The 57,671-nt window shown below is 68.7% G+C and carries 48 protein-coding genes (2 of these 48 only partly in view); 22 read left to right on the forward strand and 26 right to left on the reverse strand.

The annotated features are described in order from the left end of the window. A protein-coding gene (locus BM150_RS02240; protein WP_092922935.1) for a serine/threonine-protein kinase crosses the window boundary here: on the forward strand, positions 1–1,318 show its 3' portion. The gene continues 230 nt to the left of window position 1, outside the view; the window shows 1,318 of its 1,548 coding nt (coding positions 231–1,548); the start codon falls outside the window, past its left edge; its stop codon occupies positions 1,316–1,318. 222 nt (positions 1,319–1,540) lie between these two features. Next, a complete protein-coding gene (locus BM150_RS02245; RefSeq protein WP_092922938.1) occupies positions 1,541–3,211 on the forward strand; it encodes a serine/threonine-protein kinase in 1,671 nt (556 codons plus the stop codon). A 21-nt stretch (positions 3,212–3,232) separates the two neighbouring features. On the opposite strand, the gene BM150_RS02250 is transcribed toward BM150_RS02245, so the two are convergent. Then, complete coding sequence (locus BM150_RS02250) at positions 3,233–4,126, reverse strand: LysR family transcriptional regulator (RefSeq protein ID WP_092922941.1); 894 nt, start codon at positions 4,124–4,126, stop codon at positions 3,233–3,235. 50 nt (positions 4,127–4,176) lie between these two features. Here BM150_RS02250 and BM150_RS02255 point away from each other — a divergent pair, with 50 nt between their 5' ends. Continuing rightward, positions 4,177–5,217 carry a DMT family transporter gene (locus BM150_RS02255; protein ID WP_245755201.1) on the forward strand — a complete coding sequence of 347 codons (1,041 nt, stop codon included), beginning with the start codon at positions 4,177–4,179 and terminating at the stop codon, positions 5,215–5,217. Between the two features lie 147 nt (positions 5,218–5,364). Here the strand turns inward: BM150_RS02255 and BM150_RS02260 are convergent, their stop codons facing one another. From BM150_RS02260 to BM150_RS02275, 4 genes are all read right to left on the reverse strand, one after another. Further along, positions 5,365–6,117 (reverse strand): DUF2267 domain-containing protein, encoded by a 753-nt coding sequence (locus BM150_RS02260; RefSeq protein ID WP_175496637.1) that lies wholly within the window; start codon positions 6,115–6,117, stop codon positions 5,365–5,367. Positions 6,118–6,226: 109 nt separating this feature from the next. Beyond that, the gene (locus tag BM150_RS02265) at positions 6,227–6,616 is read right to left on the reverse strand and encodes a DUF2267 domain-containing protein (RefSeq protein WP_092922947.1); all 390 of its coding nucleotides are present in this window, start codon (positions 6,614–6,616) and stop codon (positions 6,227–6,229) included. A gap of 164 nt (positions 6,617–6,780) precedes the next feature. Next, a complete protein-coding gene (locus tag BM150_RS02270) occupies positions 6,781–7,464 on the reverse strand; it encodes a response regulator (protein ID WP_092923343.1) in 684 nt (227 codons plus the stop codon). Between the two features lie 135 nt (positions 7,465–7,599). Beyond that, positions 7,600–8,916: an ATP-binding protein gene (locus tag BM150_RS02275; RefSeq protein WP_092923346.1), complete on the reverse strand. Its 1,317-nt coding sequence runs from the start codon at positions 8,914–8,916 to the stop codon at positions 7,600–7,602. 180 nt (positions 8,917–9,096) lie between these two features. On the opposite strand from BM150_RS02275, the gene BM150_RS02280 reads away from it, so the two are divergent. After that, positions 9,097–10,632: a PspC domain-containing protein gene (locus BM150_RS02280; protein WP_092922950.1), complete on the forward strand. Its 1,536-nt coding sequence runs from the start codon at positions 9,097–9,099 to the stop codon at positions 10,630–10,632. Beyond that, complete coding sequence (locus BM150_RS02285) at positions 10,622–10,849, forward strand: hypothetical protein (protein ID WP_245755202.1); 228 nt, start codon at positions 10,622–10,624, stop codon at positions 10,847–10,849. The genes BM150_RS02280 and BM150_RS02285 overlap by 11 nt, the downstream gene beginning before the upstream one ends. Before the next feature lie 123 nt (positions 10,850–10,972). Here BM150_RS02285 and guaA read toward each other — a convergent pair whose 3' ends face one another. After that, entirely contained in the window at positions 10,973–12,574 is a 1,602-nt protein-coding gene (gene guaA / locus BM150_RS02290) for a glutamine-hydrolyzing GMP synthase (RefSeq protein WP_092923349.1), read from the reverse strand. Between the two features lie 162 nt (positions 12,575–12,736). Further along, positions 12,737–14,452: an FAD-dependent oxidoreductase gene (locus BM150_RS02295; protein WP_092922956.1), complete on the reverse strand. Its 1,716-nt coding sequence runs from the start codon at positions 14,450–14,452 to the stop codon at positions 12,737–12,739. 429 nt (positions 14,453–14,881) lie between these two features. Between BM150_RS02295 and BM150_RS02300 the strand changes: the two genes are divergently transcribed. After that, positions 14,882–15,292: an SgcJ/EcaC family oxidoreductase gene (locus tag BM150_RS02300; RefSeq protein WP_092922959.1), complete on the forward strand. Its 411-nt coding sequence runs from the start codon at positions 14,882–14,884 to the stop codon at positions 15,290–15,292. 262 nt (positions 15,293–15,554) lie between these two features. On the opposite strand, the gene BM150_RS02305 is transcribed toward BM150_RS02300, so the two are convergent. Together BM150_RS02305 and guaB are read right to left on the reverse strand one after the other, a co-directional pair. After that, on the reverse strand, positions 15,555–16,685 hold the full coding sequence (locus tag BM150_RS02305; protein ID WP_092922962.1) for a GuaB3 family IMP dehydrogenase-related protein: 1,131 nt from the start codon (positions 16,683–16,685) through the stop codon (positions 15,555–15,557). A 75-nt stretch (positions 16,686–16,760) separates the two neighbouring features. After that, positions 16,761–18,272, reverse strand: coding sequence for an IMP dehydrogenase (gene guaB, locus BM150_RS02310; protein ID WP_092922965.1), 1,512 nt, complete (start codon positions 18,270–18,272; stop codon positions 16,761–16,763). A gap of 363 nt (positions 18,273–18,635) precedes the next feature. Between guaB and BM150_RS02315 the strand changes: the two genes are divergently transcribed. Further along, entirely contained in the window at positions 18,636–19,037 is a 402-nt protein-coding gene (locus BM150_RS02315) for a DUF5319 family protein (RefSeq protein ID WP_092625948.1), read from the forward strand. Positions 19,038–19,390: 353 nt separating this feature from the next. Here the strand turns inward: BM150_RS02315 and BM150_RS02320 are convergent, their stop codons facing one another. The 4 genes from BM150_RS02320 to BM150_RS02335 form a co-directional block, all read right to left on the reverse strand. Next, a complete protein-coding gene (locus BM150_RS02320; RefSeq protein WP_092922968.1) occupies positions 19,391–20,674 on the reverse strand; it encodes an anti-sigma-D factor RsdA in 1,284 nt (427 codons plus the stop codon). Then, positions 20,675–21,247 carry a sigma-70 family RNA polymerase sigma factor gene (locus BM150_RS02325; protein WP_092625194.1) on the reverse strand — a complete coding sequence of 191 codons (573 nt, stop codon included), beginning with the start codon at positions 21,245–21,247 and terminating at the stop codon, positions 20,675–20,677. Positions 21,248–21,956: 709 nt separating this feature from the next. Continuing rightward, entirely contained in the window at positions 21,957–22,553 is a 597-nt protein-coding gene (locus BM150_RS02330) for a response regulator transcription factor (protein WP_026152733.1), read from the reverse strand. A 291-nt stretch (positions 22,554–22,844) separates the two neighbouring features. Continuing rightward, positions 22,845–23,915, reverse strand: a complete 1,071-nt coding sequence (locus tag BM150_RS02335) for a MerR family transcriptional regulator (RefSeq protein WP_342752519.1) — start codon at positions 23,913–23,915, stop codon at positions 22,845–22,847. Positions 23,916–24,256: 341 nt separating this feature from the next. Here BM150_RS02335 and BM150_RS02340 point away from each other — a divergent pair, with 341 nt between their 5' ends. Beyond that, positions 24,257–24,559, forward strand: a complete 303-nt coding sequence (locus BM150_RS02340; RefSeq protein ID WP_092625944.1) for a WhiB family transcriptional regulator — start codon at positions 24,257–24,259, stop codon at positions 24,557–24,559. A gap of 552 nt (positions 24,560–25,111) precedes the next feature. On the opposite strand, the gene groL is transcribed toward BM150_RS02340, so the two are convergent. Both groL and groES read right to left on the reverse strand, forming a co-directional pair. Next, entirely contained in the window at positions 25,112–26,719 is a 1,608-nt protein-coding gene (groL, locus tag BM150_RS02345) for a chaperonin GroEL (protein WP_092922974.1), read from the reverse strand. Between the two features lie 240 nt (positions 26,720–26,959). Beyond that, positions 26,960–27,250 carry a co-chaperone GroES gene (gene groES, locus BM150_RS02350; protein ID WP_092625188.1) on the reverse strand — a complete coding sequence of 97 codons (291 nt, stop codon included), beginning with the start codon at positions 27,248–27,250 and terminating at the stop codon, positions 26,960–26,962. A 317-nt stretch (positions 27,251–27,567) separates the two neighbouring features. Here groES and BM150_RS02355 point away from each other — a divergent pair, with 317 nt between their 5' ends. From BM150_RS02355 to BM150_RS23995, 5 genes are all read left to right on the forward strand, one after another. After that, positions 27,568–29,145, forward strand: coding sequence for an alkaline phosphatase D family protein (locus BM150_RS02355; protein WP_092922977.1), 1,578 nt, complete (start codon positions 27,568–27,570; stop codon positions 29,143–29,145). Positions 29,146–29,826: 681 nt separating this feature from the next. Beyond that, on the forward strand, positions 29,827–31,416 hold the full coding sequence (locus BM150_RS02360; RefSeq protein WP_092922980.1) for an alkaline phosphatase D family protein: 1,590 nt from the start codon (positions 29,827–29,829) through the stop codon (positions 31,414–31,416). A 742-nt stretch (positions 31,417–32,158) separates the two neighbouring features. Continuing rightward, entirely contained in the window at positions 32,159–32,281 is a 123-nt protein-coding gene (locus BM150_RS24840) for a hypothetical protein (RefSeq protein ID WP_281243634.1), read from the forward strand. A 159-nt stretch (positions 32,282–32,440) separates the two neighbouring features. Beyond that, positions 32,441–32,770 (forward strand): hypothetical protein, encoded by a 330-nt coding sequence (locus BM150_RS02365; protein WP_092922983.1) that lies wholly within the window; start codon positions 32,441–32,443, stop codon positions 32,768–32,770. Positions 32,771–33,127: 357 nt separating this feature from the next. Continuing rightward, a complete protein-coding gene (locus BM150_RS23995; RefSeq protein ID WP_175496638.1) occupies positions 33,128–33,265 on the forward strand; it encodes a hypothetical protein in 138 nt (45 codons plus the stop codon). 115 nt (positions 33,266–33,380) lie between these two features. On the opposite strand, the gene tsaD is transcribed toward BM150_RS23995, so the two are convergent. The 10 genes from tsaD to BM150_RS02415 all read right to left on the reverse strand — a co-directional run bounded on the left by tsaD (position 33,381) and on the right by BM150_RS02415 (position 48,242). Continuing rightward, the gene (gene tsaD / locus BM150_RS02370; protein WP_092922986.1) at positions 33,381–34,448 is read right to left on the reverse strand and encodes a tRNA (adenosine(37)-N6)-threonylcarbamoyltransferase complex transferase subunit TsaD; all 1,068 of its coding nucleotides are present in this window, start codon (positions 34,446–34,448) and stop codon (positions 33,381–33,383) included. Beyond that, positions 34,445–35,008, reverse strand: coding sequence for a ribosomal protein S18-alanine N-acetyltransferase (rimI, locus tag BM150_RS02375; protein WP_092922989.1), 564 nt, complete (start codon positions 35,006–35,008; stop codon positions 34,445–34,447). Before rimI ends, tsaD begins: the two co-directional genes overlap by 4 nt. Continuing rightward, positions 35,005–35,709 carry a tRNA (adenosine(37)-N6)-threonylcarbamoyltransferase complex dimerization subunit type 1 TsaB gene (gene tsaB, locus BM150_RS02380; RefSeq protein ID WP_092922992.1) on the reverse strand — a complete coding sequence of 235 codons (705 nt, stop codon included), beginning with the start codon at positions 35,707–35,709 and terminating at the stop codon, positions 35,005–35,007. The genes rimI and tsaB overlap by 4 nt, the downstream gene beginning before the upstream one ends. Positions 35,710–35,851: 142 nt before the next feature. Further along, a complete protein-coding gene (locus BM150_RS02385; protein WP_092923352.1) occupies positions 35,852–39,685 on the reverse strand; it encodes a glycoside hydrolase family 2 TIM barrel-domain containing protein in 3,834 nt (1,277 codons plus the stop codon). A 250-nt stretch (positions 39,686–39,935) separates the two neighbouring features. Next, the gene (alc, locus tag BM150_RS02390) at positions 39,936–41,105 is read right to left on the reverse strand and encodes an allantoicase (protein WP_092922995.1); all 1,170 of its coding nucleotides are present in this window, start codon (positions 41,103–41,105) and stop codon (positions 39,936–39,938) included. After that, on the reverse strand, positions 41,102–42,475 hold the full coding sequence (gene allB / locus BM150_RS02395) for an allantoinase AllB (RefSeq protein ID WP_092922998.1): 1,374 nt from the start codon (positions 42,473–42,475) through the stop codon (positions 41,102–41,104). The genes alc and allB overlap by 4 nt, the downstream gene beginning before the upstream one ends. 209 nt (positions 42,476–42,684) lie before the next feature. Then, complete coding sequence (locus tag BM150_RS02400) at positions 42,685–43,809, reverse strand: glycerate kinase (RefSeq protein WP_092923001.1); 1,125 nt, start codon at positions 43,807–43,809, stop codon at positions 42,685–42,687. Positions 43,810–44,019: 210 nt separating this feature from the next. Then, on the reverse strand, positions 44,020–45,696 hold the full coding sequence (gene gcl, locus BM150_RS02405; protein WP_245755205.1) for a glyoxylate carboligase: 1,677 nt from the start codon (positions 45,694–45,696) through the stop codon (positions 44,020–44,022). 316 nt (positions 45,697–46,012) lie between these two features. After that, entirely contained in the window at positions 46,013–46,891 is an 879-nt protein-coding gene (locus tag BM150_RS02410) for a 2-hydroxy-3-oxopropionate reductase (protein WP_092923355.1), read from the reverse strand. 553 nt (positions 46,892–47,444) lie between these two features. Next, positions 47,445–48,242: a hydroxypyruvate isomerase family protein gene (locus BM150_RS02415; protein WP_092923007.1), complete on the reverse strand. Its 798-nt coding sequence runs from the start codon at positions 48,240–48,242 to the stop codon at positions 47,445–47,447. Between the two features lie 158 nt (positions 48,243–48,400). On the opposite strand from BM150_RS02415, the gene BM150_RS02420 reads away from it, so the two are divergent. The 9 genes from BM150_RS02420 (at position 48,401) to BM150_RS24635 (ending at position 56,195) form a co-directional block, all read left to right on the forward strand. Continuing rightward, positions 48,401–48,655: a thiamine-binding protein gene (locus BM150_RS02420; RefSeq protein WP_092923010.1), complete on the forward strand. Its 255-nt coding sequence runs from the start codon at positions 48,401–48,403 to the stop codon at positions 48,653–48,655. An 8-nt stretch (positions 48,656–48,663) separates the two neighbouring features. Beyond that, complete coding sequence (locus tag BM150_RS02425) at positions 48,664–49,020, forward strand: helix-turn-helix domain-containing protein (RefSeq protein ID WP_092923013.1); 357 nt, start codon at positions 48,664–48,666, stop codon at positions 49,018–49,020. 463 nt (positions 49,021–49,483) lie between these two features. Next, complete coding sequence (gene uraD, locus BM150_RS02430; protein ID WP_092923016.1) at positions 49,484–50,011, forward strand: 2-oxo-4-hydroxy-4-carboxy-5-ureidoimidazoline decarboxylase; 528 nt, start codon at positions 49,484–49,486, stop codon at positions 50,009–50,011. Continuing rightward, positions 50,008–50,358: a hydroxyisourate hydrolase gene (gene uraH, locus BM150_RS02435; protein ID WP_092923019.1), complete on the forward strand. Its 351-nt coding sequence runs from the start codon at positions 50,008–50,010 to the stop codon at positions 50,356–50,358. Before uraD ends, uraH begins: the two co-directional genes overlap by 4 nt. Before the next feature lie 7 nt (positions 50,359–50,365). Then, positions 50,366–51,256: a factor-independent urate hydroxylase gene (gene pucL / locus BM150_RS02440; protein WP_092923022.1), complete on the forward strand. Its 891-nt coding sequence runs from the start codon at positions 50,366–50,368 to the stop codon at positions 51,254–51,256. 165 nt (positions 51,257–51,421) lie between these two features. Further along, positions 51,422–52,945: a nucleobase:cation symporter-2 family protein gene (locus BM150_RS02445; protein ID WP_175496639.1), complete on the forward strand. Its 1,524-nt coding sequence runs from the start codon at positions 51,422–51,424 to the stop codon at positions 52,943–52,945. 503 nt (positions 52,946–53,448) lie between these two features. After that, complete coding sequence (locus BM150_RS02450) at positions 53,449–54,525, forward strand: peptidoglycan recognition protein family protein (RefSeq protein ID WP_092923025.1); 1,077 nt, start codon at positions 53,449–53,451, stop codon at positions 54,523–54,525. 80 nt (positions 54,526–54,605) lie between these two features. Continuing rightward, positions 54,606–55,349 carry a M15 family metallopeptidase gene (locus tag BM150_RS24845; protein WP_281243635.1) on the forward strand — a complete coding sequence of 248 codons (744 nt, stop codon included), beginning with the start codon at positions 54,606–54,608 and terminating at the stop codon, positions 55,347–55,349. 348 nt (positions 55,350–55,697) lie between these two features. Beyond that, positions 55,698–56,195, forward strand: a complete 498-nt coding sequence (locus BM150_RS24635; RefSeq protein WP_245755206.1) for a DUF3995 domain-containing protein — start codon at positions 55,698–55,700, stop codon at positions 56,193–56,195. Positions 56,196–56,487: 292 nt separating this feature from the next. On the opposite strand, the gene BM150_RS02465 is transcribed toward BM150_RS24635, so the two are convergent. After that, a protein-coding gene (locus BM150_RS02465; protein WP_092923035.1) for a DUF6986 family protein crosses the window boundary here: on the reverse strand, positions 56,488–57,671 show its 3' portion. 76 nt of this gene lie beyond the right edge of the window; 1,184 of the gene's 1,260 nt are visible here — the last part of the coding sequence; the start codon falls outside the window, past its right edge — the gene reads right to left on this strand; the stop codon is at positions 56,488–56,490.

Genomic DNA, 57,671 nt, shown 5'->3' on the forward strand with positions numbered 1-57,671 from the left:
CTCGGTCTACGACGTGGTGGAGGAGAACGGCGACCCGGTACTGGTGATGGAGTACCTGCCGTCCACCAGCCTCGCGGCGATGATGTCCGAGCACGGCCCCCTGCCGCCGCGCGAGGTGGCACGGATAGGAGCGCAGGTGGCGGCGGCGCTCGGGGCGGCGCATTCCGCCGGAGTGGTGCATCGCGACATCAAACCGGGCAACGTGCTGCTCGGTGACAACGGCACGGTCAAGATCACCGACTTCGGCATCTCCCGGGCACAGGGCGACGTCGCCGTCACCAAGACCGGGATGCTCGCGGGAACCCCCGCCTACCTGTCACCGGACGTGGCCTGCGGCAAGGAGCCCAGCCCCGCGTCCGACGTGTTCTCGCTGGGAGCGACGCTCTACGCGGCCGTGGAGGGCAGACCCCCGTTCGGGCAGAGTGAGAACACGCTGGCACTGCTGCACTCCGTGGCGGCGGGCAAGGTGCTACCACCGCAGAACGCGGGTCCCATGACCGATCCGCTGCTGGCGATGCTGCAGCCCGACGAGGACGAACGGCCGGACATGGCGCAGGTCCACGAGATGCTGCAGGGCGTCGCCAACGGCCAGGCGGTGACCTCGGTTCCCACCAAGGCCGCTCCCATTCCGTCCGCGATGACCCCGGGCACGGCCGCCGCGACCGATCCGCCCTCCAACCCGCGTAGCGGCGGAACGATGGTCGGGGGACCCCAGGAGGCGGAAGGCCGTTTCGATGGCACCGCACGGGCGGAGGCCACCGGCTACCCCGGATCGGGTCCCCCACCCGAAACGGCCGCGCGCGGACGGCGGAGCAGGGCTCCGCTGGCGGTGTCCGGGGTGCTGCTCGTGGTCGCCGCGGTCGCGGGGATCCTGCTGGCGACTTCGCTGTTGAGCGACGACTCCGACGGTGGGAATCCGAGCGGTGGGGAGACCAACCAACCGGTGGTGCCGCCCGCGGCGGGCGAATCGAGCACCACCGAGACCACCGTGCCGGACTACCCGGAGGACGACGGGTACCAGAACCAGGATCCGGACTGGGATCGGCCCCCCGAGCGGGACGAGTCCGCGACGGAAACCTCGGCATCAGAGAGCTCGGAACCTCCCGAGACTTCGGCGAGCGAGCCGCCCGAGCCGAGTTCCGATCCGGACGGGAGCACCGACCCGAGCGGCTCCAACGACTCGGGCGACAGCGGCGACGGGACCGGCAGCGGCTCGGAGGACGGGACCGGCAGCGGCAGCGGGTCGGACGGCGACAGCGGCAGTGGCTCAGAAGGTGGCAGCGCCAGCGGTGGCGGGTCCGACGGCGGCGGCGAGTAGGCCGGAGTAACGACGAAGCGTCCGGTGGCGATGCGAACAGCGAGGGGTAACAGGTGGTTCCGTCGAGCGGCTCGGTCCCCGGCCGCTCGGCCCCGGTGATCCCGACCGGCCCGCAGCACGGCGGTCGGGACGCAGTACTGTTGTTCCCGTCGCGTGATGCCGTTCCGGCAGGGGTTCGGTCGGCACGTCCGGTCACCGACATCGCCAGGATCTGGGAGAACTGTGAGCGCCGAAGGTCGTCTGATCGCCGGACGCTACCGGCTGCACGAGAGCATCGGCAGCGGTGCGATGGGAGTCGTTTGGCGCGCGGTCGACGAACGGCTGCAGCGCACCGTGGCCGTCAAGCAGTTGCTGCTGCAGCAGGGCCACACCGAGGCCGAGACCAGGGAGGCCCGCGAGCGCTCGATGCGCGAGGGACGGATCGCGGCTCGGTTGCAGCACCAGAACGCCATCGCGGTGTTCGACGTGGCCGAGGAGGACGGCCAACCGGTGCTGGTGATGGAGTACCTGCCCTCCGAGAGCCTCGCCTCGCGGATCTCCGAGCGGGGTCTGCTCTCGCCGATCGAGGTAGCGGGAATCGGGGCGCAGGTCGCGGCGGCGCTGGCGGCTGCCCACCTGGCCGGGATCGTGCACCGTGATCTGAAGCCGGGCAACATCCTGCTCGGCGGCGACGGCACCGCCAAGATCACCGACTTCGGCATCTCCCGGGCGGTCGGCGACGTCGCGGTCACCAAGAGCGGCATTCTCGCGGGCACCCCCGCCTACCTCTCCCCCGAGGTGGCTCTCGGCAGGGATCCGGCTCCGGCCTCGGACGTGTTCTCGCTGGGCTCGACCCTCTACGCCGCCATCGAGGGCCATCCGCCGTTCGGAGTGGACGACAACGCGATCAGTCTGCTGCACCGCGTCTCACGCGGGCAGGTCGACCACCCGCGCAACGCCGGACCGATGACGCCCGCCCTGCTGGAACTGCTGCGGGCCGACCCGGTGGAACGGCCGACCATGGCGCAGGCCAGGGACATTCTGCAGGCGGTGCGGGACGGCAGACCCCTTCCGGGGCTCGGGGGCAACCAGCAGCAGGGGCAGGGCCCTGCCACTCCGGTCGGACAGATGAACCAGGCGGCTCCTGCCGCGGCGGCGCCGAGCGTGCCCGCGCGACCGCCGAACCAGGGCATGCCGCCGGGCGGGACACCGGCAGCCACCGCTGCCGCGGGCAATCAGTCGAACCCCACGCGTGTGGGAGCGCCTCCGGCGGCCAATCCACCCACCAGGGTCGGTGCCGAGAGCGGGGCGGGCAGCACCGGCACGGCCAAGCGAGTGGCGGGCTGGACAGTGGCGGTGATCGCGGCGATCCTGCTGGGGATACTGGCGGCGAACGCCTTCACCGGAGGCAACGGCGGCGGCTCCGGTTCTTCGGGCGCGGCCGGGGCTGTAACGAGCACCTCGACGGGCGAACTTCCCCGTTCACGAGGTAGCTCGTCCGACCCGCCGAGTTCCGCCCGATCGAGCGAGGCGACGACCGCCTCCGGCTCCACGACGCCACCGTCCTCCGCCGATTCCTCTAAGGAGGACTCCGCTCCGAACTCGGTCGGTGACGACGAACTGGTCGCCACGGTTCGGACCTACTTCGCCACGGTCACCGAGGACACCGACGACGCGTGGCGGATGCTGGGACCGGAGCTGAAATCGGTCGGGAAGGAAACCTACGAGGACTTCTGGGACTCGATAGAGAACGTGGAGATCGTCAGCGGCCCGAAGGTGATCGGCGACAACCAGGTGGAGGCGGTGCTGCGCTACCAGAAGGAGGACGGTGGCAGCAGCACTGAGCGGCACGTCTTCGGCATGATCGTCAAGGGCGGAGAGCCGCTGGTCAACACCGACAGCGGCGCCGTGTGACCCTGTCGCCCGCCGCGGGAGCTATGCCTGGGCGGTCTCGGTGAGGATCTGCAGCAAGGCCGCCGTGTTGGGGGCGTGCACCACCGACTCCCGTACGGCCACGTGGATCCGACGAACCGGTTCGGGATTGCGCAGCGGCCGTACCTCCACACCCGGATGCACCGGATCCAGTCCCAGTCTTGGGACGAGCGATATCCCCATCCCCGCCGCGACGAACCCTTGCGACGACTGTGGACTGTCCGATTCGAGCGCCAGGTGCGGTGTGAATCCGGCGGCGGCGAACGCGTCGTAGAGCGACTCCGCGCACGGCCCCGACCCCACGGAGTCCTGGATCCAGGACTCCTCGGAGAGCCGGGCCAGGTCGATGTGCTCCTCCGAGCAGAGCGGGTGTCCCACGGGCAGCACCACGCGGTAGGGCTCGTCGACCAGGTGCAGCAACCGGACTCCGGGGATCGAGGGGACATCGCGTCCCACCACGATCACGGCCAGATCCGCGTCGCCCTCGGCGACCCGATCCAGCATTCCCTCCTCCTGCATCCCCAGGTCCAGCCGAACCCGCGGATACCTGGTCCGGAAGGCGGCCACAGCGGGCGGGATCAGCGCGACGCTGGCGCTCTGGAAGAACCGCAGGCGCAGCACGCCGGAATCCCCGGCACGCATTCCCGCGAGCTCACTCTCCGTTTTGGAAAGCAGTTCGGAGACGTCACCGGCTCGTTCGGCCAGCATCGTTCCGGCCGCGGTCGGCCGGACTCCCCTGCCCACCTTCTCCAACAACGACAGGCCGGCCTCTCGTTCCAGCGTGCTGAGTTGCTGGCTGATGGCCGAAGGGGTGTAACCCAGGTTGTTCGCGGCAGCGCTCACCGAACCGCTGTTGACCACGGCTCGCAGCACCTGCATCCGCCGGACATCCAACATGCCACGAATAGTACAGCAGAACTGAAAGGTGTGTGTAGAAAAATCTACTTGTGCTTATCCGACTCGGCACCCATCGTGTTGGTGGTGACTGGTTCACCGCGACGACCGGCCTGCTGTGGAGGACTTCCGTGTACAACCGCGCCAACTACGTGCGGCTGCTTACGCTCGCGCTGCTGTGGGGAGCGAGCTTCCTGTTCATCAAGCTGGGGCTGGCGGCGATGTCGCCCACCCAGGTGGCGTTCTCCCGGATCACACTCGGCGCGGTCGTGTTGGTGGGCCTGTGCCTGCTGAACGGTCTCCGTCTCGTCAGCCCCGCATCGCCCGAGGGGCGGCGGCTGTGGGGCACCATCGCGGGCGCCGCGGTGTTCAGCAACGTGCTGCCGTGGGTGCTGTTCGGCCTGGGCGAGCGCACCGTCGATTCCGGCATCGCGGGGGTGCTCAACGCGACCACACCGTTGTGGACCGTGGTGTTCGGGCTCGCGTTCGGAACGCAGCGTTCCCTCCCACCACCTCGGCTGTTGGGGCTGCTGCTGGGCTTCTCGGGGGTGGTGGTGATCCTGGCGCCCTGGCACGGTTCGAGCGGCCTGCTGGGATGGGGCGCGCTCGCCTGCCTGGGCGCCGCGATGAGCTACGGGATCGGTTTCGTCTACATTGGGCGCGGCCTGAACGGGTCCGGCTCCGACGGACAGCGGCTGTCACCGCTGACGGTCGGCGCGATGCAGATGTCGGCGGCGACCGGGATCGCGGTGCTGACCCTGCCGCTGGGCGGTCTGGGGCCGGTCGAGCTCGCGCCGGTTCCGCTGCTGGCGGTGGGTGTGCTGGGAGTGTTCGGCACCGGATTCGCGTTCGCGCTGCAATTGCGGATCGTCTCCGACGAGGGAGCGACCACCGCCTCCACCGTCACGTACCTGATGCCCATCGTCTCGGTGCTGCTGGGCTGGATGGTGCTCGACGAGAGCTTCGACCCGCGCGTGCTGCTCGGGATGCTGATCGTGCTGGTGGGAGTGGCCCTGAGCCGTACGAACGTGCGCGGCGGCCGGAAGCCCCGGAACGACGCCGAGCGGAAAACCCCGGAACCGGCACGCGACTGAGTTCCCGCCCCTCGTACATTTCGCGAGAAATCGACGCACCCCGGGCCGAAACCGCCACCGTTTCGTCGATTTCGCGCGAAATCGACGCACGGCCACGAGGGATCACCGGGCGGGGCCACCGGGCGGGGTCACCGCCGTGTGGCGGCGTCATCGGCCCCTCGCGAGTGCGGCCACCGGCTTGGGAAGTTGATCGAGGGTGTCGGCCGTCTCCTCGGGAGCCCACTCCCCCAGCACGTTGAACACGGCGGCGGTGTGGTCCCGGACGACGTTCGGATCGGTCACGTCACTGCGCCGGGCGATCTCCGCCAGGAATCGGTCGGTGTCGGTGTGCTGGGCGAATTCCCGCGTGTCGAGGAGTGCCCCGATCTCCGGCGGAAGAGCACCGGTGAGCCGGTCGACTTCACCCTGGCTGACGGCTTGCGCCGTCACCCCCAGCACCGCCTGGGTCAGCTGCCGAGCCTGCTCCGTCCCGTCGAGCGCGGCGCGACGACGCACCTCGGCCAACAACGTGTCCGCCGTGGTGCTCAGGCCGCTGTCACTGGGCAGCAGCGTCGCGTAGTCCGCGGGCAGCTCGTGCAGCAGTCGGCGCAGCTGTACCGCCGGAAGCGCTCGGCCGACGACGGCCAGTCCCGCCCGGCCGTACTCCTGGGCCCGCTCGGAGTCCGGGGCACCGCTCAACTGGCCGATGCGGTCGAGGAGAGCGTCCACCGAGAGCGGATCGCCGGGCCCGGCGGGCTGGACCTCCCCCAACTGCCGCGGCAGGTGTGCTCGCAGCTCGGCAGCCACGTTCCAGGCACTTTCACCCAGGGCCTGAACCGTGGCGGCCAGCACCGTGTCGGGATTCGTGACGTCGGACTCCAGACGTCGCTGGAGCGTGTCGATCATCTCTTCGTAGTCCATCCGCTGCCTCCCGGATGCGGCTCGCCCGCCGAGGAACACGACTCGTCGACCCGCCGGCGGGTGACAACGTTCTGCCACGGCCGCTGGGGTCCACCGCGGCTGTCGAGCTCTACTGCGGCTGCTGGAACAGCGGAGCGTAACCAGCGGGCAGTTGGGACCGCAGGTCGTCGATCTCACCGGCGGAGACGAACTCGGTGATGGTTCCCAGCACCGCCTGGGCATGGGTCAACGCCGTCTCGGGGTCGCAGCCGCGGCCCTCGCGATCGGCGACCCGCCGCAGGAAGTCGTCCAGGTCGTCCCCGATCTCGTCGCCCCCGGTGTGCTGCAGCAGTGGCTCCTGCAGCTCGGGAGGCAACTGACTGGCCAGATCCCTGGGCTCCTGCCCGGCCAGGCGCTGACCGATGGTGGCGAGCACTATCTTGCTCGCCTGGTCGGCGTGTTCCCGTTCGGTCGGTCCGCCGTGCCTTTCCACGGCGCCGAGGAACTCGTGGTACCGCATCGTCGAGTCGACCGTCCTTTCCGGTCGGTTACCGGCGAGCTGGTGCCGCTTGTCAGGTGCACGACGTGCTCACCGTTCTCGCGGGCGAGGTCAATCGCCCCGGGGCACTCGGATTGCCGGTACCGGAGGTGGTCAAACATAGCGGCCCCGTCAGTTCGCCCGCCTCACACCAGCCTGCGGTCGGAGGCCCACTTGGACAACTCGTAGCGGTTGGACAACTGGGTCTTGCGCAGCACGCTGGAGACGTGGGTCTCGACCGTCTTGACCGAGATGAACAGCTCGGAACCGATCTCGCGGTAGGAATACCCCCTCGCCAGCAACCGCAGCACGTCGCGCTCCCTGCGGGTGAGCTGGTCCAGCTCGGGATCACTCACCTCCGCCGAGTTGGAGCCCTGCGAGAAGGCGTCCAGCACGAAACCGGCCAGTCGGGGTGAGAAGACCGCGTCGCCCGCCGCGACACGGTGAACGGCGTCGGCGAGCTCGCGCCCTGAGATCGTCTTTGTGACGTAGCCGCGCGCCCCACCGCGAATCACCGTGATGACGTCCTCGGCGGCGTCGGAAACCGAGAGGGCGAGAAAGACGACGCCGACCCCCCGCTCGCGCACCCGGCGCAGCACCTCGGCTCCCCCGCCGTCGGGCATGTGCACGTCGAGCAGCACCACGGCGGGACGCAGGTGCTCGATGCCCGCCACGGCCTCGGCCACCGATCCCGCCTCACCCAACACCCGAACCCGGTCCTCGAACGCGGCGAGCTCGGCGCGAACGCCTGCCCGGAACAACGCGTGATCGTCGACGAGGTAGACCCCGACCGGCCCCTGTTCACCGGATCCCGCGCCGCTCTCCCCCATCACATCGTCTCCCACAGCGCTGTCACCCACGGCACTGTCACCCACAGCGCTGTCCCCCATCGGGCCGGCCGCGCCCTCCGCCGGGTTCCGCCGCTCGTCCTCTCGCTCGTCCATCGCGGACTCCTTAACCGGTGTTCACTGGATTACTCGCGGCAGGTCCAGATGTATCTCGGTCCCCGCCCCGGGCGAAGTGCGCAACCGCACCCGTCCGCCGTTGCGTTCCATCCTGCCCCGGATCGACTCGGACAACCCGTGCCGATCGGGATCCACCTCGTCGGGGTCGAACCCAGCTCCCCTGTCCCGGACGAACAGCTCCACCCGGTCGGGCTGCGACTCGGCGTAGACGCTGACCTCGTCGACCCCCGCGTGCTTGGCGGCGTTGACGATGGCCTCCCGCGCGGCGGCCAGTACCGCGCGCAGCGGCTCGTCCAACGGCCCGTCACCGACGACGACGTGCTGCACCGTGATCGCGAAGGCGTCCTCGACCTCCCCGCAGATCCGCGCCAGTTCGGCGGCCAGCGTCTCCTCCGGGAGCCGCTCGAACTCGCCGGTCGCCGCCGATTCCTCACCCGAGGTGCCCGGCGAGGCGGTGGGGGCGTGGCTCATGGGTCGCGAGGAACCACTGTAACCACCGGGTCCGTACAGCCAGCGGCGCAGCTCGCGTTCCTGACTCCTGGCCAGCCGACGCACCTCCCGTTCGGCCCCGGCCTGCTTCTGGATCAGCGCCAGGGTCTGCAGCACCGAGTCGTGCAGATGCGCCGCGAGCTCGGCGCGCTCCTGCGAGCGAATCCGGGTGGAGCGCTCCACGTCGAGGTCCCCGCTCAGCCGCATCCACCACGGCACGGTCAGCAGTGCCACACCGACCAGCGTCGCCACCACGGCGGCGAGCACCACGGGTACCTCGCTGCCGATTGTGGCGAGCACGAACGCGCACAGTCCGAGGAAGACCAGCGCCACACCCGCCAGCAGCCGCAGCACCCCGGCACGCCCACCGCCGCCGAGCAGCCCCACGATGCTGGAACGGGCCCCCTCCCGCCACTGACCGCGCTGCGACTCGTCGGCCTCCCGCCAGATGACCGCACCGCCGACCAGCGTCGCCCCCATCGCACCGACCAGCCACGGCGGTACGGCGCTGACCGAGGCCACGACCGCGGCCAGTCCGACGCCGAGCAGCAGCAGCCCCACCCCCTGCCTGCGCTCGCGTTCCGACTCGGTACCCACGATGTCGGAACGCTGCCGCACGAAGATCCAGAGCAGCCCGTAGCCGAGAATGCCCGCACCGCCGAGCGCGGCCAGCATCGCGAACACGGCACGCACCCACACCACCGGGAACCCCAGGTGATCCGAGATCCCGATCGCCACACCGGCCACCACCCGGCCGGAGCGGCGCCGATAGAGCCGTGGGATGTCGGTACCGGTGACGTACATCGGCCGGGTCCGTCGCTCGGACATCGCGCGCGAGTCCTCCCCCGTCACGGTCTGGCTGGAAAACTGCCTGGAACGGACCTGCACGGCATCGATAATCACACGCGGGTGCGGATGGCGGCATCGGGGAACGGCACCGGATTGTCCGGGTGCGCTCAGGGGAACACCCTGACGACCGGGACTCGTGATACCGGCAGAGTGAGCGACATGAACGGCGGAACGACCGACGGCGGCCAGTACGAGGGTGGCGGGCAGTACGACGACGGCCGCGCACCCACCGGTCCGAGCGGTACCGGTTCGGGGGGTACCGCTCGGCCCGGCGGGTCCAGCGGGGCGCGGGGAACGTGGGCGGAGATCAAGGGGACCTTCCGCGACTTCTGGGACACCAGACCCCCGCGCCCCTCCGAGGGACGCAAGGTCGCGGGTGTGGCCGCCGCGCTCGGTAACCGCTACGGCGTGGATCCGGTGCTGCTGCGGGTCGTGTTCGTGATCGGCACCTTCTACGGCGGTGCCGGACTGCTGTTCTACCTGCTCGGCTGGGCGACGTTGCCGAAGTCGAGCGACGCACCGGGCAACACCGCCGTTCGACTGGCGGTGCTCGCCCTGCTAACGGTGGTGTTCGTCCCGGCCTCGCTCGCCGCGTTCGACATGCCGGGCGTGTTCGGGCTGGCATTGGGGATACTGGCGCTGTACCTGCTGCACCGGCACTTCGGCGATCGCGTCCCCGCCGGGCGGCCGTACGGGGCCGGGGGGCAGTACGGGAGCGCGGGACCGCACGGGACCACGGGCACGGCGACTACCAACGTGGCGCCGCAGCCGGGGATGCCCGTGACGGGAGAAACCACGACGTACGAAACGGCGGTCTCCGAGCCGACGGGCGCGGAAACGGAGCGGTACGCGACCGGTCCCGCTGGGCCAGCGGCGGCAACCGAGAGCTCAGCGGCAGCCGAGTCCGCAGCGGCGACCGGGACGACCGCCCGATCCGAGGCGCCCCCGTACGAGCCACCCGTGTCGGGACCACCCGCCCCGGAGCCACCCCGTTACCCGACCGAGCGGTTCGGACAGCCGCCGAACCAACCACCACCGAGCGGTTGGGCACCCCCGACCGACGAACCACGACCTCCGGAGCGGGGAGCGGCCGGAGGCCGCGGGCCGCGCTACTCGATCACGCTGGCGACGTTGGGAGTCGCGCTGCTGGTGGGCGGTTTCGGGATCGCCTTCGGCCTGTCCGCGGTGGCGATCTGGGCACTGATGCTCGGGGTGATCGGCTGCGGGATGCTGGTGGGTTCCTTCCTGCGCCGGGGTCGCTGGCTCATCCTGTTCGCGGTTCCGGTGGCGCTGGCGGCGATGCTGTCCACGGTGATTCCGGAGCGACCGTGGGCGGACTACACCAACCTGACGGTGTTCCCGGAGCAGACGACGGGTCTGGAGTCGGAGTACTCGGGCTCGGCGGGAAGCATCGTGCTGGGGTTGGAGAGCATGCGGTTCCCCGCCGACAGGGAGGTGGGAACCGACGTCACCCTGGGAATGGGCACGGTCACCGTGTACCTCCCGCCGGAGACCGACGCGCGGGTCACCTGCGCCAGCGATCTGGGGCGGGTGGACTGCCTCGGCGACGAGCGGTCGGGCAGGGACATCCGGGTCACCGAGAACGACCTCGGCACCGACGGCCCCGGGGGCGGTTCCGTCCGGCTGAACCTGATGGTGGAGACGGGAAGCGTGGAGGTGATCCGTGGCTACTGAGCAGCACCAACCCGAGCAGGTCCCCGTGAACGAGAGCACGAACGGCGGAGCACGCCGGTTCAGTCCGGATCCGGTCACCCTGACCGCGGGAATCATGACCGTGGCGGCGTCGATCTACTTCCTCGTCGGCGGAGGCTGGTCCACGCAGCGCGTACTGGCCTTCGCCGCGGCGGCCATCGGAGTGATCATGCTGGTGGCCTCGCTGCGCAGGCGCTGAGCCGGGTAGCTGCGCAGGCGCTGAGCCGAGCAGCGGGAGGGCGAACTCGGCGGGCACGCGCGTGCCCGCCGAGAAACGTGTCTCCACCGAGGACAACGGTTCAGGCTGGTGAACTGCCCGGAGTCACTCCCACTCGATGGTGCCCGGGGGCTTGGACGTCACGTCCAGCGTCACCCGGTTGACGTCGGCGACCTCGTTGGTGATCCGGGTCGAGATCCGTTCCAGCGCCTCGTAGGGCAGCCTGGTCCAGTCCGCCGTCATGGCGTCCTCGCTGGACACCGGACGCAGCACCACCGGATGACCGTAGGTGCGCCCGTCGCCCTGCACACCGACCGACTGCACGTCGGCGAGCAGCACCACCGGGCACTGCCAGATGTCGCGGTCGACGCCGGAGGCGGTCAGCTCCTCGCGGGCGATCGCGTCCGCCGCACGCAGCGTCTCCAGCCGTCGCGGCGTGACCTCGCCGATGATGCGGATGGCCAGCCCCGGCCCGGGGAACGGCTGCCGGTGCACGATGGTCTCGGGCAGCCCCATCTCCAGCCCGACCCGGCGGACCTCGTCCTTGAACAGCGCGCGCAACGGTTCGACCAGGTCGAACTGCAGGTCCTCGGGCAGCCCGCCGACGTTGTGGTGGCTCTTGATGTTGGCGGTGCCGCTGCCTCCCCCGGACTCGACGACGTCCGGGTAGAGCGTGCCCTGCACCAGGTACTCGATCCGCTCCCCGGCCTGACCGGCTTCCTCCTGCAGGTCCCGCGCGGCGCGCTCGAAGGTGCGGATGAACTCACGGCCGATGATCTTGCGCTTCTCCTCGGGGTCGGTGACACCCGCGAGCGCTTCGGTGAACTGCTCCACCGCGTCGATCACGACGAGGCGCGCTCCGGTGGCGGCGACGAAATCACGCTCCACCTGAGCGCGTTCCCCGGAACGCAGCAGCCCGTGGTCGACGAAAACGCAGGTCAGCTGATCACCGACCGCCTTGTTGACCAGCGCACCGGCCACGGCCGAGTCCACCCCGCCGGAGAGTCCGCAGATGGCGCGGGCGTCCCCGATGCGCTCCCGTACCGCCGCGACGGTCTCGTCCACGATCGAGGTGGTGGTCCACCTCGGCCGGATACCGGCGATGTCGTGCAGGAAGCGGCGCAGCACCTCCTGACCGTGCGGCGAGTGCGCCACCTCGGGGTGGTACTGCACCCCGGCGAGGCCGCTCTCCGGGTTCTCGAAGGCGGCGACCGGCGTGTCCGCGGTCTCGGCGATCACCCGGAATCCCTCGGGAGCCTTGCTCACCGAGTCACCGTGACTCATCCAGACCGGGTGGTGGTCCGGGAGCTCCTGGTGCAACGTCCCGCCCGTGGAGCACACCGACAGCTCGGTACGCCCGAACTCCCTGGTGCCGGTGTGCTCGACGGTGCCGCCGAGCGCCCTGGTCATGGCCTGGAAGCCGTAGCAGATCCCCAGCACGGGCACTCCGGAGCGGAACAGTTCCGCGTCCACCTGCGGCGCGTCGGCCGCGTAGACGCTGGCGGGACCGCCGGAGAGCACGATGGCGGCGGGGTCGCGGCGCAGCATCTCCTCGACGGGCGTGTCGTGCGGGACCACCTCGGAATAGACCTGCGCCTCACGTACCCGGCGGGCGATCAGCTGCGCGTACTGCGCGCCGAAGTCGACCACCAGGACGGGGCCGCTACCGGGCCGTCCTCGCTCAGCAGTCTGCCCGGCGGGGTCGATACCGCCTGTGGTGTCGGACACGACGTCGAACCTCCAGGTGAGAACACTACGACGGTCAGCGTATCGTTCCCGGTCCGACGTTCGACGAGGGCGTCGCGCACCCGTGACCGACCCCGCCACGAGCTCCTCCGGAGAGCATCGCGGCGGCCGTGATCCGTCCGCTCAGCGCCGCAGGGCCCCCGGCGCGTGCGAGGGCACTGCCGGGTCGGCCGGAGCCACGGGTTCCACCCGCCGGTACCCCTCCGACTGGGTGGGGCGCGGGTCGGGCTCGCCCTTGTTCGGCCACATCGAGAAGGCCCGCTCCGCCTGTGCGGTGATCGTCAGCGAGGGGTTGACCCCGAGGTTGGCGGTTATCGCCGAACCATCCACGATGGACATGTCCGGGTATCCCCAGGCGCGGTGGTAGGGATCGATCACGCCGTGCTCCGGGTCCGAGCCGATCGGGCAACCACCGATGAAGTGCGCGGTCATCGGGACGTCGAACAGTTCGCCCCAGGTGCCGCCCGCGATGCCGTCGATCTCCTCGGCGGCCAGTTCGTTGGCCCGTTCGCCCGCCGGGATCCAGGTCGGATTGGGGGCGCCGTGCCCTTGCTGCGAAACGAGCTTGCGGCGGCCGAACAGCCCCTTGCCGAGCTTGGTGCGCAGCGAGTTGTCCAGGCTCTGCATCACGAGCAGGATCACCGTGCGCTCGCTCCAGCGCCGCACCGAGAGCAGCCGCAGCGTGGCCAGCGGGCGCGTCAGCACGTTTCGCAACCACTGCCGCCAGCGCGGCTTGTCGATACCGCCGCTGGTGGGCAGGGTCTGCAACAGCCCCATGGCGTTGCTTCCCCTGCCGTAGCGCACCGGCTCGATGTGGGTGTCGTTGTCCGGGTGGAACGAGGACGTGATCGCGGTGCCGGTGGAGAAGTCGCGTTCCGCGTCGACCGAACCGCGCTGCGCGCCGATGATCGCCTCGGAGTTGGTCCTGGTCAGCTCACCGAGCTTGTGGGAGAGCCCGGGCAGTTCACCGCGTTGCCCGCAGCGGTGCAGCAGGTTCTGGGTTCCCCAGGTTCCGGCGGCGACCACCACCTGGTCGGCGGTGAAGGTTCGACCCCGTCCGCCCAGCACTGCGCCGGTTCGCTCGGTGCGGATGCGCCAGCGGCCGTCGGCGTCCTTCCGCATCCCGCCGACCGTGGTCAGCGGCCACACCTCGGCGCCCTTGGACTCGGCCAGGTAGAGGTAGTTCTTCATCAGGGTGTTCTTCGCGCCGACCCGGCAACCAGTCATGCAGGCACCGCACTCGGTGCAGCCGGTGCGTTCCGGCCCCGCGCCACCGAAGTAGGGGTCCGCGTTGTTCTCGCCCGGCTCGCCGAAGTACACCCCCACCGGGGTGGGGTGGTAGCTCTCGCCCACGCCCATCCGGTCGGCCACCCGCCGGATGACCCGGTCGGACGGGGTCTCGGTGGGATTGGTGACCACACCGAGCATCCGGCTCGCCTGCTCGTAGTGCGGGTCGAGCTCGTCCTCCCAGTCGGTGATGTGCGCCCACTGCGAGTCCTGGAAGAACGGCTTCATCGGGCGGTAGAGCGTGTTGGCGTAGACCAGGGAGCCGCCGCCCACTCCCGCACCGGCGAGGATCAGCACGTTCTGCAGCATGTGGATGCGCTGGATCCCGAAGCAGCCGAGCCGGGGTGCCCACAGGAAGCGGCGCAGGTCCCAGGAGGTCTTGGGGAACTCGTCGTCGGCGAACCTTCTGCCCGCTTCCAGCACGGCCACGCGGTATCCCTTCTCGGTCAACCGCAGTGCGGCCACGCTGCCGCCGAAGCCGGAGCCGATCACGACCACGTCGTAGTCCTGCTCGCCGGAGTTCTCGCGCCGAAGGTGTCCCCGATCACTCATGGATGTGAGAGTAGAACAAATTACTCGCCAGTAGCCATAGCTGAGCGGCTCCCGGGAGCACATTTTTCGGCCGGAGCCAGCCCGGGACGGCAACGCGGCAGGGCAACGGCACGCACCGACGGTCGCACCGCCCCGCCGCTCAACCGGTCAAGAACACAGCTCGGTTCCGACGGCGGCCCCGCATCCCCCGAAACCGCGAGCCCGGGTGGGTCACCGTAGGTTTCCAGTGGAACTCACACGCGCCCCTGCGCCGACGCGTCTCCCTCCGGCGTCGCGGCGTGGTGGCTCACATCGAGCAGTGCGGCGCCGCCCGAGGTGCCGGTACCAGAGCAGGCGATCGAGCCGTTCCACGATGAGTTCCCGGTAGCAGTCCCGACGGCAAGCTCGCTGAATCCCTGACTTGCCCGCGTCCCCGGCGGAGGAACGAACATGTCGAACCGTCCCAAAGCACACCACGACGACGATCACGAAGAGGATCTGCGCGCGATCAGGAAGATCTTCGACGAACTCGAAACCGCCTTCGTCGAGCACGACGCGGCGAAGTTCGACGACAGGTTTACCACCGACACGGTGTTCACCGCCGTCAACGGCGTCCGGTTCCAGGACTGGCAGGAACTGCACGAATACCACAAGGAGCGATTGGAAAACCACGCCGACGGCATCCGAACCTGGTACGAGATCGAGCAGGTGATCTTTCCGCGGTCGGATGTGGCGATCGTGTGTCTTCGGCAACCCGCGATCAGCCAAGCGGGGCGACGCGCCAACGTGGGCACCTGGATACTTTCCAAGCTGGATGGCCAGTGGTGGATCTGCGCCGCGCAGAACACCGGTGTTGCCTGAACGACCTGCGCTGCGGACGGTGTGCGCGGCATCGTGGGAATCGACGGCCATGGCGGCGTCGCGGGATTTCCGGTGACTCGACCGCGAGCGCCGGAGATCGATGACGAGTTGTCGGATCGGTCGTGCACGGTGGGGCGCCCTGCGTACCGACTGGATCGGCAGCCGCTCGCGGCGTTGGGCCTGCTCTTGAGCTCTTGAGTAGGCCCAACGCCGCGAGCGTCCGGCTCAGCGATCGGCTAACCGACCACCCGGGCAACCGGAATCAACGGCACAACATCAAACCGACCTTCTGGAACTCCTTCAGTTCGGAGTACCCCGTCTTGGCCATGGCACGACGCAGCGCCCCGAACAGGTTCAGCGTCCCGTAGGGATCGCTGCTCGGGCCGAACAGCAGTGTGTTCAGGTCCACCCCGGCGCTGTTGAAGCCGACGATCTCGCTGCGCGGCAGATTGGGGTGCGCAGCGGCGGCCGTCCAGTAGTAACCCTGCGCGGGGGCCTCCGAGGTCTCGGTCAGGGCCTCCCCCAGCATCACCGCGTCGGCGCCGCAGGCGATCGACTTGGCGATGTCACCGGAGTAGGACAGCCCGCCGTCCGCGATCACGTGCACGTAGCGCCCGCCGGTCTCGTCCAGGTAGTCCCGCCGGGCGGCAGCGGCGTCGGCCACGGCGGTGGCCATCGGCACCCCGATGCCCAGCGTCTGGGTGGTGGTAGCGGAGCGGGACTGCCCGAAACCGACGATCACCCCGGCGGCTCCGGTGCGCATCAGGTGCATCGCGGTGCGGTAGTCGCCGACCCCACCCGCGATCACCGGCACGTCGAGCTCGCCGATGAACCGCTTGAGGTTCAGCGGTTCCCCTTCCTGGGAGACGTGCTCGGCGGAGACGATGGTGCCCTGCACCATCAGCACCTCGACGCCGGCGGCGAGCAGCGTGGGGGTGAGTTCCTCCGCGTGCTGCGGGCTGACGCGCGCGGCGACCGTGACGCCGGAGTCCTTGATCTGCTTGATGGCCTCGGTCAGCAGGTCGGTACGGATCGGCGCGGCGTGCAGCTGCTGCAGCATCGCGATCGCGGCGTCCGGCCCCTCACCCTCTTCGGCGGTACGCACGACCTGGGCGAGCTCTCCCTCGACGTTCTCGTGCCGGGCCCAGAGCCCCTCGGCGTTGAGCACTCCCAGACCGCCCAGCTCACCGATCCGGATCGCCGTGGCCGGTGACACCACCGCGTCGGTGGGATGCGTCACCAGCGGAATGTCGAGGCGATAGGCGTCGATCTGCCAGGACAGGGATACGTCCTTGGAGGAGCGCGTACGGCGCGACGGAACGATCTCGACATCGTCCAGGTCGTAGCCGCGCATGGCCGTCCGGCCCATCCCGATTTCCACAAGATCCCGCACGTGTTTCCTTCCCGCGGTGCCGCTGTGAGTCGAAGAGGGGGTCGAGTTCCCACCGGGTTCGCCCGGCGGGGCAGGCTACCGCGTGGTGTAGTTGGGTGCCTCGGCGGTCATGGTGATGTCGTGCGGGTGGCTCTCCTTGAGTCCCGACGCCGTGACCCGGACCAGGTGGGCCTGCTGCAGTTCCGGGATGGTTCCGGAACCGGTGAAGCCCATCCCCGAGCGAACTCCGCCGATCAGCTGGTGTACTACCTGCCCGAGCGGGCCGCGATAGGGCACCCGGCCCTCGATGCCCTCCGGGACCAACTTGTCCTCGGAGAGCACGTCGTCCTGGAAGTAGCGGTCCTTGGAGTAGGACTTGCCGTTCTCCCGCGAGGACATCGCGCCGAGCGACCCCATGCCCCGGTAGACCTTGAACTGCTTGCCGTTGACCAGCACGAGCTCCCCGGGAGCCTCGGCCGTGCCCGCGAACAGGCTGCCGAGCATCACGCTGCTGGCACCGCTGGCGATCGCCTTGGCGATGTCGCCGGAGTACTGGATGCCGCCGTCGGCCACCAGCGGAATCCCGGCGGGACGGCAGGCCTGGTCCGCCTCGTAGATGGCGGTGATCTGCGGCACACCGACGCCCGCCACCACCCTGGTGGTGCAGATGGAGCCCGGTCCGACGCCGACCTTGACGCCGTCGGCCCCGGCGTCGACGAGGGACTGCGCCCCGTTCCTGGTCGCGACGTTGCCTCCGACCACGTCGACGGAGTCGCCCAGTTCGCTCTTGAGCGTGGCCACGGTCTCGGCGACGGCCTTGGAGTGGCCGTGGGCGGTGTCGACCACCAGCACGTCCACCCCCGCGTCGACCAGCGCCATCGCCCGCTCGTGCGAGTCGGCTCCGACCCCGACGGCCGCACCGCACAACAGCCTGCCGTCGGCGTCCTTGGTGGCGTCCGGGTACTGCTCGGTCTTGGCGAAGTCCTTGACCGTGATCAGCCCACGCAGCTTGCCCGCGTTGTCCACGATCGGGAGCTTCTCGACCTTGTTCCTGCGCAGCAGGTCGAGCGCGTCGTCAGCGGTGACCCCGACCAGGGCGGTGATCAGGGGCGCCGACGTCATGATCTCGCGCACCCGCTTGGTGTGGTCGGTCTCGAACCGCATGTCACGGTTGGTGATGATGCCCACCAGCGTGCCGTCCGGCTCGGCCACCGGAACGCCGGAGATGCGGTAGCGCGCGCACAACGCATCCACATCGGACAACGAGTCCTCTGGAGAACAGGTCACCGGGTCGGTGACCATTCCCGCCTCGGAGCGCTTGACCACCTCGACCTGGGCGGCCTGCTCGTCGGCCGGAAGGTTGCGCTGCAGGATTCCCACCCCGCCGAGCCGGGCCATGGCGATGGCCATCCTCGCCTCGGTGACCGTGTCCATGGCCGCCGAACTGAGCGGGGCGCGCAGCTGGATGTTGCGGGAGAACCGGGTGCTGGTGTCCACGGCACTGGGAACGATGTCGGACTCGCCGGGCAGCAACAGCACGTCGTCGAAGGTCAGCCCGAGCGTCGCGAACTTGGTCGGGAACCCCGGGGCGGTCAGCTCGCTGGTCATAGCGCGAAGGAGTGCCTTCCTGATGTCTGTTTGAAGTGCGTCGTGTGGATCCCCGCCCGGGAACGGTTGTCTCACTCGGTGAGCATCCGGACCCGCGAGACACTCCCGGAGCCCGTTCCACGACTCGAACGGGGCCTGTTTCGCGACTCGGACGGGGCCACTCGAATCGATGATCGAGCCGGTGCCTCGCGGCGAAGCGGACCCGGCGAGCCGTTCCGGCGGAGGCGGCCGGAAGGTACGAGGTACCCACCACCGAAAAACGCCTTCGACACGACTCACGGGCGGTGTCCCCACATGGTATCCAGAGCCGATTACCAGCGGCTCCCCGGCCACGGCTCGGCGGAGTTGGACGCTACCGGTACCGTGCGGGTCGTGCCGCATGACCCATTGCCACCAGACCCGTTCGCGGGCGATCCGGAAGACCCGAGCATGGCCCTCGGCGACCAGGAATTCGAGCAGGACCAGCAGCTCGGCGACGAGGAACGCGCCGAACTGCTGTCCGACCTGGCCGACCTCGCCGTGTACCAGGCGTTGCTGGAGCCGCGCGGTATCCGCGGGATCGTCGTGGACTGCTCGGACTGCGGCGAACCGCACTACCACGACTGGGAACTGTTGCGGTCGAGCCTGGAGCAGTTGCTCAACGACGGCCGGATGCGCCCGCACGAACCGGCGTACGAACCGAACCCGGGCCACTACGTGAGCTGGGAGTACTGCCGTGGGTTCGCCGACGGTGTGATCGAGACCGAGGACCAGCGCAGCCGCTGAGGAACAACGCAGCCCCTGCGGAGCAACGCAGGCCCTGCGGAGCAACGCAGGATCTGCGGATCGGCGCAGCCGCCGGGAACTCTCGCATCGGCCGGGCGGCGAACCCGCCCGGCCGAGGACACCGGACTCGTTCGGCCCACTGGCGAATACGCGGCGAATCCGTCTCGTGCACCGAGCGCGTCCGACGGCGGCCGTCGGACGCGCCGAGACGTTCCACCGGGGCGGTTCCACCGCCACGAACGGCTCTTGAGCGGTGTGGCGCCGCCGCCCATCGGGCAACGGCGCCACATCAGGCGCGGCCGAGGAGTTCGAACCGGGTCCGGCCGGTTCGTCCGCCCGGCCGGTTCGCTCGCTCAGTCGGACTGGGAATCGCGCGCCTGACCACTTCCCGACCCCGAAACGGTGTCGTCACCGCTGCTGGAGGCACCTGTCTCACTGGGGCTGGTCTCGCTCGGGAAAGGCGGGCGCTCCTGGTCCGAGGTGGTACTCGGCTCGGACCCGTCCGTCGGACTGGGTGTGGTCTCCGAGGAGGGCGGGTTGCTGTCACCGGAAGTCCCCGGGGAATCGGTGGCGGAGTTCCCGGGCTGTTCGGAACCGCTCCCCGTGGTGGAGGAGCCGGGCTGTTCGGAACCGCTCCCCGTGGTGGAGGAGCCGGCCGACGAATCCGGCGGGCGGTCGAACTTCGCGCTCAACGAGGCGTGCGCGGCACGCAGGTCGGAACGCCGTTCTCCCGGATCGATGGTGCTGAGCTGTTCCTCCGCACGGTGCAGGGCGGTCTCGGCCGCATCCTCGCGGCCGTTCTGCCAGGCTTGGCTGGCCACGTCCAACTGGCTCTGCGCACGGGAAGCGGCCGCGGCCGAAGCGGCACGGTCGCTGTAGAGAACCTGCGTGACGCCCCACAACGCGTCTCCCGGCGCGGCGTCACGAGCGGCGAGGCCGACTCCGGTGAAGCCGATCATCAGCACAGCAGCGGCACTGGCCACTGGCACCAGGTGACGCAGCCTGGGAACGCGGGAACGGCGCCTGGGCCTGCCCGCCGCCACAGCGGCGGCGGCGCGATCGACGTCGACGAGTTCCCCTATCGGTGTCGCGTCGACGTCCCGCCGCCAAGCGAGCAACAGATCCTCGACGTCGGTCTCGGCATCGGCGGAGCCGCTGTGACCTCCCGACTGGCCGAGCATGTCCAGCAACTCGTCGTCGGCCCGCAGGCGCGCGAGGTCGACGGGCTCCGCGTCCTCCTCGGCACCGGTCCCGGTGAGCTCGTCCGCCAGGGCGAGATCCTCCTCGGAGGCCAGTTCCCCCTCGGACAACAACATGTCTTCGGAGAGCAGCGTGTCGTCCGGAAACGTGACGTCGTCGGACTCCGGGGCGGAGCGTTGCCCGCCCCGCGGGAACTCCACGATCTCGGCATCGGTGTCGTCGGCCTCGACGGAATGTTCCGGCTCATCCGGCACGCCGACATCGTGATCATCCGAGGGGTGTTCGTCGGATCGGGACTCGACACTCGTTCCGGAATCGTCACCGGACGAATCGGGTCCGGACTCGGTCTTCTCTTCGGCACTGAACCGGTCGTCCTGCCGGCCGGGCTCGACGGAGTCACGCCCGTCGTCACTTCCGGAGCCTCTTCGTTCCGCCAATCAGACCACCTCCTCCGCGGACAGCGTCTTTCGCAGCCGGGCGAGCGCGCGGTGCTGCGCCACACGCACCGCTCCCGGCGTCGAACCGACCGCTTCGGCGGTTTCCTCCGCGGACAACCCGACGACCACCCGAAGCAGCAGGATCTCCCGCTGCTTGGCGGGCAGCACGCGCAGCAACTGCGCCATCCTGCCCGAAAGCTCACCCTGTATGGCCCGCTGCTCGGGTCCGGCCTGGTCTTCCGGGGCCTCCGGAGGATCCGCGACCGGTTCGGACCGATTGCGAGCCGATGCACGGTGCGCATCGGCCACCTTGTGCGCGGCGATGCCGTACACGAACGCCAGGAAAGGCCGTCCCTGGTCCCGGTAAGTGGGTAACGCCGTCAGCACAGCGAGACACACCTCCTGGGCGACATCGTCCGCCGAAGCGAACGTACGTTCGTTTCGACCAACCCTGGCGCGGCAGTACCGCACCACCAAAGGACGGATTTCGGCCAGTAAGCGCTCGATCGACTGGCGGTCGCCGTCGATGGAGGCGCTGACAAGAGCGTCCAGCCCGTCCCCCACGTTGCTCATCGCAGACGCCAGCCTCGGTGTTACGCGTTGACTTGAATCGAAGTTGCCCGGACACGCGCCAAGCGCGCTGATCCCGTGGTCACACTACCGTTTCGGTGTAGCGCTCCGTACACCGAGTGGACCGGATGAGCAGCGAGTCACGACGGCGAAGCGAGCCCGGCGAACCGAGCCCGACATGGGCACGACCCGGCACCACGGGAGCAACATCGAACAGTTTTTCCTGGTCAACTGGCATATCACCACGGCGGAACCGTAGGGGTGGGCCCCGGAACGGCACTGTGGAACACCCCAGCGGGACGCTTCGTCGTGAAACGTCCCGGCCAAGTCACACCCCGAACGGGAGACCGTGATATCGGACACGGCTACCGCGACCGACGCGACGGCGGCCTCCGGATGCCACGCACCGGCGTAGGGATGACCGGGAACGGGCGACGAGACATCGCTCGCCGACCACGGCGGCCGAGGCGGTTCGCATCACCGCCTCAGTCGACCACGACCGGTGACCCGGCCGGACTCCGACGCAGCCGAACGAACTCCTCCGACGTGACCGCACGACCGTCTCGAGGACCGGCTCGGCGAGTTCGGGCACCCCTCGAACGGGGTGACGAGAACCGCGCCGAACGGACCCGTAGCGAGCACGGTTCACCGACGGAACACCGAAGTCTTCTGGAGGCGGTCGAGCGCTCGGAAGTACCGATCGGATGCCGCTTCAAGCGACGAGGCCGCGTCGGAAACCGTGGGCGACCGCCTGCGCGCGGTCCCGGACTCCGAGCTTGCGGAACAGCCGCCGCGCGTGGGTCTTGACCGTGTCCTCGGAGAGGTAGAGCTCACGGCCGATCTGACCGTTGCTCTTGCCCTGCGCCATGCCGCGCAGCACTTGGAGTTCGCGATCGGTGAGCTGCACACCTGGATCGGACGGTTGCCGAGGGGCGGGAACCGAAGTACTCGCCAGGGTGTGCGCCAACGCGGCCACGAGTTCCGGCCTGGAGGCATCCCAACGGAGGTAACCACGTGCGCCACCCGCGATGGCGGCCGCGATACTTCCGGCGTCGTCCGGTGCGCCGAAGACGATCACGTTGGCCTGCGGATGCGCGGAGACCAACCTGCGAGTGGCCTCAACACCGTTGGGCACCGCACGCTGGGTACCCACCAGAACAACGTCGACCGCCTGCCGGGCGAATCGGGAGAGCAGCTCGTCACCGTGTGCTACACAGTCGATTCGGCTCACACCCGGTACAGCCGACATCACACGGGTGAGCCCCTCCCGGACGCTCCGCCGGTCATCACAAATCAAGACCGTCGTCACGGGAACTCCCTTCCTACAGGCGAGTGAACGTTCCACCTCCTTCATCGGAAACATTCGGACAGAGCTTGACCCGCGCGTCGCGCCGATCAACCACTTTCGAGTGATAAACACGCCGGGTACGTCTCACCGGAACGGAGCATTCAAACCGTAAGAGTTTCACCCGTTCCGGGGTATATTCCGCGACGCGCCCACTACCTGCGATATTCACTCGAACGTACTCAACAAAAAGTCCCATTTGGACAGTCGAGACCGCGTGGCCGCAACACGAGGATCATTACGTGATCTATGTCACTATTGACTCTCCCCGAAGTCCCGCACCAGTTCGTCGAGCCGTCGCAACGCCCCCTCCCAGGAACCGAGGTGCTCCACCTGTTCGGGCAACGCCTCGGGCGACCAACCGCCACCCGCCACGAAGACGCGAACCCGCTGGCGCGGTTTGGGCAGCCCCGTGACCAGCCGGGGATCGGCGAAAGCCGAGTACTCGGACCAGACGAGCACCGCGGCGGGCGCCGTCCGCCGAATGGCGACCTCCAGCCCCTCCCTGGGCAGTGCGGCGGCGAACAGTCGGTGTCCGATACCCGCACGGGCCAACGCGGCCGCGAGCGCCAACAGCTCCACGGACTGCTGCTCACCGACCGCCGGCGCGAGCAGCACCGGACGCGGAGTCTGCGGCTCGGGGGCATCGGCGATCACCGAACGCAACGCGGTGACCGCCGAGTCCTCCAGCAACTTCGGCATCTCCGAACCACTGCCGGTGCGCTCACGCAGTTCGGAGAGAGCACCCAGCACCGGCCACAGCACCTCGCACAGCGTCGCTCGGACCCCGTCCTGCTCCGCGCTGCGGCGCAGGATGCGCTGCGCGGCGAACGCGTCCAGCGCCAGCACGGCCCGACCGAGCCCGCGGGCGTTCGGGCTCGCCCCGCCGAGCCGCAGTCCCCGCCCACCGGTGTTGGCCGTGTCGATCCGCTCGGCGTTCGGCGCCCCGTCGTCGCCGAGCACACCGCTCAGCAGCACCGAGCCGTCCTCGTTCACCTCGGCCACGGCACGTGACTCGGACTCCGGCCTCGAGTCGTCACGGGAGGAATCGGCCACCGGGAACCGGGCCTCGCCGCCGGCGCCCATCGCCGCCGTGGCACCACCGTGCCGCACGGCGGACGCGTGCGCGTAGCGGGCCGCCTCCGCGGGGGAAGCCCCCCGGAGCAGGGCGTGCTGCATCAGCTCCAGCCGGGCGATGTCCTCCGGCCCGTAACGACGGTGCCGTCCGGAGGAGTGCTCGGTGGGCCCGAGCCCGTACCGACGATCCCAGGTCCGCAACGTAGCGGGAGCGATTCCCAGCCTGCGCGCGACGGCCGCGACCGACAACTTCGGGGTGACGGGAACATCGAGCGTCTCCCCCTCGTCGGACTCGCACTCGTCACCCGCTGAGCCGTTCGCGGTGGCGGACAGAGCTCCACATCCGGCCGATTCGGCGTTCACAGCCGACCACCTCGTCACCTCGACCACATCATCATCGGACATGTTCGTGGTAGCGCACGTGTCGAGGCAACCCGGCATGGTCATCGCAATGTCACTCCAACGTGAACCACCTTTACCAGCCAAAAGGGTTGAACAAGCTTTGACTCGGTTTTACTGTGATCCGTGCGAGGCTGCGGTAACACACCGTGGCAGGGAGGGGACCCACCGAATTGGAGGTGGTCGTCGCAATGGCGGACACACGACGTCTTCCCGGGCCGAACGCCGATATCTGGGATTGGCAGATACAGGGCCTGTGCCGGGGGATGGACAGCGCGTACTTCTTTCACCCGGACGGAGAACGTGGCCCGGCCAGAGCCAGGCGGGAGGCCAAGGCCAAGGAAGTGTGCCACCGCTGTCCGGTTCTGGAGCAGTGCCGGAAACACGCACTGACCGTGCAGGAGCCCTACGGCATCTGGGGCGGGCTCTCGGAGTCGGAGCGTGAGGTAATGATCAAGAACAGTCGAAAGACGGACGAACCGCTGGCGGTGTGACGCACCGGCGGGGAACTCCCGGAAAGCGGTACACCGGGAAACGATTCGAACGAACCGACAGGTCCCGGGAGGAGCGGGGAAGGACATCACGATACCGGCCGGGCACCCGACTCCGAGGGCCACGAGTGACCGACCTCGGAACCCACGACAGAACTCGCGCTCGTGCGGACGGAGGACCCGGGCACCACGTGGATCGGCCGCCCCGAGGTGTTGGGCGGCCCAACGCGATGTCGGGCTGCCCCGAACGGCGAGGTGGAGCGGTCGTATCGCACGGCGACCGCACACCGATGCCGTACTCGGCCGACGAACCGGGTACGGAGCGGGGCTCCGGTTCGCACGGGACCGGAACCGGAGCACAGCGGCATCGGCTCGTCCGATGCCGTCGAGCCCGTGTCGCGGCGAGTGGGGAGACCGCCGACGTGTCGGAGTCAACGGGGGGAACACGGCGACGGCTCGCGGGGTCGCGACACGAAATCGGGGCGGCACCGTCCGGTGCCGCCCCGATTCCAACGGCGGTGGCCTCACCCACCGGCGAGGCCGTGCCGGTGAGCGTCAGTGGCTGTGCCCGCCGGAGGAGTCTTCCTCCTCCTCGGGCTTGTCGACCACGGCACTCTCGGTCGTGAGGACCATGCGCGCGATGGACGCCGCGTTGAAGACCGCGGAGCGGGTCACCTTCAGCGGGTCGACCACGCCGGGGCCGGTGAGGTCGCCGAAGGTGAGGTCGGCGGCGTTGAAGCCCTCGCCCCACTTCATGTCGCGGACCTTGGAGACCACGACCGCGCCTTCCTCGCCCGCGTTGTTGGCGATCCAGAACAGCGGGGCCTCGAGGGCACTGCGCACCAGCTGGACACCGGTGGCCTCGTCACCCGACAGGCCGAGGTTGTTCTCCAGCGACTTGGTGGCGTGCACCAGGCTGGACCCACCGCCCGGGATGCTGCCTTCCTCGGCGGCGGCCTTGGCCGCGGCCACGGCGTCCTCGATGCGGGACTTGCGTTCCTTCATCTCGGTCTCGGTGGCAGCACCGACCTTGAGGACGGCCACACCGCCCGCGAGCTTGGCCAGCCGCTCCTGCAGCTTCTCGCGGTCCCAGTCCGAGTCGCTGGCCTCGATCTCGTTGCGGATCTGCTTGACCCGGGCCTGCACGTCGTCCTTGCTGCCGCCACCGTCGACAACCGTGGTGTTGTCCTTGGTGACGGTCACGCGGCGCACGGAGCCCAGCACCTCGGGGCCGACCTCGGAGAGCTTGAGGCCGACGTCCGGCGAGATCAGCTGCGCACCGGTCACGGCGGCCAGGTCCTGCAGGAACGCCTTGCGGCGGTCACCGAAGTAGGGGGCCTTGACCGCGACGACCTTGAACGTCTTGCGCACGGCGTTGACCACCAGCGTGGACAGCGCCTCGCCCTCGACGTCCTCGGCGACGATCAGCAGCGGCTTGCCGTCGTTGGCCACCCGCTCCAGCAGGGGCAGCAGCTCCTGCATGTTGGAGATCTTGTCCTGGTGCAGCAGGACCTGGGCGTCCTCCAGCACGGCTTCCTGCCGCTCGGAGTCGGTGACGAAGTACGGCGAGACGTAGCCCTTGTCGAACTGGACACCCTCGGTGACCTCCAGCTCGGTGGCCAGTGTCGAGGACTCCTCGACGGTGATCACACCGTCGTCGCCGACCCGCTCCATCGCCTCGCCGACCAGCGAACCGATGTTCTCGTCGCGCGAGGACACGGTCGCGATCTGGGCGATGTTGTCGCGCCCCTTGACCGGAGTGGACTGCTCCTTGAGGGACTCGATCACCGCTTCGGCCGCCTGCTGGATGCCGTTGCCCAGCGAGGAGGGGTTGGCACCCGCGGCGAGGTTGCGCAGACCGCCGCTGACCAGCGCCTGCGCCAGCACGGTCGCGGTGGTGGTGCCGTCGCCGGCGACGTCGTTGGTCTTGGTGGCGACGTTCTTGACGAGCTGGGCACCCAGGTTCTCGTACGGGTCCTCCAGATCGATCTCACGGGCGATCGTCACACCGTCGTTGGTGATCTGCGGCCCGCCGAACTGCTTGTCCAGTACGACGTGCCGACCGCGCGGCCCGAGGGTGACCTTCACGGAGTCGGCGAGCTGGTTCACGCCGCGTTCAAGCGAGCGGCGCGCCTCCTCCTCGAAGCTGATTTGCTTAGCCATGTTTCAACAGCCCTTCAGCGTGCGTGCCGGGATGTCTTTGTTCGCCGAACGGGCGCGCAGTCGTGTACGAGCGCGCGGCCGTTCCCGCGGCCGCCTGCCTGCGTTCGGCGAGACAGCGCTCGCAGGCGAACCGCCCCGGAAGTCCGCGTCGGGGACCGCCGGGGCGGTTTATCGCCCACGGGGACGTTCTTGTCCCCAGTCGGTTGACGAGATTCACTCGCCAGCGGGACGAGTCAGTCGTCAGTTGACGACGGCCAGCACGTCGCGGGCGGAGAGCACCAGGTACTCCTCGCCGTTGTACTTGACCTCGGTCCCGCCGTACTTGGAGTAGATGACGACGTCGCCTTCGTTGACGTCGAGCGGGATGCGGTTGCCCTTGTCGTCCACACGACCGGGACCGACAGCGAGGACCTTGCCCTCCTGCGGCTTTTCCTTTGCCGTGTCCGGGATCACGATGCCGGACGCCGTCGTCGTCTCGGCCTCACTTGCCTGGACAACAAGCTTGTCCTCAAGCGGCTTGATGCTCGCCACGGTGTGACCTCCGCCTTCTGGGGTCTTCGAAGCGTTGGCTGGATTCCTGACGGCTCCGTGACTCCCCGCCGTCGCGGGTGCCGGGGCGCTCCGGCGCCGTTCGTCTAGCACTCTACCGGGACGAGTGCCAACCTTCAACACGACCCTGCCGAAAACCCCGCATCCTCCGCTCGACACACCCCGAACGAGCGTCTCACCCGGATACCGGTCGACATCGACTCACGCGCCGTTCAGGCTTTGCTGGCGAAATATACGAATAAAGCTCACTTTTGTGCGGCACGCTCTCCCGGCACGAAGCCGTTCGACGAGAGGACCACATGAACTCACCGGCCGGACCCCCGAACTGGAATCGTCGGAAACTGCTGCTCGCGTCGGCCACCGCGGCCACGACGCTGGGGCTGGGAAGCGGTGCGGCAACGGCCCGCACGAGCGCTGCCCGGAACCGCGGCGACCCCTTCACCCTCGGCATCGCCTCCGGGGACCCCGACCCGCAGGGCTTCGTGCTGTGGACCCGACTCGCCCACGACCCCCTCGCCGACGACGGACGCGGCGGGATGCCCGACCGGACGATCGATGTGGACTGGGAGCTCGCCGAGGACGAACGATTTCACCGCATCGTGCGACGCGGTACCGCGCGTGCCATGCCGGAGTGGGGACACTCGGTCCACGTGGAACTCGACGGACTGCGCCCGGGGCGGGAGTACTTCTACCGGTTCCGCACCGGCGGACACCTGACTCCCACCGGCCGCACCCGCACCGCACCGGCCGCCGGTTCGCTGAGCCGACCGCTGACCGTGTGCACCGCCTCCTGCGCCGCTTGGGAACACGGCTACTTCACCGCCTACCGCAGGATCGCCGAGGACGAACCGGACCTGGTGCTGCACCTGGGAGACTACATCTACGAGCTGGGACACCTGCAGTATCCGCTGCTCTCCGGAATAGCCCGCTCGGTCACCGGATTCCAGGCCGACAACCTGGCCGAGTACCGCAGGCGCTACGCCGAGTACAAGACCGATCCGGACCTGCGACTGGCGCACCGGACGGCGCCGTGGGTGGTGATCTGGGACGACCACGAACTGGACAACAACTGGGCGGGCGACGACCCGGAACTGCCCCAACCGGATTTCGACCGACGTCGGGCCGAGTCCTTCCGGGCCTACTACGAGAACATGCCGCTGCGCGCGAGCAACCGCCCCCAGGGCACGGACATGCGGCTCTACCGGCGCATCCGGTGGGGCGGCCTCGCCAACTTCCACATGCTCGACACCAGGCAGTACCGCGACGACCAGGCGTGCGGCGGACTGGTCGGACCCTGCGGCACCGAGTCCGATCCGGAACGCAGCATCACCGGTGAGCGGCAGGAGAAGTGGCTGCTCGACGGACTGCGCGACTCCCGAGCCAGGTGGGACCTGCTGGGACAGCAGGTGATGTTCGCCCACCACGACACGCTGGACGGCCCGCTGACCATGACCAATATGGACACCTGGGACGGCTACACCGCCTCACGCCGTCGGATCACCGAGGGCTGGCTGGCGGCAGGCGTGCGCAATCCGGTGGTACTGACCGGCGACATCCACGAGCACTACGCGGCCGACCTGAAGCGCGACTACTCGGATCCCGATTCGCCGGTGGTCGGTTCGGAACTGGTCACCACCTCGGTCGCCTCGGGCGGCGACGCCGAGGACGACGAGTTCACCGGTGATCCGGACAACCCGCACATCCGGTTCCACAGCGGGATGCGCGGTTACCTGCGCACCAGGATCGACGCCGAACGGCTGCGGGCGGACTTCCGGGTGCTGCCCTACGTCTCGCGACGCGGCGCCGATGCCTCGACCAAGGCGTCCTTCGAGATAACCGACGGTGTGGCCGGACCACGCGAGATCACACCGAGTTGAGCGAGATCCGCTGTCGGGGTGGCGCCGCACGGAGCGTGGCTCGATCGACTGTACACATAGTAGGCATCCGGTCACCCGCCCGGCGGTTGCGAGGTACGAAGTGGATCCCGGTCAACCAGATCGACATGAGAGAGATGCCATCGAAGGGGTGGGTGCGTACACCGTGATCGACTGTGTGCTCTAGGTTGCCGGGTATGCCAGCACCGAGCAGGCCGACGAACCAGCCCTGGAAACGTCGTCCCCGCCCGTCCCGGCCACCCGGACCACTCGCCCCACCCCGACGCCCCACGAACCGACGTAACTGAAGCGATTTCCCGGCCGCTCCGCGACCGGGCAACACTTCGGCGATTCCCACCGAAGAGCACGGGCGACAGTTCCCCGAAAAAGCTTCCTCGAAAGATTTCACGCTCCACAGCGGAGTTCCGGAGCGAAAACCCGCGCCCGACTCCCTCGGCCCGGGCGGCGAGTTCCACGCCCGGCCGACCGGATTCCCCGTTCCACCCCGAGCGGCCACAGCGCTCCCATCCGACGAGAACCCGGTTGAAGTGCGAAGAACCGGAGTGTAGGGATCTCGTGGCCGAGAGTTCACCCGATTCCAACCGAACGCGGGTGGCTCGGACGACGATCACGGGCGATGGTGGTTCCCCGGATAGTCCTCGAACAACTGTCTGGAGGAGCGGGATGTCCGACTCCACTACGTCCGGCCCCGACAACTCGGTCGGCCGCCGTTCGGTACTGCTGGGAGGGGCGGCCGCGGTCGGCGGTGCCGCGCTGGCGAGCACGGTCGCGGGATCCGCCTACGCCGACGGCCGGGGTCTGCCCGGTGCCGGTGTCGGCAGGCTGCGCGACCCCTTCAGCCTCGGAGTGGCTTCCGGGGATCCACTGCCGACCGGTGTCGTGCTGTGGACCCGGCTGGCTCCGGAGCCGACCGCGGCGGACGGCAGGGGCGGGATGCCGAACCGTCCCTACCCCGTGCGGTGGGAGATCGCCGAGGACGAGCGGTTCGCTCGACCGGTGCGGCGCGGCTGGGAATGGGCCAGGCCGGAGGAGGCCCACAGCGTCCACGTGGAGGTCGACGGGCTGCGTCCCGGCGCCGAGTACTTCTACCGCTTCCGGGTGGGCAACGACGTCTCACCGGCCGGGCGTACTCGCACCGCACCCCCGCCCGGGCACATGGGCGACCTGACGCTGTGCTTCGCGTCCTGTTCGCACTTCGGTGACGGTTACTTCACCGCCTACCGCAGGATGGCCGAGGACGAGCCGGGATTGATCCTGCACCTGGGCGACTACCAGTACGAGTACCCCGCTTCGGATCACGACGTGCGGAAGGTGCTCGGTCCGGAGACCCGCACGCTGGCCAACTACCGGCAGCGGCACGCGCAGTACAAGACCGACGAGGATCTGCAACTGGCCCACTCGGTGGCGCCCTGGCTGGTGGTCTGGGACGACCACGAGACCGAGAACAACTGGGCCGACGAGGTGCCGGAACAACCGGACCCCGATTTCCTCGATCGGCGCGCGGCGGCGTTCCAGGCCTACTACGAGAACATGCCGCTGCGGCGGAGCTCCCGGCCGAGGGGGATCGACATGCGGCTCTACCGGCGCATCCGGTGGGGCGGCCTCGCCAACTTCCACATGCTCGACACCAGGCAGTACCGCGACGACCAGGCCTGTGGTGACGGGTACGGCATCGGTTGCGAAGACCGCTTCGACCCGAACCGGAGCATCACCGGCGAGCAGCAGGAACGCTGGATCATGAACGGTTTCCGGAACACCCGGGCGCGCTGGGACGTGCTGGGGCAACAGGTGTTCTTCTCCAAGTTGGACCTCGACAGCGGCCCCGGCGAGGGATACAACATGGACGCCTGGGACGGCTACGTCGCCAATCGGGACCGGATCGCGCACGGGATGGCAAACAGCAACGTGCGCAACGGTGTGGTGTTCACCGGCGACGTGCACCGGCACTGGGCCGCCGAGATCCGTGACTCGCACGACCACCCCGACTCACCGCCCGCGGGCACCGAGTTCATCACCACCTCGGTCACCAGCGGCGGTGACGGCAGCGAGGACGCTCAGCAGGGCGTGCTCGACGACAACCCGCACGTGAAGTTCTACAAGGACCGGCGTGGCTACGTCCGCACCAGGTTCAGCGCGGACGAGCTGCGGGTGGACTACCGCACGCTGGACTACGTCACCGAACGGGGCGCCCCGGCGAAGACAGCGGCCACCTTCGTGGTCGACGACGGGGAGCCGAAGCTGCACCGGAAGTGATCCGTCCCCTGTAGCCACCCGAGCACTCGCGGAAGCGGTGAGTCCCCACCGTGGCACCCGGGACGCGTTCTTCGAGTTCGCGTCCCGGGCATTCGTTTCCGGCGATGTCGCCGCGCGCAGGAACTCGTACCGGGGTCCGTTCGAGTGTCTCCGCCCTCCTCCGCACCACGGACGATCGGGCTACTCCGAGACAGAGCTCCCGAACCGGCTTCCGCCGGGGAAACCGAGTGGATTCATCCTGCCGAAGAGACGATCGATCACACCACCACACTGTTCGAACTGCCACGAGAAAATATGATTTAAAATCATTCTCACTTTCACAGAGAAAGCCGAAAAATATTAATATCCACAACGATGCCACACCAAGAAGAGGACTCACGCTCACCCTTCCGAGCGGCAAACGGAAATCATCATTGCCAATCATCGGGAAAAACTGATCTACTTCAACACGACACACCGAACTGAGCGTAGAGGGGAAGCCGAACGAATACCGAAACACCGGGCCGCTCCACACCGATCAAAACCGAAGAACCATGAAGAACATTATCGCCTGCTCCGCCATCGCAGTACTCACTTTTCTGCTCACCACGACTCCGTCGCTCCACACCCGGGAAGCTTCGGCATCTCCAGGAGAGAAAAATTCACAAGCCAAATGCACTAAACACACGATAATACGCGAGGAACCCGAGCAGAATTCACGACCGCTCGGAACTTGCCTCAGAAACCAACCCATAGAAGCCATATGCCTGGAGTTCGGACCCCCATGGAGGTCTGGATCTTCATGAGCACCACGGACAACCGGGACGGCTACGTGCCATCGGAGTCAGTAACGGCCGAGAACTGGGAGAACGTGCCCGAATGCTGAACTATTTCCTGTTCGGACGACCGGCGTAACGATCCCACCCAGGGAACCGGACAACACTCCGCAACCTCGTGCTCCAAGAGCACCCGGTAAAGACGCACCCGGTGGCTCCTGATCCCTCCGGGTGAAAAGTAAGTATCCAACACCGAAAGGATTACCAAAATGCGGAAGATCGCAATGCTGTTCGCGATGCTGACGGCCTCGGTCGCCTTCTTTCCCGCGATGGCCGCGGCACAGCCGGCGGAGAGCGCCCTGGTGGCCAAGCCAAGCACCACCGGATACTGCACCCACTACACACTTATCCGCGAGAATCCCGGACACAACGCCCGACCGAACGGAAGCTGTAAGACCAACGAACCGTTCACGGCTTTCTGCTTCCAGGACATGGGTACGGATCTGTGGATAAAGATGCAGACATCGACCAGCCCGGTAGGCTACGTGAACGCCGACGACGTCAAGATCGACGACTGGCAGAAAATCGGCCAGTGCTGACGGAGTAGCGGGAACTTCGGAGGGTGCGGTCGCCCAGTGACCACACCCTCCGACTCCGTCCGGCGTCCCGAAAACGGGAACGAGGTCGCGTCGGAAACGCACATCATCCGACCGAAACACTCACAGAGCCAGTACCGATCCGGTTTTCGGACACGAAGGAACACGATGAGAGATCGAACCGCCGTCTTGTGCACGACATTGGCGTTGCTCGTCATGTCCGGCTCGCACGCGTGGGGCGAGGAACGAACCAACGACGGTACCGGAGGCACTCAAGCGGTTTGCCGTCATCCGAGCCCGATACACCTGAGGCCCACCAGCGATTCGCGACAGCTGGACCTCTGTTCGCAAGGGGAAACTATGACAACCCACTGCTACGTGGACAACGGAGCGGACCTCTGGCTACGCGTATCTCCCGTTGCCGAAGTGCTCGGATACATCAACCTGGACAACGTAGAGGTCAAGAACTGGAATCAGCTCTCCCGTTGTGCGAGGTAACCTCATGAGGCCGATAATGTCCGCGGCCGTGACGAGCACGCCCCGTACCGGCGGGGTTCGGTCGGGGGCCTGCGGCCGTGACCACCCGACCGAACTCCGCCGGTAAACGAATCCCTCAGCGCAGCACCACGGTGTCCACCGACATCCCTGGGTTGGCCGACAGTCCCAGCGGGGAGGGTTCGACGCGGTTGGCCAGCACGTGGGCGCCCACCGCGGCGATCATCGCGCCGTTGTCGGTGCACAACCTGGGACGCGGCACCCGCAGCGTGATCCCGGCCTCGGCGCAGCGTTCCCGCGCCAACCCGGAGAGTCGTGAGTTCGCCGCCACCCCGCCGGAGAGCACCACGGTGTCCAGCCCCAGCTCCACGGCGGCTCGCACCGCTTTCTCGGTGAGCACGTCGGCCACCGCTTCCTGGAACGACGCGGCGATGTCGGCGATCGGCAACTGCTTGCCCGCTTCGCGCGCCTGCTCCACCCAACGCGCGACAGCGGTTTTCAGTCCGGAGAACGAGAAGTCGAACTTCGCGTCCCGCGGTCCGGTCAGGCCGCGCGGGAAGGCGATCGCGTTCGGGTCGCCCTCACGGGCCATCCGGTCGATCGGCGGGCCGCCAGGATACGGCAGTTCCAGGATGCGTGCCACCTTGTCGTACGCCTCTCCCGCGGCGTCGTCGATGGTCGAACCGATCTCGGTCACCTCGTCGGCGACCCCGGCCACCGACAACAGTTGGGTGTGCCCGCCGGAGACGAGCATGGCCAGGCAGCGGGACGGCAGCGGCCCGTGCTCCAGGGTGTCCACCGCGACGTGGCCGAGCAGGTGGTTGACGCCGTAGAGCGGGACCCCCAGCGCCGCCGCGTACGCCTTCGCCGCGGACACCCCGACCATCAGCGCACCGGCCAGCCCCGGCCCCGCCGTCACCGCGATGGCGTCCACATCGGACAACTTGATGCCCGCTTCGTCCAGCGCCCGCCGCGCCGTGGGTTCCATCGCCTCCAGATGGGCCCTGCTGGCGATCTCGGGCACCACACCGCCGAACCGCGCGTGCTGCTCCACGCTGGAAGCCACCGCGTCGGCGAGCAATCGCACCGAGCCGTCCGGTTCGAGTCGGACCAGCCCGACACCGGTCTCGTCACACGAGGTCTCGATACCGAGCACGATCCGGCCGGGGCCACCATCGGTACTCATACCGCTCCACCTTCCTGCTCGGCCGTACGCTCCGGGCGCCACATGGTGTAGGCGTCGGCGCCGGACGGCCGGTAGTAGCGCTCGCGCTTGCCGACCACCTCGAAACCGTGCTCCCGGTAAAGCGCGATCGCGGAATCGTTGTCGGTCCGCACTTCCAGGAACACCTGAGCCCGCTGCTCGTCCGCGCGGACCAGCAGCTTGCGCAACAGTGTCCTGCCGACTCCCTTCCGCTGGTAATCCGGGTCCACGGCGATGGTGTGCACCTCCGCCTCGGCACGCGGCGGCCGAGCCACGAGGGCCAGTCCGGCGTATCCGATCAACCGGTCCGCGGCGTCGTAGGCACCCACGTAGTAGTCCCCACCGTCCAGCGCGGCGGCGAAAGCGTGCTCCGACCACGGATCGTCGTCGGGGAACAGCAGTTCTTCCAGTTCGGCGCAGCGCGGGAGATCGCGGCTGCGGAGCTTCGCGACGAACGGTTCGGACGCCCCCGACGGCGTACCGGACTCACCGGGGCGCTGGTCACCGGGGAACTGGTTACCGGCGCACTGGTTCTCGGTCACGTCCTCCCCCGCTCGGCCGTCACGGACTTCGGTGGTCCTGGCGCGGCAGCGTCTGGCCTGCGCAGGTACATCGGCACCAGGGGCCGGGGATCCGCTCCGGCCACCACCTCCGCTCCGGCCACCGCCACGATGCCCTCGGGGCTCGGATAGGCGGGCTCGACCACCTCGAGCCCCAGGTCGGGGGCGTGCCGCGCGGCCGACTCACCCGCGGCGGCCCGGACGTGCAGCCCCTCCAGGCGCGGGGGAAGTTCCTCGGGCCGGTCCACGGCGGGATCGGTCAGCCGCTCGCGCACGCCGTACGGTTTCCTGGAGCCGTAGGCGGCCCAGTACACTTCGCTGCGGCGGGCGTCGGTGAGCACCAACAGCGGCGAGTTCCCCTCGGTCCGCGCCGCTATGGCGTCCAGACTGCTTACGGGATACACCCGGGTCCCGGAGGCGTGACCGAGCGCGGCGGCCGTGACCATCCCGACCCGCAGTCCGGTGAACGGCCCCGGACCGGCGCCGACGACGATCGCGTCCACCTCACCCAGCTGATGGCCGCCTTCCGCGAGGACATCGAGCAACTGCGGGGTGAGTAGTTCACCGTGGGCGCGAGGATTGACCGTTACGCGCTCGGCCAGCGAGTGCGGCCGAGTGTCCGCGAGCTCGACCAGCCCCGCGGTTACCGCGGGAGTCGAGGTATCCAACGCGATGACGAGCACAGTGGTTCAGAGTACTTCAACCGCAGGTCATCGCCCTCAACGGGTCGGGGATCGCGCGCACGGCCCCCGACGTGCGGCGGGGCCGCCGGGCCGGTGGGATTCCGGCTCGACGGCCCCGTCGGGAAATCAACGCCCACGCGCCTCACCTTCCGGTGGGGCGCAGCACCACCGAGTAGGTGTGCGGGCGGTCGGCACGCACCCGGTACTCGTCCCGCACCGGGTTCGGCGTGTCACCGAGGCCGGTGACGGCTTCGGAGACGTGCAGCGTGATGAACGGGTCCTCACGCAGCTGGTAGGCGAAATCCGTGCGCTCGGCGTTGGAGTACCGGTCGGCGGAGACCGCCAGTGAATCGCCGGAGACCGACAGCCCCGCGTGCTCGCCGGAGAGCTTCACCCACTCGGTGTCGACCTTGACACCGTTGTCCTGCGGCGGCAGGAAGTCGAACCACTGTTCGTCGACCGTCGAGGACCAGCGCCCGATGTGCTGCGAATCCTTGCGATCGGGATAGGACTCGCCGGGTCCGCGGCCGTACCAGGTCATGTCGCCGAACGACTCGGGCACCCGCAGCGACATCCCGACCTTGGGCAGCCACGGCAACGAACGCATCCGTTCGCCGTAGGCCTCGAGCCGGTGCTGGAGTTCGATCCCTCCGGAGGAGTCGATCCGATACGTCCAGCGGCTGTCGAAACCGTTGCCGGAAACGTCGGGGGCCGAGGAACGGGTGCGCACGACCACCTTCGCCTTCCCGGCCTCGGAACGGCTCACCCGAACCGAGCGAACCTCGGTCTCCAGCCGGTCCAGTCCCAGCTCCCGGAACTGCGCCTCGGGGTTGACCCCGCTCCAGTTGCTCCACTCGTTGCCGGTCGGCGGCCGGAACACGTCGAGCTCGGGACCGCCGAGCAACCGCTCGGTTCCGTCGGTGGACAGCGAGCTCAACGTCCCCTGATCGCGGTCGAAGGTGTACCGGAAACCGGCACCCCGCACCCGGACGTCGTCGGCGGCACGTCGCACGGAGAGCGACTCCGTGCTCCGGTTCCGCTTCCGGTCGGCGCTACCGGGAGCGGCCGGGGCCCGCTCGCCCCCCGCCGCGAGCTGTTCGGAGGCGATGGTGTGCCCCGCCGGGATGCTGCGGGAGGCCTCCCGCAGCTTGGCGGTGAGCACCAGGAAGCGCTCCGTCTCACCCGCGCTCGGCAGGTCCAGGTCGACCTGTCGGCTCTCGCCCGGCCCCACGGTCACGTTCACCGGACCGGCTGCCACCTCACGACCGTTGGACTTCAGCTTCCACCGCAGGTCATAGGCGTCGGTGCTCAGGGTGTGGTTGAGGTTGCGCACCACGAACCGCCCGTCGGCGGCATCGGTGGCCCCGTCGACCGTGTCGAACCGGATCGGCGCGTGGCTGTAGGCCAGTTGCTTGAGCTCCGGCTGTGGAGTGCGGTCGGCGTTGACCAGACCGTTCACCACGAACTGCGAGGACCCGTACGTGTCGTACTCTCCCGCGCGTCGCTGCTCGTCGAAGTTCAGCGCGAGAACCGCCCGCCGCGCCGGGTCGGCACTGGAGGAGATGTCGCCCGGTGACAGCGCACTGTCGTAGACGCGGGCGTTGTCGACCACGGCGTGCGCGGTCCGCCCGGCGAAGCTGTCCCGGTGCTTCTCCTGGTTCCGGCCGACGGTGACGGTGTACATGGTGTTGTGCGCGATCTCGCCGTCGTAGGACTCGGCCGCCACCTGCTCACCGTCGAGGAAGAGCCGCACCTGCGAACCGTCGTAGGTGCCGGTGACGCGGTGCCAGTTTCCCCACCAGTCATCGGGGATCTCCACCCTGGCGGTGTGCCAGCCGCCCTCGCCGTAGACGAAGAACTCGACGTGGTTCCGATCCGGCATCTGCAGTGCCCACTGCTTGTCGCCCTTGGCCAGGAAGGTGTTGGAACCGTCCCAGGACAACGGCTTGACGCGGACGTCGAGCGTGACCTCCTCGCCCGTTATGCCGAGTTTCGGATCGCGGTAGGCCTGCGCCCAGTCGTCCATTCCGGACAGTTTCAGCGCCTTGCCCTCCACGCCCTTGACCAGTGAGGGGTTGCCGTTGACGTGTACCGGGATGTCGTTGCCCGAGGAGTCGGGCAGCATCCGGCGTTGTCGCGACAGGCCCTGGTCGACCCAGTCCCACACGAATCCGCCTTGCAGGGCGGGCTCGCTGCGGATGGTCTTCCACATGTCCTCGTAGTGCCCGAGGCTGTTGCCCATGGCGTGCAACCACTCGCCCATCACGACCGGTTTGGTCTCGGTGCGGGCGATCTCCTTCAGCGCACCGGGCGAGGGATAACGCGGTCCGGCCACGTCCGCGAAGGGCGCGTCACCGCCGTGGTTGTTGGCCTGGTGGTAGAGCAGCCTGGTCGGGTCGACCGCGCGGGCGTGCTCGGCCATGTCGTAGTGGGCCTTGCCGAGTCCCGCCTCGTTCCCGGTGTCCCAGATGATCACGCTCGGGTGGTTCTTGTCGCGTTCCATCATCGCGTCGAACCGATCCGCGAAGGCGGCCTGCCATGCCGGGCGGTCGGCGAGGCAGTCCCGTTCGGGCTCGGCCGAGCAGTTCTCCCGGTAGTGGGTCTCGGTGTCGACCTCGTCGGCCACCAGCAGACCGTTGCGGTCGGCCAACCGGTACCAGTACGGATCGTTCGGGTAGTGCGAGGTCCGTACCGCGTTGATGTTGTTGCGCCGCATCAGGGCGACGTCCTCCCGCTGCCGTGCGCGACTGACCGTGCGCCCGGTCTCGGGGTCGTGCTCGTGCCGGTTGACGCCACGCAGGTTCACCGGTTGGCCGTTGAGCAGGATCTGCCTGTCCTTCGTGGTGACCTCGCGGAAACCGACCGGCTGCTGGGTGATCTGCTTGACCTCGCCGTCCGGGCCGAGCAGCCGCAGCACCACGGTGTAGAGCGCGGGGTTCTCGTCGCTCCACAACTCGGGGGACTCGATCTCACGGCTGAGATCGATGCGGGCACTGCCACCGTCGACCTTCGTGGTCCCGTCGAGACCGGCCACTCGATCGCCCCCGGGGCCGTGGAGCGCGGCCCGCACGCGGTGCTGTCCGGTTGTGCCGCCCCGGACCGAGCTCAGATCCACACCGATGTCGAGTGTCGCGTCGGTGTAGGAGTCGTCCAGATCGGTACGGACGGTGACGTCGGACATGTGGGTTCGCGGCACGCTGTAGAGGCGGACGCTGCGGAAGATCCCGGAGAAGTGCCAGAAGTCCATGTTCTCCAGGTAGCTGCCCGCGCTCCAGCGGTGGACCCGCACGGCGATGGTGTTCTTACCCGGGTGCAGGTACTGGCTGATGTCGTACTCCGCCGGGGTGTAGCCACCCTGGTCGTAGCCGACGTAGTTGCCGTTGATCCACACGAAGTTGCCGCTGGTGGCGCCCTCGAACCGAAGCAGCTGGCGCCTGCCGTCCCAGTCCTTCGGGAGGTGGAACTCCCGGACGTAGGCACCGGTCGGGTTCACGTCGTCTGGAACCTTCGGCGGGTCGTACGGCGAGACCTCGGATGAGACGTTGCGGTAGATGGGGTGACCGTGGCCCTGCTGTTGCCACACTCCCGGCACCGAGATGTCGTCCCACCGCTTGGTACGGCTTCCGCGCTGCCAGCCTTCGGGGAGTTCGCGGTAGTGGTCGGCGTACCGGAACCGCCACTGACCGTCCAACGACTTGGTCCAACGGGTGGGGCGGTCCTGTTTCGCCGCGGTGTCCTGGCGTGCGGCGCGCAACGCCTGTTCCGCGTTGTCGTAGGGACGTAGGTAAGCGTGATGTGGTTGCTGGTTCTCCCCGACCCTGCTCGGGTCCTCCAAATAGGACTCGATCGTGGCGGGATCGGTGGGGCCGTCCGGTTGCCGCGCCTGTGCCGTGGTGGGCACCAGCACGGCCATCACGGCAACCGCCGTCGCCGAGGCCAACCAGCCCGCGGGACGTAATCGACGCCTCGCGCTCATGAGCACCTCCCTCAGCAACAACACAGTGTGTAATCTTGTTTTTTCGTGTTTGTCACTGTGTTGTTGCTGAGGGATCTTGTCCGATTCGCCGGCCGAGGTCAAGATTCATCCCACCGGTACCGCCCGAACAGGGCAGTACCGGTGGGACACGGACACCGGCGGCACAGCGATTTCGCGAGAAATTGACATCCGTACCCGGTGCCCGCGGCTTCCGTGGGGGAGCCGCTCGATCCGGCGCGGCGCGCCGAACTCAGAGCAGGGCCGTGAGCTCGGGAGGGAGAACCGCGTCCTCGGGGATCGGCCTCCGCGCGAGCAGCGTCTCGGCGGCGGCCTCGCCCGGCCCGGCCGCTCCGGTCAACACCTCTCTGGCCTGCCCCGGCGGCAAGTGGTTGAACCACCGAGCCACCAGGTGCCGCACCCCGTCCTCGGCCGCCCGGCCGTGCAGCCGCAACCGGGCCATCCCACCGTCCGGGAACACGTCCAGTCGCACGTGGGTGACCTCGGCACGTACCGGCAGCCGGAACCGGTGGCAGGTGTCCGGTCGCAGCCTGGTTCGCGGCAGCAGCTCCGTCCAGGACGCGGGATCGTCCGGATCGTGCTCGCGCGCGTCGCAGCCGGACAGCGCCGCCCAGCCGGGCGCGTTGCCCTTGAAGTGGCTGGTGTCCACCTCGGCGCGCTCCACGGTCCCGGCCGCGGCCAGCCGCACCGAGACCCAGTCGTTGCCGTCGTCCCTGCGGCGCGCTGTCTCCCAGCCCTCACCCATCACGCGTGCCAGCCCGGGAGCGAACAGGTTCGACGGCGAGGAGAAGAACATGTTGCTGCAACCGGTGACCCGACCGCCGTTCTCCAACGCGCCCAGGTCGAAGCGGTCGGAGACCCAGCGCGGATCCGCCACCGGCTCACCGTGCACCCGCAGCCGGGCGATACCACCGTCCGGGTGCATGCACAGCCGGACGTGGGTGTAGCGGTGCGGCGGATCCACGTCGAAGACGTTGCGGGTGTGGCCCTCGACCGGGCTGGGCGGCAGGATCTCCTCCCACTCCGCGTGTTCGAGCTCGCCCGGATCGGGATAGCCCTCGACCGCGCAGGCCTGCACCGAGACCTCCGGCGGATAGTTGCCCTTGAAGAACGAGGTGTCGACGACGAGCCTGCGGATCAGGCCGGGCAGGCCGAGTCGGACGATCGCGTGGTCGAAACCGGGCTCGCGGCGCCTGCGGGTCTCCCAGCCGTCGTAGATCTGTCCCTTGTGGCCGAAGCTGTAGGGCTGGTAGGTGGGTTCCTCGGGCTTGAGTAGGTTCTCCCGCTCGGCGAACAGCTCGTCGTTGGCGTAACCGGCCGATCCGCCGTAAACCCGGGAGGCGAGATCGGGCAACGCGGAGCGGTACGAATCCTCGCTCGTGGTGTCCTGGTTCCGGCTCATGCTTCTCCTCGATTGAGCAACTTGCCCGCGGGGGCGGTCCCGGCTTCCGGACCGGCGATCGGCGTGCCGCGCAGCCAGGTCGAACGCACCACCCCGGCCAGGGCTCGACCGTGGTAGGCGCTCACCGCGTTGCGGTGATGGAGTTTCTCCGCGTCGACCACGTAGGCGTCGTCCGGCGCGAACACGCACAGATCGGCGTCGGAACCGACCGCGAGGGCTCCCTTGTCGCGCAGCCCGGAGACCCGTGCCGGTCCGGACGACATCCAGGAAACGACGTCGCTCAGCTCGAAGCCCCGGATCCTGGCCTGGCTCCACACCGCCGACAGGCCGAGTTGCAGGCTGGAGACACCTCCCCAGGCCACACCGAAGTCGCCGATGTCCAGCCGCTTGAGCTCCGGGGTGCACGGCGAGTGATCACTGACCACGCAGTCGATGACCCCGTCGGCCAGTCCTCGCCACAGCAGCTCGCGGTTGGCGGCCTCGCGCACCGGCGGGCAGCACTTGAACTGGGTGGCACCGTCCGGGATCTCCTCCGAGGTGAAGGAGAGGTAGTGCGGGCAGGTCTCCACGGTCGCCCGCACCCCGTCGGCACGTGCCGAGGCGATCATCGGGAGCGCGTCGGACGAGGACAGGTGCAGGATGTGCACGCGGGCGCCGGTGCGCCGGGCGAGTTCGAGCACCTGGGCGATGGCCATGTTCTCGGCCCCGCGCGGGCGGGAGTGCAGGAAGTCGCGGTAGTTCTCACCGTGCGCGCTCGGGGCGTGCTCGATGGCGTCGGAGTCCTCCGCGTGCACGATCATCGTCGCGTCCAGCTCGGCGACGATGCGCAGCGCCCGCTCCAGCTCCGCGGAGTCCAGCGGCGGGAACTCGTCCACCCCCGAGTGCAGCAGGAAGCACTTGAACCCGTAGACACCGCTCTCGTGCAGCCCGCGCAGCTCGTCGAGGTTGCCGTGCACGGCGCCGCCCCAGAAACCGACGTCCACGTGCACGTTGTTCCGGGCGACCTCGCGTTTGACCTCCAGCGACCCCGCGTCGATGGTAGGGGGCAGGCAGTTCAGCGGCATGTCGACGATCGTGGTGATACCGCCCTCGGCCGCCGCGCGGGTCGCGGTGGGGAACCCCTCCCACTCGGAGCGGCCGGGATCGTTGACGTGCACGTGGCTGTCGACCATCCCGGGCAGCAGCACCTCGTCCTCGGCGAGTTCGACGGTGCGGGCACCCCGCATCGGGGCGTCGAGGGCTTCGACGGCCGCGATGCGTCCCTCCCGGACGCCCACACTGCCGGACACCTCACCGTTAGGACCGATCAACCTCCGCGCACGGAACACGACGTCGAATTCCGGAGCCGAGGAGTTGACGGGTTCGACCACCGCGACTACCTCCCAACTAAATTTTCAACAGAATGTTGAAGCCTATCCCCCGTTCGGTCAACCCCTTCGGCTCGACCATGCCCACTCGATCGGCGTAGCTGGTTACTCGGCGAAACCCCACGCACGGCTCTCACCGCGGGTGCCCCGACATCCGGCAGCGACGTCCCACCGCCCGGCGATTTCGTGAGAAATTGACGGAGCCGGGGACATCACAGAAAGTCGTCGGCGATGTGCTCGCCTACTCGATGGAGGAGCGCGGCGGCGCCCTCGATGGAACGTGCCGGGTCGGGCTGCAGGTGCGCCAGGGCGTAGACCGCCGCGAAACCCCCGTCCCGCAGACGCTGCCGGGACAGCGAGCACTTGCCCGCCACGGCCACCGTGGGAACGCCCGCCTTGGCGGCGCGCGCGGCCACGGCCGCGGGAACCTTGCCGTGCAGGGTCTGTTCGTCCAACGCGCCTTCCCCGGTCACCACCAGCGCGGTACCCGCCAGGTCACGGTCGAAGTCGACGAGTTCGAGCACCACGTCGCTGCCGGAGCGGAATCTCGCCGACAGCGCCGTCATGGCGCCGTAGCCCACGCCGCCCGCGGCACCGGCCCCGGGACGGTCGGCGGACGACTCCCCGGTGACGCGGCCGAGGATCTCGGCGAACCGCTCCAGCGCGCCATCGAGCCGCCGAACCTGCTCCGAACTCGCGCCTTTCTGGGGGCCGTAGACGTGGGCGGCGCCGGAGGAACCGCACAGCGGGTTGTCCACATCGGATGCCAATACCAGGTCCACCCCCCACAAACGCGGGTCCAAACCGGACAGATCGGCACCGGCGATCCGTTCGAGCCCTCCACCGCCGGGTGAGAGCGGATTCCCGGCGATGTCGGTGAACCGGGCCCCCAACGCGGTGAGCATGCCCGCCCCACCATCGGTGCAGGCACTGCCGCCGACACCGAGCACGATCTCACGCACCCCGGCGTCCAGGGCGGCGGCGACCAGCTCCCCGGTCCCGTGGCTGGAGGCCCGCAGCGGATCGAACTCGCCGGGCGCGAGCAACGCGAGCCCGGAGGCCGAGGCGAGCTCGACGACTGCGGTCGTGTCGCTGACCGCGATCTCCGCGTCCACTCTCCTACCGGTCGGCCCGGTCACCCGCACGGGCGAGCGTTCGAACCGCCCGGTGGCCAGCGCGGCCCGCACGGTGCCGTCGCCGCCGTCAGCGACCGGGGTGGCGCGGACCGCGGCCGAGGGCATCCTGCCGCGCAGGCCGGCGACGACCGCTTCGGCGACCTCGGCCGCGGACAGCGACCCCTTGAACTTGTCCGGTGCGACGAGAACATGACCAGTCACAACACGCTCCGCATCTTCGAAAAGAGGGTGCCCCCTGCCAGTTAAGCCCGGCACCGAGGCAGAGGGCACCCCTGGCGTCGACCGTTCGGTCGACCCCGGTCTCGGAACCCGTGCCGCCCCGCCGCCCGTTCGGGTGAGGAGTCCGGGGCGGCGGGCGGCACGGGTGGACACGGCCGGACGGAGTGGCCCGGCCCGAAGCGGGGAACCCGGTCAGCCGACCGGTTCCGGCTCGTTCATCGCGTCGATACGGATCCCGTTGGCGGTATTGGCCTCACGCTCGATCATCACCTCGACCAGCACCGGCCTGCTGGTGGCCACGGCCTCCTTGCGCGCCCACTCGATGGTCTCGCCGAGTTCGGCGGGATCGAGCACGCGGCGCCCGGAACAGCCGTAGGCCTCCATCACCTTCACGTTGTCCGTGCCGTGCTCGTCGTAGTGCAGGTCGACCTCGGTGTTCATGCCGTAGCCCTGTTCGGCCATGCGGATCAGCCCGAGGTACTCGTTGTTGAGCATGATGATCACGAAACCGACGTCGTACTGCGCGGCCACGGCCAGCTCCTCGACGAGGAACTGGAAGGAGTAGTCCCCGACCACCGAGACGACCTCGGCCGAGGGCTCCGCCGACTTGACCCCGATCGCGGCCGGAATCTCCCAGCCGAGCGGACCGGCCTGCCCACACACCTGGTAGTGCCTGGGCTTGTAGGTGCGTTGGAACTGCCCGGACCAGATCTGGTACAGCCCGATCGCGGTGGTGAAGTAGGTCTCCGGTCCGAAGATCTCGTTGATCTCCCGGAACACCCTGGGGGCCTTGATCGGCACGCTGTCGTAGTCGTCCGGCCTGGTGTGGGTCTTCTTGAGTTCGTTGACCCGGTCCACCCAGGAGTGGAACCGGGGCGCGGCCGAGCGGCGCCGGGCGGCCTCCAGCAGCGCGTCCAGGAACGGGCCGGTGTCGGAGACGATGCCCAGATCGGGACCGAACACCTTGCCCAGCTGAGTGGGCTCGATGTCGACGTGGATGAACTGACGCTGTCCCCGGTAGACGTCCAGCGCCCCGGTGTGCCGGTCGCCGAAGCGCGCACCCAGCGCCAGCACCAGGTCGGACTCCATGAAGGACTGGTTCCCGTAGCGCTGGCTGGTCTGGATACCGGTCATACCCGCCCAGAGCTCGTGGTCCTCGGGGAAGGAACCCTTGCCCATCAGGGTGACCTGCACGGGGATGCCCAGCAGCTCGGCGAGTTCACGCAGCCGCTCGTGCGCCTCGCCCAGCACGACACCACCACCGGAGAGGATCAGCGGACGTTCGGCCCGCTGCAGCATGTCCAGCGCGCGTTCCACCCGGGGCTGGTGCGGCTCCACCCGGTGGACCGGCAGCGGCGCGTCGATGCTCGGGTCCCACTCGATCTCCTGCCGCTGCACGTCGAGCGGCAGGTCGATCAGCACCGGCCCCTGCCTGCCGGAGCGCGCGACCCGGAAAGCCTCCCGGAAGATCCACGGCGCCTGGGCTGCTTCCTTGACCTGCACAGCCCACTTGGTGACGGGTTTGGCGATGTCGACGATGTCGACCGCCTGGAACGCTTCCTGGTGCAGCTTGTCGGAAACGGCCTGACCGGTGATGCACAGGATCGGCACGGAATCGGCCTGGGCGGTGTAGAGACCGGTGATCATGTTGGTGCCAGCGGGACCGGAGGTCCCGATGGCGACACCCACGTTGCCGTTGGTGCGGGACCACCCGTCGGCCATGTGGGTGGCGCCCTCCTCGTGGCGAACGGTCAGGTGCTCGATGTCGCGGTGTTCCATAGCCGCGTACAGCGGCAGGATGGCCGCCCCGGGGCAGCCGAACGCGACGTCGACTCCCTCGGATTCGAGGACGTCGACGACAGCCTGCATGACGGGAACCTTCGGCATGGTATGCACGACCTCTCCGATGCGGCGGGTTCGCGGCGGCACGGTTGCTCGACGGTGCCGCGGAGTGCGAGCCTGCCGTGGTGACACTCGGTGTGGGGGCCGGGACGACAGCGGCCGTCCGAGCCGTGTGGGGTGCGGAGGTCTCCGCACCGCGCGGTACGCGACGACGGTCCGGAGTCCGTCCGCACGCACCGGGGTTGTTCCGACGGGTGGGTGGCCCGGATGCTTGGCGGCGTTGGTGCCACCCTCCCTCGGAAATCGTGCGGCAGTGGTTCGGCCGCTGGGGTTCGACCGCTGGTCATTCCCTGCCGCTGAGGCGGGCGATCTGCCGGAACAGCCCGGAGTGATCCAGCGATCCGTCCCCCTGGGCCACGGCCGCGGCCATGAGCTGCGCGACGAGACTTCCGACCGGGGTGGCGACGCCGGACTCGCGGGCCGCGCTCTGCAGGATGCCCAGGTCCTTGTGGTGCAGTTCGATGCGGAATCCCGGCTTGAAGCTGCGCTCCCGCATCCCCTTGTTCTTGGCGTCGAGCACCTTGCTGCCCGCCAGTCCGCCGCCGAGCACCTGGAACGCCGACTCGGTGTCGACTCCCTGCGCCTCCAGGAAGGTCAGGGCCTCACCGACGAGCGCGATGTTGCCCGCCACGATGAGCTGATTGGCGGCCTTGACCGTCTGACCGGACCCGGCCGGGCCGACGTGCACCACGGTTTTGCCGACCACGTCGAAGACGCCCGCCGCGGCGGCGAAGGCCTCCGGATCACCACCGACCATGATGGACAGCGCACCGTCGATGGCACCCTGCTCCCCACCGCTGACGGGGGCGTCCAGCGCGCGAACGCCCTGCTTGTCCGCCTGTTCGGCGACCTTGCGCGAGACTTCGGGGCGGATGGTGCTGCAGTCGATCAGCAGAGCACCGTCCTGGGCGTGCGCCAGCACGCCGTCGTCGCCGAGCACCGCCGTCTCGACGTCCGGTGAGTCGGGCAGCATGGTCACGATCACCTCGGCGTCGGAGACGGCCTCGGCGATGGTGCTCGCTCCCTTGCCGCCCGCGGCGACCAGCTTCTCCACCTTGGCACTGCTGCGGTTGTAACCGGTTACCTCGTACCCGGCGTCGACGAGGTTGGCGGCCATCGGGCCACCCATGATGCCGAGTCCGACGAATCCTACCTTGGTCATCGCGTTCTTCCTCTCGTCACTGAAGTCCTCGAGTTCACTCTGTCCGGCCGGGCGGCCGGCCGGACAACACGATTCGACGGGGTGCACAACGGGCTTCGTGTCTTTCCGGGGAGCCACGTCCGGCTCTGACCATCGCCGCTCTGACCGTCACCGGGGCCCGGTGCACCCCGCGACGCGCCCGGGGGCGTCGATTTCTCGCGAAATCGACGCCCCGCTGCGGCGACACAGCCCCGTGCGGTGTCGATTTCCCACGAAATCGCCGCGCCCTCGGCGGTGCGAAGCCGAGCTCCCACCACCCTCGCGGCCCGCACCGCAGCGGGTTCTCCCGTGCGGCGTCAATTTCTCGCGAAATTGACGCCGCTGCACCGGGACCGTCCGTCGAGAAGCGACCGTGCGGGTCGCGGCTCGGGTGTCCCCGGTGCGTGAGTCGGATGCATTGCGAGGCCGGGCCGCTCGCCGCGTAGGTCGCTACTCAAGAGCCGGCCCAACACAGCAAGGCGCCGACTCACGTGCCGGCTACCCGACCACCGCGCCAGAGCCGACGCAGTCACGCTCAGTAGATCCAGCCGAAGCTGTCGGCGCTTGTGCCGCTGGGCTTGTACTCCAGCGCCACGTGCCCGCGGTAGCCGGCCCGCTGCAGCTTGGCGAAGTAGTGGTCGAAGTCCACCTCGCCGGTGCCGGGCTCGTTGCGGCCGGGGGCGTCGGCGATCTGGACGTGCCCGATCCGAGCGGCGTGGTTGTCGATGGCTGCTGCCGGGTCGTCACCGTTGGCGATCAGGTGGTACAGGTCGAACAGCAGTCGCAGATTGTCCACACCGCCCGATTCGCGCACCCGGTCGATGACGGCGACCGCGTCGTCGGCCTTCTTGAGCGGATAGCTGGGGGTGCCGCTGACCGGCTCGATCAGCACGGTGCCGTCGACGCGCTCGGCCCCCTTGGCCGCGGCGATGAGGTTCTCCACGGCCGCGGCGTCCTGCTCGGCGGGTTGCACACCCTCGATCCGGTTGCCGTAGAGGGCGTTGAAGGCGGTGCAGCCCAGCCGTGCGCCGATTCCCACCGCCACGTCGACGTTGTCGCGGAACTCGGCGGACCTGGCTGGGTGCGAGAGCACGCCACGGTCCCCGGCGGGCATGTTCCCGGCGAAGAAGTTCAACCCGACCAGGGAGACACCGGCGTCCTCGACGGCACGGACGAACTTGTCGATCTCTCCGTCACCCGGAACGGCTTCGGAGAACGGCCACCAGAACTCGACGGCGTCGAAACCGGCTGCCTTGGCCGCTGCCGGCCGGGACAACACGTCGAGCTCGGTGAACAGGATCGACGTGTTGACTGCGTACGGGAAGCGATGCATCCGTGTGCCCCCTTGATTCACCTTTATTTCACGAAGTGAAATTATTATTTCGTACAGCGATAGAATACTGAGTGTCCACGACAGGGTCAACACCCATCGCACCGGCGGGCTACCGTGATGAGGCGTACGACGGGGCCGGACGGAAGCGGAGGTGCTCGATGCGACTCAGAGCGGAGTTCACGACGGAACCGTTCGAGGGCGAGGGCGATCCCCCGGCACACGCGGCCGTGGCTCGGGACGCGCTGCGCGAGTCCGGACTGGAACCGGAGTTCGGGCCGCTCGGGACGGCCATCAGCGGGGACCGGGCGGTGTTACTTCCGGCGCTGTCGGCGGTGCTGGAGCGAACCCTGGACGCGGGGGCGGACCGAATCACGCTGCAGGTCAGCATCGACGACACATCCCAGGACGGTTGAGGTTTCACGTGCATCCGCTGACTTCCGCGATCCAGCCGCTGCTCAGCCGGATCGGCGCCAGCACGGTGCCGGTCGAGGAACGGAAATCCGACGACGTGCTGCTCTACTGGGACGGCGTGCCCGCCGTCGCGGTCCGGATGCCGAACGAGGAACTCACCAGCGCACTGGATCGATTGATCGCGCAGGTCGAGACCGAGCTGGGCGCGGGCCTGGCCGACCTCTCAAGGGCCGACAAGCAGCGCGCCGTGCGCCTGCTCGAGGAACGCGGCGCCTTCACGCTGCGCAAGTCGGTGGAGTCCGTGGCCAAGAAACTCGGGGTCAGCCGCTTCACCGTGTACAACTACCTCAACCGCGAACGCTCCTGAACAACCGCCGTCCGCCTCCCCGACGGCCCCTCGGCAGCGCCTCACCGACGCCGCCCCAGCGGCCCCGGCCGCGCCGCACTTCCCCACCGGGCCGCGCCCGCCGCGGCTTCCATCTCTCGACCCGGCGCGGCGATTTCGCGAGAAATCGCCGCCGCGTCGGCCGGACACCACACCGAACGGACACCACACCGAACGGGCACACGCCGCACAGTCCCGGTCGCCGCACTGCTCCGAACGCAGTAGCGCGACACCGACACGCGCAGCTGTCCCGAACCGGGCGATTCGGCCGAACACCACGCGCCGGAACTGCGATCATTGTGCGAACGCACAGCACGGACCAGCAACTTTCAACAAAGTGTTGACACCCTCGGTTGGGCGGTCTTAACTTTTGCCACCAACCGCTCCGAGGGAACACGCGGGTGAACCCGAGGAGAACAACCACGCGAATCCGTGGGGAACACCGATGTCAGCACCATCTTCCACCGGCACCGGCCCGGGGCTGGCCAGACTCAACAGCCTTCCCCGGCCCGAGCTCGTCAAGAAACTGCTGGCCTGCCTCGATGTGCAGCGCTGGGCGAACGAGCTGGCCGACAACCGGCCTTACGAGTCCGACAACCAGCTCTACGAAACGGCCGACCGCGCGGCGAACGAGCTCACCGAGTCGGAGATCCACTCCGCGCTGGCCGCCCACCCGAGGATCGGTCAACGATCCACCGGCAACGACACCTCGGCCTCGTGGTCCCGCCGGGAGCAGTCCGGCGTCGACGCGGACGACACCAAGCTGGCCGTGGAGCTGGCGGAGGCCAACGAGGAGTACGAACGCCGCTTCGGGCACGTCTACCTGGTGTGCGCGAGCGGACGCAGCGGACCGGAGCTGCTGGAGATCCTGCGTTCCCGACTGGACAACGACCCCGAGACCGAGCTGCGCGTCGTCGCCGACGAACTGCGCAAGATCGCGAGACTACGGCTGGCGAGAGTGATCGAAGCGTGAGCGAGACAACCACGAGTGCCGTCACCACACACGTCCTGGACTCCTCCCGGGGGCTGCCCGCCGCGGGGATCGAGGTCGCGCTGGAACAGGCCACGCGGGACGGGTGGACCTCACTCGGCGAAGCCGTGACCAACGACGACGGCAGGGTCAAACAGCTCGGACCGAACCGGCTGGCCGAAGGCACCTACCGGCTGACCTTCGAAACAGGGACATATTTCCAACGCCTGGGCGTCGACTCCTTCTATCCGCAGGTGCAGATCACCTTCCGCCTCGCGGACGCGGAGCAGCACTACCACGTTCCGCTGTTGTTGAGCCCGTTCGCATATTCCACATACCGAGGGAGCTGATCAGCTCATGGGCATCGTCATGGGCCCCAACCAGTACGGCAAGTCCGAGTGCCGCATCGTCACGATCAACCGGGGCAGCAGCAGGCACACCATCAAGGACCTCAACGTCAGCACCGCGCTGCGCGGTGACTTCGACGACACGCACTACACCGGTGACAACGCCAAGGTACTGCCGACCGACACCCAGAAGAACACGGTCTACGGCCTGGCGAAGGAGCAGCCGGTCGGTGAGATCGAGGACTTCGCGGTACGGCTCGGACGGCACTTCATCGACACCCAGGAGCCGGTCAAGGGCGCGCGCATCCTCGTCGAGGAGTACGCCTGGGAACGCATCCCGGTGGCGGGCACCGGCCACGACCACTCCTTCGCCAGGTCCAGCGACGAGAAGCGCACCACCGCGGTGACCATCGACGGTTCGGAGACGCACGTCGTCTCCGGGCTCAAGGACCTGGTCGTGCTGAAGTCCACGGGTTCGGAGTTCTGGGGCTATCCCAAGGACCGGTTCACCACGCTGGGCGAGACCGAGGACCGGATCCTCGCCACGGCGGTCACGGCCCGGTGGCGTTATCTGCACAACGATGTGGACTGGGCGAAGAGCTTCGGCTCGATCCGGGAAACCATGCTCGAAACATTCGCCACCACCCACAGCTACGCGTTGCAGCAGAGCCTGCACGAAATGGGCAAGGCAGTGCTGGAAAAGCACCCCGAGGTCGCCGAAGTACGGATGTCGCTGCCCAACAAGCACCATTTCCTGGTGGACATGGAACCATTCGGCATGAAGAACGAGAACGAGGTGTTCTTCGCCGCCGACCGCCCCTACGGACTCATCGAGGGCACCGTGACCCGCGACGATGTCGAAGAGGCACCGCGAGCCTGGTACAGCCTGCCGGAATTCTGATTCCACAGCCGGGGTCGCCGGAAGCAGAACCGGCGACCCCGTTGTTTCACCTTTCATCTTTTTCTTCGGAAACCACACCGTTACTCGACGGCAACGCCTGATTCGAGATTTCGCAGAGAATTGATTTAGCTAACCCATATTTCCTCCGTGGCCCAGGAGTACCCAATGCCCCTGTTCATCAGTAGGCGCAATCGCGGCACGAGAAACGGAAGACAGGACTCCCATCCGGTGGACGAGGTGCTTCCGCCGGGCAAACTGCTGGCCTACGGTGTGCAGCACATCGCCGCGATGTACGCGGGTGTGGTGGCGCCCCCACTGATCATCGGCCAGGCGCTGGGGCTGGACCCGCTCAGGATGACGCTGCTGATCGGCGCGAGCCTGCTGACGGCGGGAATCGCGACCCTGCTGCAGGCGGTCGGCGTCTGGCGGGTCGGGGCGCGCATGCCGTTCGTCAACGGCGTCACCTTCGGCTCCGTGGCGCCCATCCTGGCCATCGTCGCGCAGCACGACCAGCAACAAGCACTGTCCATAGTCTACGGCTCGGTGTTGATCGCCGGGATCCTCGCCTTTATCGCCGCACCATACTTCTCCCGACTGGTGCGCTTCTTCCCGCCGCTGGTCAACGGCACCGTGATCACGCTGATCGGACTGTCGCTGTTCCCCGTCGCGATCGGTTGGATAGCCGGTAACGACAGCGAGGCCGCCGACTTCGCCTCCCCGCTGCGGGTCGGCCTCGGCGCGGGGACATTCGTACTGGTACTGCTGCTCAACAGGTTCCTCAAGGGCTTCTGGAACCGGATCGCACTGCTGATCGGCCTGGTCATCGGAACCCTCGTGGCGTGGCCGCTGGGCGCGGTGGACAGCTCGACCTTCGCGCAGGCCCCGATTTTCGACGTCCCCATGCCGTTCGAACTCGCCGCTCCGGCGTTCAGCCTCACGGCGACGATCTCCATCTGCATCGTGATGCTCGTCGCGATGATGGAGAGCACCGCGGACATGATCGCGCTGGGCGAGATCGTGGACCGCCCCGCCGACGAGCAGACGATCGCGGCCGGGCTGCGTGCCGACGGCGCGGGCAGCGCGCTGAGCGCGGTGTTCGGCGGATTCACCTGCAGCGCGTTCGCGCAGAACGTCGGGCTGGTCGCGCTGACCAGGGTCAAGAGCAGGTTCGTCGTGGCGGCCGCGGGTGGCGTGCTGATCATGCTCGGGTTGTTCCCGATCGTCGGCGCCGTGGTCTCGCTGGTACCGCAGCCGGTGCTGGGCGGTGCGGCGCTGGTGCTGTTCGGCTCGGTCGCCTCCAGCGGGATGCGCACGCTGGGCAAGGCGGATCTCGGTAACCCGCTGAACTCGCTTGTGGTCGCGGGGGCGGTGGGGGTCGGCATGATCCCGATCGTGTCGCCGGACTTCTACGAGCACTTCCCCGCCGCGCTGCGTACCGTGCTGGACTCCGGCATCAGCACCGGCTGCCTGGCCGCGCTGGCGCTGAACCTGCTGTTCAACGGGACGCGAGGCTCCGGGCAGGGCGAGCAACCGGCTTCCGGAGCGGACGAGGCCCCGGAGGGCGCGGCAGCGGTGGTCCCGGCCGACACCGCGGAGCCCGAGGAGGTGGGCGCGGGCGGAACGCAGGCAGGGCCGGTTCCGACCCCCAGGCCGAACAGCGTCGCGCAGGACACCGAACGCAGCGGCTGACAGCGGCTCGCGACCGCTCGACGAGATGATCCCGACGACCGGGTGCTCGGTGCCGCTTCGGAACACCGCCACCCCGAGGGACGTCCGAAGAGCGACTCTCCCGAAAAGCGGGGATCCGGTCCACACGACCGGGTCCCCGCTTCGCGTGTTCCAGTCGCGGAACTCATCGTGACTCCCCGGGCGGTCCACGGAATAACCGCTCTTCTCGTTTCTGTTCTCTCCTCACGCACGGATCCGATTTTCCCGGCGCCGAGCCGAGTGAACGATCGGGGAAAAACGTGAATGCCGCGTGAATCCTGCCAAAAAGGAAGACACGCGGAATACGGCCGTTTCGGCGCATCATTTTCACCCGTCCGGAGCAGGAAACTCGACCGGTTGGCGGCAATCCGGCCGAAACTCCGAACAGCGTCTTGTCACCTCCCCCGACAGTGGGAAAAATTCGCTCCGCCCGTTCGCGAACCGAAAATCATCGACCACCGATTTCCCACGGCGGGAGCGAGCAGATGCCCGAGAGACGGCGGGACGCGAAACCGAACGAGACCACCCGGCGAGCGCTGCTCGGCGGCACGCTGCTGGGAACCACCGGCCTGTTGTTGGGCGGCACCGCCGCGGCCGCGACCTCACCACCGAGCACACGCGCGCTGACCGTCGCGAGTACCGACGCGTGGGGAGCGCGCCCACCCCGGAGCGAGCCGGTGGTACTGGCACGCCCGGCCCGCAAGATCATCGTGCACCACACCGCCACCCCCAACAGCACGGACTACTCCCGTGCGCACGCCTTCGAGCTGGCACGGTCCATTCAGGACTACCACATGGACCACAACGGCTGGATCGACACCGGCCAGCACTTCACCCTCAGCCGGGGCGGCCACATCACCGAGGGCAGGCACCACAGCCTCGCCGCCTTCGACGACGGTGGCAACCACGTGGTCAGCGCGCACACCAGCGGCCAGAACAGGTTGGCCGTGGGGATCGAGAACGAGGGCACCTACAACAGCGTGGCGTTCCCGAGCACCCAGTACGACAAGCTGGTGGAACTCTGCGTGGCGCTGTGCTCCTCCTACGGCATCGAGCCCTACGAGATCTACGGGCACCGCGACTTCAACGCCACCGACTGCCCCGGCGACCGGCTCTACGCACTGCTGGGACAGCTGCGCGCGGACGTGGCCGCCTCGGTCGGCGGTGATCCCACCGGGGTGAGCTGGCCGCTGCTGCGTCCCGATGACGAGGGCGAGCGGGTGCGGATGCTGCAGCACCTGCTCAACGAGCACGGCGCGGCGTTGACCACCGACGGGATCTACGGTCCCGCCACCGAGAGCGCGGTGAGCGACTTCCAGCGCTCCACCGGCGCCATAGTGGACGGCCTGGCGGGCAACCAGACCTGGAACCAGGCGGTCCGTGACCGCGCGAACGGCGACAGCGGATCGGCGGTGCGGGCGGTGCAGCAGCGGCTCGGCACGACGGTGGACGGCATCTTCGGCCCGGTCACCGAGTCGGCGGTGCGGGACTTCCAGCACGCGCGGGGACTGCGTGTCGACGGCGTGGTCGACGCCCGCACCTGGGACGAGCTGGTCGGCTGATCCTTCGAGCACACCGGTTTTCCCCACGGCGGTGCGCACGACCCGAGCACACCGCCCGAACCCCTACAAGGGAGGTAGGAATGAAACGAACAGGTCGTTCGATGCTGGGACTGGTCGGCGCGTTCACGATGAGCCTCGGTCTGCTGGGCGGGGCGAGCGTGCTCGATCCGGCGCCCGCCGCCGCGGACTCCTGCTACACCTGGGGCGAAACGCTGTCCCAGGGTGACAGCGGGAGCGATGTCCGCAGACTGCAGGTTCGCGTGGCGGGCTGGGCGGCCTACGGAGACCCGGTCAACATCGACGGTGTCTACGGCCCGGAGACCGCGAACGCGGTGGAGCGGTTCCAGAGCGGCTACGGGCTGACCGTGGACGGGATCGCCGGACCGGAGACCTACGGACAGATCTACGACCTGCAGGACGCCGACTGCACCCCGGCGCACTTCGCGTACTCCGAGTTCACCTCCGGTGACGGCAGCGGCTTCTCCGGAGGGAACACCAGCACCTCGAACGTGCGCACCAACGTGCTGCGCAACATGTGGAAGCTGGAGGCGATGCGGCACAAGCTGGGCGACAGCCCGCTCTACGTCAGCTCCGGATTCCGCAGCGTCTCGTACAACGACGCCGTGGGCGGTGCCCCGAACAGCAAGCACACCTACGGCCAGGCGGCGGACCTGACCGGTGCTCACTCGCTGTGCGACCTCGCCCGCGCGGCCAGGAGTTCCGGCTTCAACGGCATCATCGGACCCGGTGCTGCCGGGCACAACGACCACACCCACCTGGACACCCGCTCGGGCAGGTACTGGAACGCTCCGAACTGCTTCTGATCGAAATTTGCCGGCCGGAGTGCCGGGATGCTCGCTTGGCGGAACCTCCCGCTGGCTCTCGCTCCGGGGGCCCGACATCGGGTAGCGACTACACAACGTCGGGCCGTCCTCGCGAGAGCGCGACGCGGGAGAACCCGCGGGTGGTCGGGCTGCCTAAGTGGTTTTCCGCGGGGCCGACTACTCGGGTCGGGTTTTTCGGCTCTGCCGCGAAGAAGGTACCGCTTTCGATCGTCGGCACGGCTGCAAACCACGACGACCCGCGCGAAACGCTTCGACACGACCGTGCCGTACCGGGCGACCGGTGCGGCACGGTCGTCGCTTCGGCCGCACACCGATAGTGTCCGGGACGTGACGCGCACCGAACGGCACGGCCGGTACCTGCCGCACTACGCGAGCATCGTGTGGGCGCTGCTGTTCGCCGCGCTGAGCGTGTTCTGGGCGTTCGGCGGCCGCACCGGCACGCATCCGCTGGAAACCGACGATCCGACGCCGCTGTTCGCGCTGCTGAACCTCGGGGCGGCCCTGCTCAAGGCCGGTATCGGCCTCGTCGCCTGGCTGGCCACGCGGCAGTGGCGACGCCGGGCGGTGCGCGGGCTGCTCGCGCTGGTGCTCTGGATCTCCGGGGTGGTCTGCGCGGTCTACGGCCTGTTCGGAGTGGTGGGCAACAGCCTGGTGCTGGCCGGAGTCGTGCCGGTCGAGGGCGGCGCCAGCCACTGGTACTGGTACTACGTGCTGCTCTGGGATCCCTACTGGCTGCTGGGCGGAGCACTGCTGCTGGCCACGGCGCTGCGCTCCGGAGATCCCCGCGAGCCCCGGACTTCGGGTACCGGGGGACGGATGTTCTGAGGGCGGTTGCCCCGAGGGCCGCACCGAGCGATCCACGGCCGGAACGGTGCCTTCCCGCTTCGCCGTCGCACCATCCGCCCCGCGATTTCGCGAGAAATCGACGCCGCCCCGTACCACGGCGGGAACCGGTCAACCGGATACCGCTCGCGCCGTTCCCGAAACATCCTGGTGCTCGTACGACGAAACCGCGGATCGACGACGACCCTTCCGGAGAACCACGAAAACTCCGGAAGGGCCGTCAATTTCTCGCGAAATCGCCGCTCCCGCCCGGATGCGGCGATTCCGGAGAAAACTACACGCGCCCGAGCTCGCGCAGCTCGGACTCGGAGATCCCGGTCATCCGGGCGACCTCCTCGGCGTCGGTGGCGCCGTTGTCCAGCGCCCGCACGAACGACGCCGCCAGCGCCCTGGCCGTGGCGGGCTCGTCCAGTACCGCTCCGCCGGTGGCGGAGACGTAGGCGGCCAGTCGTGCCGCCTCGGACTCGGCGGACTCGCGGAACTCGGCGAACACCGCCGCGTAGCGCGTGACCAGCTGCGCCGGGTGCAGGTCCCACCCCTGGTAGAAGCCGTGCTCCAGCGAACGCCGCACCAGCCCGTAGTGGGTCCGCCAACCGTGCCGCACCTGTTCGGCCGCACCCACCGGCAGGACGTTGGTCGACCCGTCGGACAGGAAGATCCCGGTCCCCGCCGCCGACACCTGCATGACGTGTCTGGCGAAGTCACAGGCCCGGTGCGCCAGGTGCTGGTGCGCGGCGGTGAGTCCGCAGCCGGCCGTGTAGTCGTAGGTGCCGAAGTGCAGCCCGCTGATCCGGTCACGTCCCGCTCCGATGAACCTCGGCAGCGCCAACCTGCCCTCGGCGTCCACGATGGACTGGGTGGTTTCCACCTGGATCTCGAACCGCAGCGAACCGGAGGCGAGCCCCAGGGTGCGCTCCACCAGCTCCAGCACCTCGACGAACGCCTCGACCTGCCGCACGTCGACCACCTTCGGGAAGGTCAGCAGGAACCCCTCGGGCAGCTCACCGTGCCTGGCGAGCAGCTCGGTGAGGAAGACGTCCAGCGTGCGCACCGAACGGGCACGCAGCTCCGGATCGTCGAAGGACTTGACGCGCAGCCCGAAGTTGCCGGGGGCCGTGCCCTGCCGCAGCCACTCGGCCACCACACCGGCGGTGCGCTCGGCGTCGGCGTCCTCCACCTCGTCGCCGGGCGCGCCGTAACCGTCCTCGAAGTCGATGCGCAGGTCCTCCACGGGTGACCGCTGGAGCTTGGCCCGCACTCGCGGCAGGATCTCGGTGGCGCGGCGTTCGGAAACATCGACGATCCCGGCGAGCTCCGCCGCGCTCGGGGCGTGCTCGTCGAGCGCCGCCAGGGCCTCGTCTCCCCAGTTCCGAACGGTCCCGGCGTCCACCCTGCCCGCCGGGACGTAGCAGGTGTGCACCGGCTGACGCGCGGTCGCGGTCCTGCGGAACCTGGCGG

It is taken from the genome of Actinopolyspora alba (assembly GCF_900112765.1).
Classification (GTDB): Bacteria; Actinomycetota; Actinomycetes; order Mycobacteriales; family Pseudonocardiaceae; genus Actinopolyspora; species Actinopolyspora alba.

What these genes read in the sequence shown, in the direction of transcription:
- tsaD (WP_092922986.1), bottom strand. Translation starts at nt 34,448, where the DNA reads ATGAGTACCGATGGTGGCCCCGGCCGGATCGTGCTCGGTATCGAGACC.
- gcl (WP_245755205.1), bottom strand. Translation starts at nt 45,696, where the DNA reads ATGCAGGCTGTCGTCGACGTCCTCGAATCCGAGGGAGTCGACGTCGCG.
- groL (WP_092922974.1), bottom strand. Translation starts at nt 26,719, where the DNA reads ATGGCTAAGCAAATCAGCTTCGAGGAGGAGGCGCGCCGCTCGCTTGAA.
- alc (WP_092922995.1), bottom strand. Translation starts at nt 41,105, where the DNA reads ATGAGCCGGAACCAGGACACCACGAGCGAGGATTCGTACCGCTCCGCG.
- BM150_RS02250 (WP_092922941.1), bottom strand. Translation starts at nt 4,126, where the DNA reads ATGTTGGATGTCCGGCGGATGCAGGTGCTGCGAGCCGTGGTCAACAGC.
- uraD (WP_092923016.1), top strand. Translation starts at nt 49,484, where the DNA reads ATGTCAGCACCATCTTCCACCGGCACCGGCCCGGGGCTGGCCAGACTC.
- BM150_RS24840 (WP_281243634.1), top strand. Translation starts at nt 32,159, where the DNA reads ATGCCTGGAGTTCGGACCCCCATGGAGGTCTGGATCTTCATGAGCACC.
- BM150_RS23995 (WP_175496638.1), top strand. Translation starts at nt 33,128, where the DNA reads ATGACAACCCACTGCTACGTGGACAACGGAGCGGACCTCTGGCTACGC.
- BM150_RS02280 (WP_092922950.1), top strand. Translation starts at nt 9,097, where the DNA reads ATGAACGGCGGAACGACCGACGGCGGCCAGTACGAGGGTGGCGGGCAG.
- BM150_RS24845 (WP_281243635.1), top strand. Translation starts at nt 54,606, where the DNA reads ATGAAACGAACAGGTCGTTCGATGCTGGGACTGGTCGGCGCGTTCACG.
- BM150_RS02360 (WP_092922980.1), top strand. Translation starts at nt 29,827, where the DNA reads ATGTCCGACTCCACTACGTCCGGCCCCGACAACTCGGTCGGCCGCCGT.
- BM150_RS02365 (WP_092922983.1), top strand. Translation starts at nt 32,441, where the DNA reads ATGCGGAAGATCGCAATGCTGTTCGCGATGCTGACGGCCTCGGTCGCC.
- pucL (WP_092923022.1), top strand. Translation starts at nt 50,366, where the DNA reads ATGGGCATCGTCATGGGCCCCAACCAGTACGGCAAGTCCGAGTGCCGC.
- BM150_RS02325 (WP_092625194.1), bottom strand. Translation starts at nt 21,247, where the DNA reads ATGAGCAACGTGGGGGACGGGCTGGACGCTCTTGTCAGCGCCTCCATC.
- BM150_RS02275 (WP_092923346.1), bottom strand. Translation starts at nt 8,916, where the DNA reads ATGTCCGAGCGACGGACCCGGCCGATGTACGTCACCGGTACCGACATC.
- BM150_RS02415 (WP_092923007.1), bottom strand. Translation starts at nt 48,242, where the DNA reads ATGCATCGCTTCCCGTACGCAGTCAACACGTCGATCCTGTTCACCGAG.
- BM150_RS02420 (WP_092923010.1), top strand. Translation starts at nt 48,401, where the DNA reads ATGCGACTCAGAGCGGAGTTCACGACGGAACCGTTCGAGGGCGAGGGC.
- BM150_RS02355 (WP_092922977.1), top strand. Translation starts at nt 27,568, where the DNA reads ATGAACTCACCGGCCGGACCCCCGAACTGGAATCGTCGGAAACTGCTG.
- BM150_RS02450 (WP_092923025.1), top strand. Translation starts at nt 53,449, where the DNA reads ATGCCCGAGAGACGGCGGGACGCGAAACCGAACGAGACCACCCGGCGA.
- BM150_RS02295 (WP_092922956.1), bottom strand. Translation starts at nt 14,452, where the DNA reads ATGAGTGATCGGGGACACCTTCGGCGCGAGAACTCCGGCGAGCAGGAC.
- BM150_RS02300 (WP_092922959.1), top strand. Translation starts at nt 14,882, where the DNA reads ATGTCGAACCGTCCCAAAGCACACCACGACGACGATCACGAAGAGGAT.
- guaB (WP_092922965.1), bottom strand. Translation starts at nt 18,272, where the DNA reads ATGACCAGCGAGCTGACCGCCCCGGGGTTCCCGACCAAGTTCGCGACG.
- BM150_RS02270 (WP_092923343.1), bottom strand. Translation starts at nt 7,464, where the DNA reads ATGGGGGAGAGCGGCGCGGGATCCGGTGAACAGGGGCCGGTCGGGGTC.
- BM150_RS02385 (WP_092923352.1), bottom strand. Translation starts at nt 39,685, where the DNA reads ATGAGCGCGAGGCGTCGATTACGTCCCGCGGGCTGGTTGGCCTCGGCG.
- BM150_RS02340 (WP_092625944.1), top strand. Translation starts at nt 24,257, where the DNA reads ATGGCGGACACACGACGTCTTCCCGGGCCGAACGCCGATATCTGGGAT.
- BM150_RS02410 (WP_092923355.1), bottom strand. Translation starts at nt 46,891, where the DNA reads ATGACCAAGGTAGGATTCGTCGGACTCGGCATCATGGGTGGCCCGATG.
- BM150_RS02265 (WP_092922947.1), bottom strand. Translation starts at nt 6,616, where the DNA reads ATGCGGTACCACGAGTTCCTCGGCGCCGTGGAAAGGCACGGCGGACCG.
- BM150_RS02445 (WP_175496639.1), top strand. Translation starts at nt 51,422, where the DNA reads ATGCCCCTGTTCATCAGTAGGCGCAATCGCGGCACGAGAAACGGAAGA.
- BM150_RS02260 (WP_175496637.1), bottom strand. Translation starts at nt 6,117, where the DNA reads ATGGACTACGAAGAGATGATCGACACGCTCCAGCGACGTCTGGAGTCC.